Annotated in this window: 49 protein-coding genes (2 of these 49 cut by a window edge); 24 read left to right on the top strand and 25 right to left on the bottom strand. The window is 38.4% G+C overall.

From position 1 onward, the window contains the following. The 3 genes from AAC073_RS09115 to AAC073_RS09105 all read left to right on the top strand — a co-directional run. Positions 1-708, top strand: the 3' portion of a protein-coding gene (locus tag AAC073_RS09115; protein WP_339923547.1) for a cation diffusion facilitator family transporter. It extends 174 nt beyond the left edge of the window; only the last 708 of its 882 coding nucleotides appear in the window; the start codon falls outside the window, past its left edge; the stop codon is at positions 706-708. Between the two features lie 375 nt (positions 709-1083). Then, positions 1084-1971, top strand: coding sequence for a dienelactone hydrolase family protein (locus tag AAC073_RS09110; protein WP_339923546.1), 888 nt, complete (start codon positions 1084-1086; stop codon positions 1969-1971). A gap of 130 nt (positions 1972-2101) precedes the next feature. Next, positions 2102-3448, top strand: coding sequence for a M28 family metallopeptidase (locus AAC073_RS09105; protein ID WP_339923545.1), 1347 nt, complete (start codon positions 2102-2104; stop codon positions 3446-3448). A gap of 72 nt (positions 3449-3520) precedes the next feature. On the opposite strand, the gene AAC073_RS09100 is transcribed toward AAC073_RS09105, so the two are convergent. Beyond that, complete coding sequence (locus AAC073_RS09100; RefSeq protein WP_339923544.1) at positions 3521-5077, bottom strand: serine protease; 1557 nt, start codon at positions 5075-5077, stop codon at positions 3521-3523. Further along, a complete protein-coding gene (locus tag AAC073_RS09095) occupies positions 5070-5939 on the bottom strand; it encodes a hypothetical protein (RefSeq protein WP_339923543.1) in 870 nt (289 codons plus the stop codon). The genes AAC073_RS09100 and AAC073_RS09095 overlap by 8 nt, the downstream gene beginning before the upstream one ends. Before the next feature lie 459 nt (positions 5940-6398). Here AAC073_RS09095 and AAC073_RS09090 point away from each other — a divergent pair, with 459 nt between their 5' ends. The 7 genes from AAC073_RS09090 to AAC073_RS09060 all read left to right on the top strand — a co-directional run bounded on the left by AAC073_RS09090 (position 6399) and on the right by AAC073_RS09060 (position 14721). Then, entirely contained in the window at positions 6399-6680 is a 282-nt protein-coding gene (locus AAC073_RS09090; protein WP_339923542.1) for a YciI-like protein, read from the top strand. 213 nt (positions 6681-6893) lie between these two features. After that, complete coding sequence (locus AAC073_RS09085; protein WP_339923541.1) at positions 6894-7799, top strand: hypothetical protein; 906 nt, start codon at positions 6894-6896, stop codon at positions 7797-7799. A gap of 463 nt (positions 7800-8262) precedes the next feature. Next, a complete protein-coding gene (locus tag AAC073_RS09080; RefSeq protein WP_339923540.1) occupies positions 8263-9207 on the top strand; it encodes a ThuA domain-containing protein in 945 nt (314 codons plus the stop codon). A gap of 170 nt (positions 9208-9377) precedes the next feature. Continuing rightward, a complete protein-coding gene (locus AAC073_RS09075; RefSeq protein ID WP_339923539.1) occupies positions 9378-10892 on the top strand; it encodes a sulfatase-like hydrolase/transferase in 1515 nt (504 codons plus the stop codon). Beyond that, positions 10882-12594, top strand: coding sequence for a sulfatase (locus AAC073_RS09070; protein WP_339923538.1), 1713 nt, complete (start codon positions 10882-10884; stop codon positions 12592-12594). Before AAC073_RS09075 ends, AAC073_RS09070 begins: the two co-directional genes overlap by 11 nt. 71 nt (positions 12595-12665) lie before the next feature. Then, positions 12666-13679 (top strand): zinc-binding alcohol dehydrogenase family protein, encoded by a 1014-nt coding sequence (locus AAC073_RS09065; RefSeq protein ID WP_339923537.1) that lies wholly within the window; start codon positions 12666-12668, stop codon positions 13677-13679. Positions 13680-13731: 52 nt separating this feature from the next. Next, positions 13732-14721 (top strand): bile acid:sodium symporter family protein, encoded by a 990-nt coding sequence (locus AAC073_RS09060; RefSeq protein ID WP_339923536.1) that lies wholly within the window; start codon positions 13732-13734, stop codon positions 14719-14721. Positions 14722-14731: 10 nt separating this feature from the next. Here the strand turns inward: AAC073_RS09060 and AAC073_RS09055 are convergent, their stop codons facing one another. The 9 genes from AAC073_RS09055 to AAC073_RS09015 form a co-directional block, all read right to left on the bottom strand. Continuing rightward, positions 14732-15532 carry a queuosine precursor transporter gene (locus tag AAC073_RS09055; protein ID WP_339923535.1) on the bottom strand — a complete coding sequence of 267 codons (801 nt, stop codon included), beginning with the start codon at positions 15530-15532 and terminating at the stop codon, positions 14732-14734. Between the two features lie 2 nt (positions 15533-15534). Next, a complete protein-coding gene (locus AAC073_RS09050) occupies positions 15535-16449 on the bottom strand; it encodes a ribonuclease Z (protein ID WP_339923534.1) in 915 nt (304 codons plus the stop codon). 13 nt (positions 16450-16462) lie between these two features. Beyond that, a complete protein-coding gene (locus AAC073_RS09045) occupies positions 16463-16843 on the bottom strand; it encodes an STAS domain-containing protein (protein ID WP_339923533.1) in 381 nt (126 codons plus the stop codon). 132 nt (positions 16844-16975) lie between these two features. After that, a complete protein-coding gene (locus AAC073_RS09040) occupies positions 16976-17911 on the bottom strand; it encodes a phosphoribosylaminoimidazolesuccinocarboxamide synthase (RefSeq protein ID WP_339923532.1) in 936 nt (311 codons plus the stop codon). 139 nt (positions 17912-18050) lie between these two features. Then, positions 18051-18848 (bottom strand): toxin-antitoxin system YwqK family antitoxin, encoded by a 798-nt coding sequence (locus AAC073_RS09035; RefSeq protein ID WP_339923531.1) that lies wholly within the window; start codon positions 18846-18848, stop codon positions 18051-18053. A 44-nt stretch (positions 18849-18892) separates the two neighbouring features. Continuing rightward, a complete protein-coding gene (locus AAC073_RS09030; RefSeq protein ID WP_339923530.1) occupies positions 18893-20074 on the bottom strand; it encodes an acetyl-CoA C-acyltransferase in 1182 nt (393 codons plus the stop codon). A gap of 15 nt (positions 20075-20089) precedes the next feature. Further along, the gene (locus AAC073_RS09025; protein WP_339923529.1) at positions 20090-20728 is read right to left on the bottom strand and encodes a hypothetical protein; all 639 of its coding nucleotides are present in this window, start codon (positions 20726-20728) and stop codon (positions 20090-20092) included. Next, positions 20712-21365, bottom strand: a complete 654-nt coding sequence (locus AAC073_RS09020; protein ID WP_339923528.1) for a tetratricopeptide repeat protein — start codon at positions 21363-21365, stop codon at positions 20712-20714. Before AAC073_RS09020 ends, AAC073_RS09025 begins: the two co-directional genes overlap by 17 nt. Positions 21366-21389: 24 nt before the next feature. After that, on the bottom strand, positions 21390-22355 hold the full coding sequence (locus AAC073_RS09015) for a VWA domain-containing protein (protein WP_339923527.1): 966 nt from the start codon (positions 22353-22355) through the stop codon (positions 21390-21392). 190 nt (positions 22356-22545) lie between these two features. Here AAC073_RS09015 and AAC073_RS09010 point away from each other — a divergent pair, with 190 nt between their 5' ends. Together AAC073_RS09010 and AAC073_RS09005 are read left to right on the top strand one after the other, a co-directional pair. Further along, entirely contained in the window at positions 22546-24960 is a 2415-nt protein-coding gene (locus tag AAC073_RS09010) for a TonB-dependent receptor (RefSeq protein ID WP_339923526.1), read from the top strand. Between the two features lie 5 nt (positions 24961-24965). Beyond that, entirely contained in the window at positions 24966-25796 is an 831-nt protein-coding gene (locus AAC073_RS09005; RefSeq protein ID WP_339923525.1) for a DUF4249 family protein, read from the top strand. Positions 25797-25881: 85 nt separating this feature from the next. Here the strand turns inward: AAC073_RS09005 and AAC073_RS09000 are convergent, their stop codons facing one another. After that, positions 25882-26727: an SDR family NAD(P)-dependent oxidoreductase gene (locus tag AAC073_RS09000; protein ID WP_339923524.1), complete on the bottom strand. Its 846-nt coding sequence runs from the start codon at positions 26725-26727 to the stop codon at positions 25882-25884. 287 nt (positions 26728-27014) lie between these two features. Here AAC073_RS09000 and AAC073_RS08995 point away from each other — a divergent pair, with 287 nt between their 5' ends. The 4 genes from AAC073_RS08995 to fucP are packed head-to-tail and all read left to right on the top strand — an operon-like array spanning position 27015 to position 31186. Beyond that, positions 27015-27836, top strand: a complete 822-nt coding sequence (locus AAC073_RS08995) for a 1-acyl-sn-glycerol-3-phosphate acyltransferase (RefSeq protein WP_339923523.1) — start codon at positions 27015-27017, stop codon at positions 27834-27836. 5 nt (positions 27837-27841) lie between these two features. Further along, positions 27842-28795, top strand: coding sequence for a GNAT family N-acetyltransferase (locus AAC073_RS08990; RefSeq protein WP_339923522.1), 954 nt, complete (start codon positions 27842-27844; stop codon positions 28793-28795). Positions 28796-28825: 30 nt separating this feature from the next. Further along, positions 28826-29860 (top strand): aldo/keto reductase, encoded by a 1035-nt coding sequence (locus AAC073_RS08985; protein ID WP_339923521.1) that lies wholly within the window; start codon positions 28826-28828, stop codon positions 29858-29860. Between the two features lie 24 nt (positions 29861-29884). Then, positions 29885-31186: an L-fucose:H+ symporter permease gene (fucP, locus tag AAC073_RS08980; protein ID WP_339923520.1), complete on the top strand. Its 1302-nt coding sequence runs from the start codon at positions 29885-29887 to the stop codon at positions 31184-31186. A 146-nt stretch (positions 31187-31332) separates the two neighbouring features. On the opposite strand, the gene uxaC is transcribed toward fucP, so the two are convergent. Beyond that, positions 31333-32760: a glucuronate isomerase gene (uxaC, locus tag AAC073_RS08975; protein ID WP_339923519.1), complete on the bottom strand. Its 1428-nt coding sequence runs from the start codon at positions 32758-32760 to the stop codon at positions 31333-31335. Between the two features lie 238 nt (positions 32761-32998). On the opposite strand from uxaC, the gene AAC073_RS08970 reads away from it, so the two are divergent. After that, the gene (locus AAC073_RS08970; RefSeq protein WP_339923518.1) at positions 32999-33895 is read left to right on the top strand and encodes a sugar phosphate isomerase/epimerase family protein; all 897 of its coding nucleotides are present in this window, start codon (positions 32999-33001) and stop codon (positions 33893-33895) included. A 215-nt stretch (positions 33896-34110) separates the two neighbouring features. Here the strand turns inward: AAC073_RS08970 and AAC073_RS08965 are convergent, their stop codons facing one another. From AAC073_RS08965 to AAC073_RS08940, 6 genes are all read right to left on the bottom strand, one after another. After that, on the bottom strand, positions 34111-35496 hold the full coding sequence (locus tag AAC073_RS08965; protein WP_339923517.1) for a DUF1080 domain-containing protein: 1386 nt from the start codon (positions 35494-35496) through the stop codon (positions 34111-34113). 200 nt (positions 35497-35696) lie between these two features. Continuing rightward, complete coding sequence (locus AAC073_RS08960; RefSeq protein ID WP_339923516.1) at positions 35697-36524, bottom strand: universal stress protein; 828 nt, start codon at positions 36522-36524, stop codon at positions 35697-35699. Positions 36525-36686: 162 nt separating this feature from the next. Beyond that, a complete protein-coding gene (locus AAC073_RS08955) occupies positions 36687-37283 on the bottom strand; it encodes a DUF1080 domain-containing protein (RefSeq protein WP_339923515.1) in 597 nt (198 codons plus the stop codon). Positions 37284-37925: 642 nt separating this feature from the next. Next, positions 37926-38672 carry an ROK family protein gene (locus AAC073_RS08950; RefSeq protein ID WP_339923514.1) on the bottom strand — a complete coding sequence of 249 codons (747 nt, stop codon included), beginning with the start codon at positions 38670-38672 and terminating at the stop codon, positions 37926-37928. A 283-nt stretch (positions 38673-38955) separates the two neighbouring features. Beyond that, on the bottom strand, positions 38956-39969 hold the full coding sequence (locus tag AAC073_RS08945; protein ID WP_339923513.1) for a pirin-like C-terminal cupin domain-containing protein: 1014 nt from the start codon (positions 39967-39969) through the stop codon (positions 38956-38958). 330 nt (positions 39970-40299) lie between these two features. Then, positions 40300-41022: a hypothetical protein gene (locus tag AAC073_RS08940; protein WP_339923512.1), complete on the bottom strand. Its 723-nt coding sequence runs from the start codon at positions 41020-41022 to the stop codon at positions 40300-40302. Between the two features lie 275 nt (positions 41023-41297). Between AAC073_RS08940 and rfbA the strand changes: the two genes are divergently transcribed. Together rfbA and AAC073_RS08930 are read left to right on the top strand one after the other, a co-directional pair. Next, on the top strand, positions 41298-42161 hold the full coding sequence (rfbA, locus tag AAC073_RS08935) for a glucose-1-phosphate thymidylyltransferase RfbA (RefSeq protein WP_339923511.1): 864 nt from the start codon (positions 41298-41300) through the stop codon (positions 42159-42161). Positions 42162-42322: 161 nt separating this feature from the next. Further along, complete coding sequence (locus AAC073_RS08930; protein WP_339923510.1) at positions 42323-42682, top strand: response regulator; 360 nt, start codon at positions 42323-42325, stop codon at positions 42680-42682. A 71-nt stretch (positions 42683-42753) separates the two neighbouring features. Here the strand turns inward: AAC073_RS08930 and AAC073_RS08925 are convergent, their stop codons facing one another. The 4 genes from AAC073_RS08925 to AAC073_RS08910 all read right to left on the bottom strand — a co-directional run bounded on the left by AAC073_RS08925 (position 42754) and on the right by AAC073_RS08910 (position 49023). Continuing rightward, positions 42754-44493 (bottom strand): solute carrier family 26 protein, encoded by a 1740-nt coding sequence (locus tag AAC073_RS08925; protein ID WP_339923509.1) that lies wholly within the window; start codon positions 44491-44493, stop codon positions 42754-42756. 323 nt (positions 44494-44816) lie between these two features. After that, positions 44817-46349: a Ppx/GppA phosphatase family protein gene (locus tag AAC073_RS08920; protein WP_339923508.1), complete on the bottom strand. Its 1533-nt coding sequence runs from the start codon at positions 46347-46349 to the stop codon at positions 44817-44819. An 11-nt stretch (positions 46350-46360) separates the two neighbouring features. Next, on the bottom strand, positions 46361-47089 hold the full coding sequence (locus tag AAC073_RS08915) for a succinate dehydrogenase/fumarate reductase iron-sulfur subunit (protein WP_339923507.1): 729 nt from the start codon (positions 47087-47089) through the stop codon (positions 46361-46363). After that, a complete protein-coding gene (locus AAC073_RS08910; RefSeq protein ID WP_339923506.1) occupies positions 47089-49023 on the bottom strand; it encodes a fumarate reductase/succinate dehydrogenase flavoprotein subunit in 1935 nt (644 codons plus the stop codon). Before AAC073_RS08910 ends, AAC073_RS08915 begins: the two co-directional genes overlap by 1 nt. A gap of 312 nt (positions 49024-49335) precedes the next feature. Here AAC073_RS08910 and AAC073_RS08905 point away from each other — a divergent pair, with 312 nt between their 5' ends. Next, positions 49336-50208 carry a sterol desaturase family protein gene (locus tag AAC073_RS08905; protein WP_339923505.1) on the top strand — a complete coding sequence of 291 codons (873 nt, stop codon included), beginning with the start codon at positions 49336-49338 and terminating at the stop codon, positions 50206-50208. A gap of 316 nt (positions 50209-50524) precedes the next feature. Here AAC073_RS08905 and AAC073_RS08900 read toward each other — a convergent pair whose 3' ends face one another. Together AAC073_RS08900 and AAC073_RS08895 are read right to left on the bottom strand one after the other, a co-directional pair. Further along, positions 50525-52384: a GTP-binding protein gene (locus AAC073_RS08900; RefSeq protein ID WP_339923504.1), complete on the bottom strand. Its 1860-nt coding sequence runs from the start codon at positions 52382-52384 to the stop codon at positions 50525-50527. A 37-nt stretch (positions 52385-52421) separates the two neighbouring features. Next, on the bottom strand, positions 52422-53942 hold the full coding sequence (locus AAC073_RS08895) for a hypothetical protein (protein ID WP_339923503.1): 1521 nt from the start codon (positions 53940-53942) through the stop codon (positions 52422-52424). 900 nt (positions 53943-54842) lie between these two features. On the opposite strand from AAC073_RS08895, the gene AAC073_RS08890 reads away from it, so the two are divergent. From AAC073_RS08890 to AAC073_RS08875, 4 genes are all read left to right on the top strand, one after another. Further along, positions 54843-55604 carry a YafY family protein gene (locus tag AAC073_RS08890; RefSeq protein ID WP_339923502.1) on the top strand — a complete coding sequence of 254 codons (762 nt, stop codon included), beginning with the start codon at positions 54843-54845 and terminating at the stop codon, positions 55602-55604. Positions 55605-55608: 4 nt separating this feature from the next. Continuing rightward, a complete protein-coding gene (locus AAC073_RS08885; protein WP_339923501.1) occupies positions 55609-56082 on the top strand; it encodes an effector binding domain-containing protein in 474 nt (157 codons plus the stop codon). Beyond that, entirely contained in the window at positions 56075-56503 is a 429-nt protein-coding gene (locus AAC073_RS08880; protein ID WP_339923500.1) for a DUF1801 domain-containing protein, read from the top strand. The genes AAC073_RS08885 and AAC073_RS08880 overlap by 8 nt, the downstream gene beginning before the upstream one ends. A gap of 427 nt (positions 56504-56930) precedes the next feature. Next, positions 56931-57671, top strand: the 5' portion of a protein-coding gene (locus tag AAC073_RS08875) for an SGNH/GDSL hydrolase family protein (protein ID WP_339923499.1). The gene runs 582 nt beyond the window's last position; the window shows 741 of its 1323 coding nt (coding positions 1-741); it begins with the start codon at positions 56931-56933; its stop codon lies beyond the right edge, outside the window.

Below are 57671 nucleotides of genomic sequence, written 5' to 3'. Positions count from 1 at the left end.
TATTTGGATAAAAAATCAAAGCAGGAATCAGATAAAAAATTCTCTTTTGGTTACTCTAGGTTTTCACTTTTAGGAGCCCTCATTAACAGCATTGTATTGATTGGAGGGTCGATATATGTAATTAGTGAAGCTTTTGCCCGTTTGTTGAATCCTGAGCAAACCGATGCCAAAGGTATGTTTTATTTTGCAGTTATTGGCATTCTTGTAAATGGTTATGCCGCCTGGAAAATGAGCGGTGGAATATCGCTGAATGAGAAAGTGGTTTCCTGGCACCTACTTGAAGATGTTTTAGGTTGGGTTGCAGTAATGATTGTAGCCATTGTATTAAATTTTAAGGGTATTCCTTATCTGGATCCAGCCCTTTCATTGCTCCTTACAGCCTATATTCTTTGGGGCGTGGTTAGGAGGTTAAAGGAAACTTTGTATCTGTTTTTGCAAGGGGTACCAAAGGAAATCGATTTAGTGAAAATCGAAAAAGAATTGCTTGCCATAGACCACGTCCAGTCGTTACATCATACTCATATTTGGTCCTTGGAAGGGGAGCACCATGTTTTTTCTACTCATTTGAAACTTGAACGTATTACTTCTTTTGGAAATATCTTGGATGTGAAAAATGAGGCGAAAGCCCTTTTGAAAAAATACCATTTCAAACATTTCACTATAGAGACCGAATTGAATACTGAAAATTGTGACTTAGATTCAGACTAAAACGCATCTTGTCTTTATCGCTGCTGTAGTGCCATTTTTAAGCTGTTTGTCCACTTTCTATTTTTATTATTAAGTTTAGCTTTATTCTGACCTGCATCGGTAATCGTAACTTATAATTTAGTGAAATGTTAAAGCGTTATAGGGCAGGTGAAAAGAAATAATTATCTGTAATATTTGCTATATTGAATCTTATTGCTTAAAAAAAGTTAATAGATGCTTGACAAACTGTCAAATTTGAACCCTAATATTTTATAGTAAGTGACGTCACTGCTATTGTCCAGCCTAAAAATTATACCAATGGATGATTAAGCATTTATCAATGGACAACCTCAATCCACCTTTCGCTATTAAATGATAACCTAAAGAAATAAAGCCATGAAATCCCTAAAAAAAGAAGACCTTGACCAAGAAGTTTTTGACCTATATGATGACTATGCACACAGTAGGATAGAACGAAGAGAATTTGTTAATCGACTTTCCAAATTTGCAGTTGGAGGACTAACCGTTGCTGCAATAATGGGGTTCTTAATGCCGAATTATGCTAAAACAAGCCGATTTTCTGAGGCCGATCCTCGTCTAGTCGAAGAGACGATCACTTATAATTCACCAAATGGGGCAGGCACAATGAAAGGCTTGCTTGTTCGACCCAAAGAGGCGTCCGGAAAATTACCAGGAATAGTGGTGGTTCACGAAAACAGGGGGCTAAATCCATATATTGAAGACACCGCACGGCAGGCTGCTTTGGATGGTTTTATAGCTTTAGCACCTGATGCTTTGTCGCCAATGGGTGGCTACCCTGGTACAGATGATGAGGGTAGAACGATGCAGGGCAAAAGAGATAGAGAAGAAATGCTGCAGGATTTTATCGCTGGATTTGAGACACTGAAAGCCCACGAGGAATGCACAGGAAAAGTAGGGGTAGTTGGGTTTTGCTTTGGGGGATGGGTCTCTAATATGATGGCAGTGAGGGTTCCGGATCTTTCTGCTGCTGTTCCTTTTTATGGCGGTCAACCAACAGCAGAAGAAACTGCAAAAATAAATGCTCCTTTGCAATTGCATTTCGCAGGGCTTGATACCAGAGTGAATGCCGGTTGGCCTGATTATGAGCAAGCATTAAAGGCGAATGACAAAACCTATACAGCTTATATGTATCCTGAAGTAAATCATGGTTTCCACAATCATTCTACACCACGCTATGACGAAGCGGCAGCAAAATTAGCATGGGGTAGGACCATTGAATTTTTCAAAGAGCATTTGACCTGAGTTACGTACTATTGTGCTCCAAAAACTGTTTTATTTCCTTTTTATAAAAGGTTTAAAGTTATAGTTATTTGAATCCTGTAACCAAGTATAGGGTAGGCTTTTATTATTTAAAAATAAATACTTCAATTCAATGAGAATTAAATATTTCGTATTATTTTTTATCTGGTCATCTACATGTTTTTCTCAGATAACTACCATCCAACGGAATCCAGAGGTTCTTAGCATGGCCAATCAGGTTTCACAAGATAGTCTGAAGGAATACCTGCAAGGACTGGTGGCATTTGGTACCCGACATTCACTAAGCCAGGATTCGCAGGGGAGAGGAATAGAAGCAGCTAGGCAATATGTATTGACAAAATTTCGCTCATTTGAACCGCTAGCAGGTGGTAGACTTTCTTCAAAAATAGATTATTTCACCGTTGCCCCTGATGGTAAAAGAATAACACAGGAAACTAGGATGGGTAATGTAATGGCAACACTCAAAGGGACTGACCCAAAAGATGATAGGGTTTTTGTGGTGAGTGGGCACATTGATAGCAGGGTTTCTGACATTATGAACTCCGAAAGCGATGCCCCAGGAGCCAATGATGATGGTTCAGGGGTTGTTGCCTTGATAGAGATGGTTAGAATCATGTCAAGCCGTCCTTTTCCAGCCACCATCGTTTTTGTTGCTGTATCTGGGGAGGAGCAAGGGTTAATTGGTGCTACTCACTTGGCCAAGAAAGCAAAAGCCGAAAACTGGAACCTTGTCGCCATGATAAACAATGACATGATAGGAAACAGCAGGTCTAGTGGCACGGAGTTACGGGACAATACCAAACTTAGGGTGTTTAGTGAAGGCGTTCCACTATTTGAAACTGATGAGATGGCCACCTTAAGAAGGCAAACAAGCGCTGAAAATGATAGCAAGTCAAGGCAACTAGCCAGGTACATTAAAGAGGTGGGTGAACGTTATGTGGATCACCTTGAAATAAAACTGCTGTATCGGAACGATCGCTTTTTGCGGGGTGGAGATCATACGCCTTTTTCCAGAAAAGGTTTTGCAGCGGTACGCCTCTGCGAGATGAATGAAAATTATATCCAACAGCATCAGGATATTAGAGTAGAAAAGGGGATAGCCTATGGAGATAAGGTCGAACACATTGATTTCGAATACCTGAGAAAAAATACGGCAGCAAATCTAGTGGTCTTGGCTAGCTTAGCTAGGGCCCCATCTGTTCCCAGAGAGGTGGGGATTTTGATTAGTGAACTCACTAATAATTCCCAATTAACCTGGGTGGCCCCAGCATTTGGTGAAGCAGAAGGCTACTACGTGCTAATGAGGGAAACCAGTTCATCCATGTGGGAAAAGAAGATTTACACTAAGGACACTACTATTGAAATACCTTATTCAAAGGACAATTACTTTTTTGCTGTTCAGGCAGTAAGTAATGAGGGCGAAGAAAGTATGCCAGTATTTCCTATCCCTATCCGTTAGAAGAGAAGGGGCAATAATGTTAGTAAATACATTTTAATTTAAAATAAGCGTTCCTCATTAAAAAGCAGGTTTTCAATAAGCAAAATTCACCAAATGTGCTGCTGAGAAGGTTTTAAACATCTTGTTGAAATAGTCACAGTATTCTGCGAAAATTCCAGGGTTATTGCAGTCTATACCAGTGGAAATAGCTAGTGCTACCATTTCTACCGGTACGGGGATGGTAGCGATTGCCATAAAAGTTTTTTCTTCAGTCATCAGAATAGTCATGTATACATAGAGCCCGTATTGCAAACCGTCCTGCCCCATGAGGTATTCATTTCCCAGGGACAATATCCATGCAACTTTTCGACCAGCCTGGTATTCGTTCCATACAGAATAATCAGTATCGATGGTGAATCCGCTAACGCCATACCGCATAGCAAAATTTTGATTTATGATTTCACCTACTGAAACCAAAAGGTCTTCAAAATTTGTCTGAGAAAAATCATTCTGTACTCCATAAAAATACAGCTGCATGTCATTATTGTCAGGATTAATAACTTGAAAGGCTTCTTCCGCAGGATTGTAACTAAGCACCATTTCCTCTGGAACAGCTACTACCACCCCATTACTAATGTCTTCGTAGATATCAAAGCGCATTGCATCATAGTCCAGTTGTATGTTCATGTCCAGCTCAAATTCGTCAGAAAGCTTCAATAAATTTTCTGGATCGTCGGAAGTTTCGATCATATCAGTCAAGGACCTGTTTTTTGTAGGGTAAAACTCAAAACCAATGGCTTTAACGGGAGCAGCGCTTGATGATTTGAGACCAGATTCAGACAAAATTAATTTTTCGGATTCCAAAGAGGCTGGGCCAGTTCCGGGAGATTCAATTACCGCAGCAGCAGAGAAAAGTTGGGTAAGATTCTCAAAGCCATTTGGTAGCGATGTGTCATTTGACTGCTCCAATTCTAATAAATAGCTCGCCGGTATAATCCAACTTACATTACTGGCTCCTTTCTCGAGTCCCCCATCTCCTATTCCGATAAGTTTGCTTTGTGGGTCAAATACCGGAGCACCTGAAAACCCAGGCAACAAGCTTCCTTCGAGGTAGAGGATATTAAGATCTAGGGCGGGAAAACCAATTTTTGCCAGAGCGTCTTTGTCTTTTTTGGGAATTAAATGGCTCAACTTTTCAGGGTCTACATAACCCTTTTTCATTTGCCTTGAGGAACTCCCAGTGGCACCTCCGTTATAACCCAGGGCAAAGACATCTGTTCCAAATTTTATCTTTGAAGGATTAAATTGGTTAATAGGTGTAACAGTTGTAGGTGGAGCAGATTCCCCGTCTAACAATTCCAAAAGTACAAGATCTGCTTTCTGTAGCACTTTTTTTATTTTGGCTTTTCTCCATGCTTGTCCTTGGTACAAAATGCGTATATCACCTGTTCTGCTCATCCCGTGAAGCGAGGTGACAACCTGATTTGGTGTTTTCCAAACAAAACCTGTTAATGCATTTGAGGCATTATTGTTTGTAGAAACTACAACTTTAACCAATGAATTTTTCACATTGTCAGGATTAAATTGCCTGGCAGCTGCTTTATAGAAAAGCATGAAGGATAGGATGATGCACCAATACAATTTATTCATGGTTGAAAATTTTAATCAGCGAATGCATTACCATTTCCCTTTGATCAGGGTTAAATTGGGTTTTTATTTTTTTTAGTATTTCTGGCCAGGGAGCATTGGTGTTTTCAAAGGCAATTGTCATTTCTTCCAAACTGCTCTGTTGATTAAGTTGGGCGATTTCTCCCTCAGCCGTGATGATTACTCCGCCCTTTTCGTTATTTCCGCAAAAACCATCTCTAAGGATTAAAAGTGCTTCAGCTCCAATATTATCTGAGAGGTCTTTTTCGAAAAAAGAAGAAAGTTGGGCCCATATTCCTCCAGCTGTGTTGAAGGTATTATAGATTTCTGAGGCTGGCGTTTCCGGTGTTGCATATTCCAGAAAATCACAAGCTTTAACTTCAAACTCCGCACTGTATAGTACATTTGCCTGCCTTTTAGAAATCGTGGAGTCGGCTTGGATAAACCCAGTTACAAAGCGTCTGGCTTCTATTTCAGAATACCCAATATCTGTATAAATTTTCATCTTATCAGACAGGCTGGGCGCAAATGGATCATTGGCGCGGATATATAGGCCTATTAAAATACCAACTACAGAGAACAAGCCAAAGGAACCTATTCGTAGACTTTTAATCGGATTCAGGAATTTCTCATTTAATCCTACTAAAATGGCTAACAAGGAGGTAATGGTTCCAATCACCCCGCTTACTACAGGAGATACAGATAAGCCTAGAAGTAATCCCAAAAACAGGCCAATGCCCAAACCATTGAAAATTGCGGCATATCCTTGAAATCGGCTCGGATTTTGATTGGTTTTCCCATCTGGTATCAAATCCTTTAAATGGCTTTTTGAAGAATTGGTTGTGGATGAATCTTTCTCTTCCATTCCTTAAACATTTTATTTGAGGTTGGATTTGGTAGAAAATGTGGTTTAAGCTATTACAATTTAATGAAAAATATAGGATTGAAGTTATTTTGAGCTTTTATTTTGTTATTTCTAGGTTTTAGTATTTGATTTTCAGGTAGAGATGAATCTATCTCGTTGTGGTTTTCCTTTTAGTTTGACAGAAAAAGAAAATAACGAAAAAAGGTTGTGGCTTGGTTATACTCATAATTTTGATCTTAAATAATATCGAGGTGTATGGTATAAACTATAATAAGTTGATAGGAAGTTTAGGTTTTGCCGGTAGTAATGTATGGTGTTTTAACAAAAAAATGAGCAAATGCAATTATTAACTTTATTAATGACCGAAACTATATTAACGCTATTCAGTAAATTAAACACAAACCGATATATGTTTATTTTTTATAAGTAATTTATCATAAATAGTAAAACAATAAGGCTATGAAATATTATATGTTAACTTATTTATTGACTCATGATTACATGGATAGACGAGGCGACTATAGGGAAGAACACCTGTTACTTGCGGATGATTATTATAAAAAAGGCCTTTTATTGATGGGAGGGGCACTTTCAAGACCTGCAGACAAAGCAGTTTTAATTTTCAGATCTGAAATGGTGAATGATGTTGAAGCATTTGTTAAAGAAGATCCTTATGTGAAAAATGGCCTTGTAGAAAGTTGGGAGATCAGGGACTGGAGCGTAGTGGTAGGCGTGGTGTAATCCAGTTTATATTATTAACTTGATTGTATTAAAGGAGTTCATCTTTTAGGTAAATCATCTAAATAGACAATAAGTCTTTGAATTTTTTAAATAATTTTATATATTCATCTGCTATTGATTTTTTTTGACCGGATTTTCTAGTGTTGATGGTCGTGCTATTTTAACTGTTTTTTTTATGTTAAATATTTTGTAATGATCTAATTTAATTTTAGGATGAGGTATTCTTTAGTTTTTGCATTGGTACTGATTAGTGGGTATGGAATTTGTCAATCCACGAATAAAATTGGGGCAAGTGGGAATATAGGAATTGGGACCTTGAAGCCAGCAGTGGAATTAGATGTTGAGGGAGAAACTATATTGAGAGGAATATTAAATATAAGGGGAGATGAGTTTGCCCAATTTATTCAAGGTAGTAATGCTGATTCAAGAGGTGTTGCATTAGGTCCAAATGATTTCGGGTTAAAAACCAGGTACAGGAAATGGGGAGGAGGTTCAAGGGCTTTTAACCAGGTATGGTACGATCAAGGTGGAAGCAGTTTTTATTATGGAGGTTCTACGACCCCAATCTTTTCTATTTCGCCAAAAGGAGCTGGTGTAGGCACGGAGGACATTAGTCATAAACTGACAGTAGCAGGGTCTGGGAAATTTATTGGCACCCAATTTGACTATACAGAAATCAATTCAAATAAGAATGGGCAATACATTCGTCAATTTGGAAATGACGGTTCCAAAATCAGCTGGGTTATTAGAGGTTATTCTAATAATAATTTACAGGCTGAATTTAATAGTGGAGGGATTTTAGTGAATGGGAAGGTTCAAGCAAAGGAAGTAAACATTACCATGGATGGATGGGCTGATTATGTTTTCGATGCTGATTATCCACTAATGGACCTCAATGAGTTAGCGTTATTTATTAAGGAAAATGGGCATTTACCAGGTATTCCTGATGAGGAGGAAGTGAAAAAGGAAGGCCTTAATTTAGGTGAGATAAACACCAAGTTGCTAGAGAAAATCGAGGAGCTTACGCGCTATATTTTACTTCAAGAGGAGAAAATACAGGAGTTAATGATATTGAAAAAAGAGGTGAGTGAACTTAAAGAGGGGATTACCATAAAATAGCCTAAACACTTGAATTTAAGAATTGAGCTAATTTTACAAACGGAAAAAAAGTGAACTGTTTCATCGGATTTTTAAAAAGAGATACTTTTGTTTTTAAATAGGTGATTTAAAATAAAACCCCGTAGTCGTATTTTTTTACTATTTACTAAAAGTGAATTGCAATATCATTCTTGTATTTCAGCCTCCTTTTTGTCGAAGTGACTGTTATTTATTAAAAATTTTTTAGATTAGTAAATTGGATTCCTTAGCATGTCCTTGGAAAGTCCTGATCCTATTGGGAAGTTTGACAATAGACCATAAAATGGAAAGGTGAAATGATATATTAAGGCCTGATTTGATAAAAGCCTGTACCTAATGGGCCATTGAAAGACCAATGTAAACATTGATTCATTCCGACTTTAGGGGTCGGTATTATAACCTAAACAATCATATTATAGTTATGTTCTTGAAAACTTTATTTTTAATGGTATTGACCATCCTGACTCAATACACCCATTCAACCCCTGAAAAAGATAAAATCAAAGTCCTTATAATAGATGGTCAAAATAATCATACTGATTGGCCTAAAACAAGCTTAATGATGAAAAGTCAGCTGGAAGAAACAGGTCTTTTTCAAGTGACGATTGAGCGAACAAAATACACTTGGAATGGAGCTGAAAACAAAGCCTTCTTAAGCATGGCTGGTGCAGGGCAAACGGAAGATTTAAAAGAGCCGAAATCTGATCCGGATTTTAGCCCAAATTTCAAAGCTTATGACGTTATCGTTTCTAATTTTGGGTGGAAAGCTGCTCCATGGCCTGAGAAAACTATGGAAAAGTTCGAGAAGTTTATTCGTTCAGGTGGTGGATTTGTAAGTGTTCATGCCGCAGACAATTCTTTTCCTGAATGGTTGGCTTATAACGAAATGATTGGAATTGGAGGCTGGGGAGGTCGAAATGAAAAAGACGGTCCTTATGTTTATTACGATGCCCAAGGAAAATTGGTCAGGGATAATAGCCCTGGAGCTGCAGGTGCTCATGGGGCAAGAAACAGCTTTACAATCAATATCCGAAATGAAAATCATCCAATCACCGCGGGAATGCCTGATACTTGGCTGTCTGCCAGGGACGAGTGTTATGCACGCTTAAGAGGACCAGCCAAAAACATGACCATTCTCGCTACCGGCGAAGATTTGACCTATAAAAACAGGGATGGTAGGCATGAACCAGTTTTTATGGTAATAGATTATGGCAAAGGAAAAGTTTTTCATACTACCTTAGGTCATGATCAGGAGTCGCTTGAAGGAGTTGGCTTTATAAGTTCCTTTACCAGAGGTGTGGAATGGGCAGCAACGGGGGAGGTGACTTTGCCTATTCCTCGTGATTTTCCTACAAAAGACAAATCCATATCCAGGCCATTTACCTTCTGAAAATTATATTGGAAGAAATAATTCCCCATCACTTCTTGGGCTAGGGTTTAATTTATTGCAATTTTCCGGAGGTGAATTTAGCTGTTACAGGAATCTATTGAAAAAATAAAATTTTTTTCGTTTAACTTCATTTATCGATGATTCTTCACATTTATGAAACCCAATTAACTATGAGAATAACCAAAGCCTTTCTGTTCTTACTAAGCTTATGCCTGTTCAGTTGTGCGCCGGATAAAAAGCAACAAGAAGCGGTGGTTCAAAAGCCTAATATTTTATTCGTATTTGCAGATGACATGGCATTTACTCTCCTTGATGAGCTAGAGCAGAATGAAATCTTCACTCCAAATCTGGATAAATTAATGGCAGAAGGCACATCTTTTACCAAAGCCTATAATATGGGTAGTTGGTCGGGTGCAGTTTGTACGGCGTCCAGGAGCATGATGATTTCTGGCAGAAGTGTTTGGAATGCATTTGATCTCAAAGAGGAGTGGAGAAAGGGCGATAAAACCGATTTGACCTTGCCTAAATTACTTGAAGAATCAGGCTACGAAACCTATATGTCCGGGAAATGGCACGTAGATATACCCCCTCCTGAGATCTTTAACCATACCATTCATATTCGAGCAGGAATGCCAAAAGATACTTGGTCAAAAAACAATACAGGAGCGAAATTTGATTCCATAAATAAGATTGGTGCAGATCCAGCTTCTATTATGCCGTTAGGGTACAATAGACCACTTATTGATCAACAGGATGACTGGTCGCCATCTGACCGCTCTCTTGGAGGGTTTTGGGAAGGAGGAACCCATTGGAGTGAAGTGTTGAGAGAAGATGCCAAATCCTTTTTGGATAGTGCGTCCAAATCAAGCAATCCATTTTTTATGTATTTGGCCTTCAATGCGGTACATGATCCCAGGCAGTCTCCGGGTAGTTTTTTGGATTTGTATGTCGCTGAAGACCTGAAAATCCCTGAAAGTTTTATGCCTTTATACCCATATAAGGATGAAATTGGGAATGGACCTGGCTTAAGGGATGAAGCATTGGCTCCTTTTCCACGTACTCCATTTGCCATCAAAAAGCATTTGCAAGAGTATTATGCCATTGTTTCTCATATGGATTATCAAATCGGTAAGATTTTTGAAGAATTAGAAAGGAAAGGTCTTCGAGAAAACACCTATATCATCTTCACAGCGGATCATGGACTTGCCATGGGGAATCATGGTTTAATGGGTAAACAAACAATGTTTGACCATAGTATGGGAGCCCCTTTCATAGTTTCAGGACCCAATATACCGAAAGGGAAAAGGCTAGATCATGACATCTACATACAAGATGCAATGGCCACTATTCTGGAAATAGCAGGGGTAGATAAACCTGACTACGTTGAATTTGAAAGTTTACTGGACCTAATAAATGGTGACCAAGAATTGATTCGTGAAGAAGTTTATGGTGCTTATTTGAATAACCAGCGGATGATAAAGAAAGATGGTTTCAAGCTTATTGTATATCCAAATGCGAAGAAGCTGCTTTTATTCGATATGGAAAAGGATCCTTTAGAAATAAAGGATTTATCGGACCAGCCTCAATACAAGGAATTGAAGAGAAGTTTATTTACAGCGCTTCAACAACTACAAGGACGATTAAATGATAAACTGGAATTAAATAAGCTGGATTATGCCTTTTAAAAATTTATTTATGTGTTTTCGCCTTTCTCCATATATTCACCTAAGCAAATCCTTATGGGTTTTGATCCTCTTGTTTTCTTGCAATAGGGGAGCCAATGAAGACTTAGAAGAGACGAGAAAGCCTAATATAATTTATATAATGGCTGATGATCACACCAGTCAGGCATTTGGTGTTTATGGAAGTAGATTGGCAAGCCTCAATCCAACGCCTACTTTGGATAGCTTGGCCAAGTCAGGTATGCTCTTTGAAAATTGTTTTGTAAACAATTCTATTTGTGTGCCAAGCCGTGCAGCAGTTTTGACAGGTCAACGAGCCCAAACCAATGGAGTCATAGATTTAGAAGGTAGCCTTCCGCCTGAGAAACAATTTTTGCCACTGGAATTAAAAAAATTAGGCTATCAAACAGCGATTATAGGCAAATGGCACCTGAAGGAGGAGCCTGCTTCCTTTGATTACTATAAAGTGCTTAACCAACAAGGAACTTATTTTGATCCGGTTTTCAGGGTTCAGGGAAATGATGCCTGGCCTTCAAACGAAATTCAATACGAGGGGCATTCTTCTGATGTCATCACAGATCAGGTAATCAACTGGTTTGAAAACGAAAAAGAAGATGGGAAACCCTTTTTTCTAATGTACCATTTTAAAGCGCCACATGATGACTTTGAAAATGCACCCAGATATGAGGATTATTTGGAGGATGTATTTATTCCAGAGCCGGCAAGCCTATATGACAATGGCAACAATGGATCAGAAGCTACACGAGGTAAAAATGATAGTTTAACAAGATATATAGGGTCTTCTGTCTCGCACAGAAACCTGATAAGAAATCAAGCCATGAATATCTGGCAGGGACCAACTTATAAAAATTATCGTGATGCTGAAAATATTTTACCCAATGAATTGGTCAAATGGGAAATGGACGAGGAAGAGAAGAAATATACTTCAGAAGTCTACCAAAGCTACCTAAAAAAATACCTACGTTGTGTCAAGGGAATTGATGACAATATGAAGAGATTCTTAGTTTATCTAAAAGCCAATGGGCTGCTTGAAAACACAATTATCGTATACACCAGTGACCAAGGTTTTATGCTAGGGGAGCATGATTTTATTGACAAACGATGGATGTATGAGGAGTCTTTGAGGATGCCTTTTTTTATAAGATTTCCAGAAAAGGTCAAAGCCAACACCCGAACTGATGCTATAATAAACAATACTGATTTTGCACCAACCTTAATAGAGCTTGCTGGTGGGGTGAAGCCAGAATACATGCAAGGTAAAAGTTTTAAACCAATACTAGAAACAAATCAAGAACCTGAAGATTGGCAAAAGTCTACCTATTATAGATACTGGATGCACTTGGCCCATAGACATGGAAATCCTGCCCATTTTGGTGTAAGAACCAAGGAGTATAAATTGATTTTTTACTATGGAAAATATTGGGTGGATACTGATAATCCAAATGGAGATTGGAACAAGAGTAGCTGGGGAAATGACTTTACCACGCATACCCCTGTGGCGTGGGAATTTTATGATTTAAAAAAGGATCCTAAAGAAATGAATAATTTGTATGGGGATCCCGATTATAAAGATACCATTGCTCAATTAAAAGAGGAATTGAAAAGACTAAGGGTAGAGCTAAACGAAACAGATGAACAATACCCGCATATTCAAAAAGTAATTGACGAACATTGGAATGACTAATTCTTTGTGAATTATAACAGATGAGCTTCCAAAATGCTTGTTTGTATTTTGTATTTATAAAAAATAAAAAAATGAAGGCCATAGGATTTAGAAAATCACTTCCCATATCTGACAAGGATAGCTTTATTATGTTCGAAGCCGACCAGCCAAGTCCATCGGGCTACGATTTATTGGTGAAAGTGGCCGCCGTATCTGTAAACCCTGTAGATTTTAAAGTAAGGCAAAGTGCAGCGAAAGAGAATACCTTGGAAGACCCCAAGATAATTGGCTATGATGCCGTAGGTGAAGTAGTAGCAGTAGGTGACAAGGTAAGCCTTTTTAAGGAAGGAGATGAAGTTTACTATGCAGGAGACCTTACCAGAAGTGGCAGCAATGCAGCTTATCAATTGATAGATGAGCGAATTGTAGGAGCCAAGCCTAAATCATTAAGCATTCCCGAAGCAGCAGCACTTCCATTGACCGGATTGACTGCATGGGAGTCTATTTTTGACCGAATGAAAGTTGATCCTAATACAGCTGAGGGAAAGTCAATTCTAGTCCTGGCAGGTGCTGGTGGGGTAGGCTCCATTGCCATACAGATAGCAAAACAAATCGCTGGGCTAACGGTGATTGCTACAGCTTCGCGGGAAGAAACTGAAAATTGGTGCAAATCTATGGGGGCAGACTTTGTAGTGAACCACCATGAACTCAAATCAGGACTAGAAAAAATTGGGCACAAGGAAGTAGATTATATTCTGGATTGTGTGGATATAAATGGATATTGGGAAACCGTTATTGATATCATTAAACCTCAGGGTCATATAGTGACCATTTCAGGGAGCAGTGAGGCTTTAAATTTAATGTTGCTTAAAAATAAAAGTGTGTCTTTTTCATGGGAATTCATGTTTACACGCTCTATGTATACTACGGATGATATTATTAGGCAACATGAAATCCTTAATGAGATAGCTGATTTAGTGGATAAAGGTGTTTTAAAGTCAACCCTGAAAACTGAGCTAAAAGGATTCTCTGTGGAGAATTTTAAAAAAGCACATGAGATGCAGGAGTCTGGAAAATCAATAGGCAAAACGGTCATAACGTTTTAGTTAAAATTACTCCAGAGTTGGTACTGGACTCTTTTTTCCATTATTTGAAAATATGGCTTCAATTAAAACAAAACTGGCGAGGGCTGGGATCAATACCTTTTTCTTTTTGTTGCTTTTCACTATCCTATTGGCCTACTTATTTCCGGAATGGGGTGCGTCTAATCGAGGTATTACCATAGATGAGGTGACCTATTATGGGGTTTCTTTGATTTTTCTTTTCTATGGAATCAAAATTAGTCCTACTACCCTGAGAATAGGCTTGTCCAATTGGAAACTCCACCTATTAATACAAGGCACTACTTTTGTTATTTTTCCCTTGCTGATATTAATATTTTACTGGTTTTTTGGAGACCAAAATAATTTGTTTTGGTTAGGTACTTTTTACCTGGCAGCGCTTCCTTCTACCGTTTCCTCCTCTGTAGTGATGGTGTCGATAGCTGGAGGTAACTTGCCCGCTGCTATATTTAATGCCAGTATTTCAAGTATTATAGGGATTTTAATTACCCCTCTATGGATGGGGCTTTTCCTCAGCGCCGAAAATGCTAATTTCGAGCTTTTAAATACGGTTTGGGCACTCGTGCAACAAATTCTTATTCCGGTAATCATAGGTGTATTTCTGCACAAGTGGTTATTTAAATGGGTTCAGAAGTACAATAAAATGCTTAAAAACTTTGACCAATTGGTGATTCTGTTGATTGTTTTTTCGGCATTCTCACATTCTTTTGGAGGGAATATGTTCGAAGGTCAGAACCTACTGGCCTTGGGTTTTTGGATGTTGCTTTTATTTTGTCTTATGGCGGGTGGGATGTATTTATTGGGCCGGTGGCTTTCCTTTGAAAGAGGGGATCGGATAACGGTGTTGTTTTGTGGATCCAAAAAATCCTTGGTCCAAGGTGCTGTAATGGGCAAAATTCTATTTCCAGATCCGGTCGTTTTTGGGGTGGTTTTGCTACCCTTAATGGTTTACCATACTTTGCAACTTATACTTGGCAGTGCGCTGGCAGAAAGAATGGCCCTTTCTGAGGGAGATAAGGTTAAATGAAATTTCGTGTTTAATTGAAAGATTGATCCCCGGATGCTTCAGCAGTTAGCCTAGCTGCCATCGATTTACCCAGATAGCGATCAATTAGTCCATGTCCTGCATAAAGAAGGGGGGTGAGGGCTATGGCTACTAAGAATTTGTAGATGTAGTTGATTATGCCGACGGCAATGATTTGTTCTATAGACCAGTTGCCAAATACATAAAAGGCAATTCCTAGCACCACAAAAGAATCGATGAATTGAGAGACCAAAGTAGAGCCCGTTGCCCTAAGCCAAATCATTTTCGAACCTGTAATGCTTCTTAATTTCTGGAAAATATAAACATCAAGCAGTTGACCGATTAGGAAAGCGATAAGAGAACCGATAATAATTCCTAGTCCTTGTCTAAAGATGGTGTTAAAGGCATAATCAATATTGAAAGGATTGCCGTTATTGTCCACTTCATTTACATCAAGCCAGAAAGATGCTGGAGGGAGTTTGGTGACAAGTGAGATTACGATAAAGACATAGGCAATCAATCCTGCTGTAATAAAGCTAATTTTACGCACACCTTTTTTGCCGAAATATTCATTGATAATATCAGTTGTGATAAAAACCACCGGCCAAATAACAGCCCCTGCAGTCAGATTGAAATCCAAGGTGTAAGTACCAAAAAATGTCCAGTTTGCAGGGGACAAGCCCAATGTTTCCTCGCCAGAAAAAATTTTCACACCAATGATTTCCGCCAAAATTGCATTGGTAAGAAAGATACCAGCTAGAATTATAAATAAATTAGTTTTCTTGGATTGGTATTCCTTTTCGCTAATCTCCATATTTATTTGATAGTGTAGGTAACTCCTTCTTCACTCAATAAACTGGGACCAAAAGTTGCTCGGGCCTCATTCAATAGTAAATCCAATTTAGCGTACCTACTTGAATAATGACCCAGCAAAAGTTTTTTAACATTTGCAGCTTTTGCTATTAGGGCCGCTTCCTTTGATGTGCTGTGCTTGGTGATTTTTGCGCGTTTTTTTTCTGCCTCCATAAAGGTCGATTCGTGATAGAGCAAATCTGAGCCTATTATATGGGGGACTAAATTGAGGTCAAAGGCGGTGTCTGAACAATAGCTATATTTCCGAGGAGGTGTTTTTTCACAAAATTCTGAAGCCTTAAGAAGCACATTTCCATCGTTGTCTTCTACATCTTGTCCTTTTTGAAGGAGGTGAATGTCGGCTACTGCTGGCTGGTGTTTGGCAATCATCTCTTTATTAAGATGTATTCTTGCATGTTTTTCCTCGAAACTAAAACCTGTGCAAGGAATCCTATGTTGCAATGGGAAAGAATAAATTGCCAGCTCTCGGATTTCCGCTAATTGTATTTTTCCTTGTGGAATGGTAAGGTGAAATAGTAGCGGGAAGTTCAGGATTGAGCCTGAGTACTTCAATTGAATGGTGATAATGTCGTCTAGGCCTTTTGGGCCATAGATGTGTAAAGGTAATTTCCTTTTATTTAGGTTGTAGGTATTAATTAGTCCCATCAATCCCAAATAATGGTCTCCATGAAGATGGGAAATAAAGATATGGTTAATCTTGGAGTATTTTATTTTGAATTTTCTCAGTTGTTGTTGGGTCGATTCGCCACAATCAATCAAAAAAGATTCACCATCCCAGGAAATCAATTGAGATGTTTGGTTACGGCCATGTGCTGGAATGGCTGAATTGGAACCTAGAATGGTGATTTTAAAATCCAAATGCTTTTATCGATTATTCTTCTTCATCTTTTTCAGCGCCACTCTCTATTTCATGGATAAAAATAGCTTCAGCTGCTGCTTCGTTATCATCCACTACTTTAAATACTTTATCAAGCATCGATATTTTCAATAACTTCACAACGTGCTCCTGTAGTGATGACAAAACAAACACACCTCCGATTTCATTGAAAGCTCTGTTTCCAACCAATAAAGCACTTAATCCGCTTGAATCAGCGTATTTTACGCTTCCCATGTCCAAAATCAGGTTTTTATAGCCTTCAGCATGTACTGTAAGCAGTTCTGATTTTAATTGTGGTGAAAGTGTGCTATCCAGCTTTTCTTCCATTATTGTAAAAACGACAAATTGTTCTTTTTTATCTACAGCGTATTTCATTATTTTTTATGTATTTACCAATCTTGAACATATGTAAGGAGGTTTTGTTCCATTTGTTCAAAGTTGGTGGTTGTTTTAAATACCGATTTAAAATTAGCTTAAAAATTGATGAGGCCAAAATGTTCGGTTCAATTATATATTAGCCAGTATAACCTCTTTGATCCTTTCGGATGCATCCTGACTTTTTGCTGGCTGAAAATCATGCCCTGTGATATGTTCATACAGCTCAATATATCTTTTTGAGATTGAGTCAATTATTTCTGGTGTCATTTCTGGAATGTTCTGACCTTCCTTGCCTTGAAAACCATTTTCAATCAACCATTGTCGGACAAATTCTTTTGAAAGCTGTTTTTGAACCGCGCCTTCCTGCTGACGTTTCTCATAGCCTTCCAAATAGAAATACCTGGAAGAATCTGGGGTGTGTATTTCGTCTATAAGAAGGATTTGATCTCCAAACTTACCGAATTCATATTTTGTATCCACTAATATTAAACCTTTGCTGCGGGCCATTTCACTGCCTGACTTAAATAGAGCTCTGGTATATTGTTCTAGTAGCAGGTAATCTTTTTCGCTGACAATGCCTTGGCTTAGAATCTCTTCTCTGGAAATGTCTTCGTCATGCCCTTGGTCAGCCTTGGTCGTAGGAGTAATAATAGGCGTTGGAAGTGCATCGTTTTCTTTCAAACCATCAGGAAGAGAGACTCCACAAATACTTCTTTTCCCATCTCTATATTCTCTCCATGCATGTCCTGCCAGGTATCCACGAATCACCATTTCAACCTTGAAAGGGATGCATTTTTTTCCAATTGTTACATTGGGATCAGGTGTTGAAGTTACCCAGTTTGGAACTATTTCAGCTGTTGAGGCTAGGAAATAGGAGGCAATTTGATTCAGTACCTGCCCTTTAAAAGGAATGGGTTTCGGCAATACTACGTCAAAGGCTGATATGCGATCAGTTGCAACAACAGCAATCATTTTGTCAAATATATAGACATCTCTTACCTTCCCTTTGTAAAAGTCTACCTGCCCGGGGAATTCGAATTGTGTGCTTTTTATACCTTGGTTCATTGTACCTTAGATTTTAAACACAAAAATAGAAAATAATCTGATGCATGTTCTAATTTTTCAATGTTACTGAAAATCTATCGCTGAAATTGTCCCCTTAACGAAATAGCACTTCATTTTAATGCTTTAGATATTGATGGACTCAGAATATTTTTTGACCTGTCTTATAGGTAGACTCTTCTATAATGGCTCCTGATTTGTCTCTAGAAGTAAAAACCCCGTCTTTTAAACCACGATTATACCTTCCCTCAAGTGCCACAACTCCATTTTCGTGGTAATCTATGTATTCACCATTCCTTATTCCATTTTTGTAGTTGATTTCACTGGCCTTATTGCCATCAGGAAAAAAGGTGATATAAAGCCCCTGGAGGCTTCCTTTGCTAAATCTCTTTTCTTCAACCTTATTCCCGGTCTCGGAAAATTCTTCTTGTAACCCATTTAAAACACCATCCTTAAAGGATTGTTTTTCATGTATTTGACCGTTTTCGTAAAAACTTGTGTGGGCCCCATCTGGTTTTCCTTTTGCAAATTCTGTTATGCTTTTTAGTTTTCCAGAAGGAAAGAAACTTTCCAATTGCCCTTCAATAGCTCCATTTTTAAAGGTGGCAACCTGGGAGAGTTCGCCATTGGGGTAAAAAGACCTTACTTCTCCATGAGCAAGATTATTCAAAAAGGGTGTTATTTTGACGGTATCCTGAGTGATTGGGTGAATGTCTATGAAATTTGCCTCTTTCCTACCATTTTCATACTCACCAAATTGAATGAGCTTTCCAAACTGGTCATAAAGCTGGTAGGCACCATGCGCCATGCCCTCTTTTGTTTCAAATTTTTCCCTAATCATCGTTTCTCCAGAATCGTAATAGGTAGTGTGAACTTGAGCAAGTCCTGGGGAGGCAAAGCAGGTCAATAGAAAAAGAATATTGAAAGAAGCGAATTTCATATGTCGTCGTTTTCCTATATAAGACTGATATGAGTAACGGATAGTTACATTTTTTCTATGACAATAGCAGAGGCACCACCGCCACCATTGCAAATTGCAGCAACTCCCAGTTTTCCATTTTCCTGATGAAGTATGGAAAGCAAAGTGGTTATGATCCTGCTTCCTGAACATCCCAGTGGATGGCCCAATGCGACTGCTCCTCCATAAACATTTAATTTCGAATCTGGAATCTGAAGCAATTGTTGATTGGCTAGGGCAACAGCAGCAAAAGCTTCATTTATCTCAAAAAAATCTATGGCATCTATATTTATACCAGCATTTTTTAATGCTTTTGGTATGGCTATGGAAGGCGCAGTGGTAAACCACAATGGGTTAGTAGCTGCATCTGAGAAGCCCAAAATTCTCCCAATGATTGGCAAATTCAAGGATAAGGCTGTTTCTTTGTTCGCTAAAATTATAGCGGATGCACCGTCGCTAATGCTTGAAGCATTGGCAGCTGTAACGGTCCCACCCGGTGAAAAAACAGGCCTTAATTGCGGTATTTTTTCGAAGTTGACCTTTTTGAAATCTTCATCTTCTGAGACCACACTTGTATCATTCCCTCTTCCTTTAATTCTGATTGGGCTTATTTCACTGTTAAATGAACCTTTTCCCCATGCAGCTGCTGCGAGTTGATAACTTTTTATCGCATATTTATCCTGAGCCTCACGACTTATACTCATTTCTTTGGCTGTATTTTCAGCACAATTTCCCATCGGAAAGTTATTATAAACCTCTTGGAGTCCATCTTTTTGGAGTCCATCAACCATTTCCCCGTCGCCAAATTTGTAACCGAAACGAGCATTGGGTAAGTAATAGGGGACATTACTCATGCTTTCCATGCCACCAGCTACCACTATTTCAGCTTGCCCACACATGATAGACTGTGCGCCTAGCATCACAGCCTTCATCCCTGAAGCACAAACTTTATTAATCGTGGTGCATGGGGTCGAATTGGGTAATCCTGCTTTTAAGGCGGCTTGTCTGGCAGGAGCCTGCCCTATATTAGCCGAGAGAACATTTCCCATGAACACTTCACTTACTCGTTCAGTGTCCTGTAAACCACACTTCCCTAAAGCAGATTTAATTACAAAACCACCTAATTCAGAGGCGGAGAGTGAAGACAATTGTCCTCCAAAGCCACCAATTGGTGTTCTTGCGGTGGCTATAATATAAACTTCTCTCATCTTGGTCAAATTGAATTAATAATCAGGAAGGCCTCGTTTGGGTTGTTGGCTTGGTTTCTTTTTGTTTTGCTGAATATACCTAAGCTCATTGCTATTCATGGCATCGAGAATTTGAGCAGCTTGTTCTGGAGTAATGTTCATCTGTTCCAACCGTTGCTTAAGTTCCTCCATCGCTTTTTCTCTCTCGCTTAGGTCACTTTCCATGCTGTTTTTCTCATCGGAATCTTCATTCTCCTCTGTTTTCTCACCACGTTTTTCCTCCATTTCGTCAGACTTGTCAGCACCATCTTCATCGGTTTGCTCTTCTCCTTCTCCGCTCTCTTGGTCTTCGCTATCTTGCTTTTCCTGCTCCTGCTGGTCTTGTTCCTGATTTTGTTCTTGTTGTTCCTCGTTTTCCTGATCCTGGTTTTCTTGGTCTTTTTTCTCTTGGTCTTCTTGGTCTTTCTTTAATTTTTCCCAGAGTGCATTTAGCTTGGCATCTTGTGGGTATTTCTCGAGTCCTTCTGCCAATAGTTGACTGGTGCCTTGCATGTCCTCATTTACATATTGTTTTGCGGCCTTGTTAAAGTAATCTGCCTGAGATTGAGATTTCCCGGTTATTGGAAACAATATTATAAGAAGGACTATTAGGCAAAGGTTATTTATTGATTTCATCGATATCCTTTAAATGGTCTATAAATTGCTGGTAGGAGGCTACTGTTTCGTCGATTTCCAAGGCTCGATTCATGGTGTTAAGTGCCTCCTCAAATTGGAACCTATCGACCAAGTCATCCGCTTGTGCTTTCATCCTTTTAGCATAATTTGAAGGCTCTGGTTTGTCTTCCTGATCTTGGTTTTCCTCGTTTTCTTGATTTTCTTCATTGCCCTCTAACCATCGACTTAGTAGCTCATAGTTATAACGTGCTTTCTCATTGTCAGGAGCATTCAACAAGGCCGTTTTAAAATAGGCAAGGGCTTCCTTGTATTTTTTTTCATTGCCCAACATCACTCCTTGTTGGTTAGAGGCAAATGATGATATCTCACCAAACGTGTTATTTGCTAACGCTTCATAGGTTTTTTTAGCATCTTCTTCTTGCCCATTGTTTTGATAACTTAAGGCAAGATTGAACTTAATTTCAGGCTGGTTAAGGCCATGTTCATCAATTAACGCAAGGTGATTTCTTACGGAATTTTCATAATCCGCTTCCTTAAATGAACGTGAGGCAATGTCAATAGCTTCATTTGTAATCGCTATATTTTTCCAGTCACTTGGTAACATTAATAAAACCCATAGAATATATCTGGAAACCATTGTGTTGATTTTTTTTCAGTTGAATTAAAATGATAAGGTTTTTACGGGTAATATCGCATCGATTACCGCCAGTAGGAGGGCAGCCAAAAGGAAATAGAAGTACTTATTGGAGGAGGCTTCTACAGTTCTGCTCGCCATTACAGTGCCTTCTAATTTTGAGATCGTATCAATTAAATGAGGGATGTCATTTTGATCACTACTTAATTCAAAATAATCCCCACCTGAATCGTTGGCTATTTTTTTGAGGTTGTCTGAGGTAAGTCTTGAAATGGCGGGTCTGTTCGTTGTTTGGTCGATTACAACCCCGCTTCCTCTAGGGATCGTACTACCGTTAGCTGTGCCAACTCCCATACTAAAGACCTTAATTCCTTTTGAATTCAACTCATTTAAAGTTTCTTCCAAACCATCACCAAAATCCTCTCCATCGCTTATTAAAATAATGGCTTTCGATTTGGGTTCTTGACTTTCATCGCTTTGGAACTTGCTAAATGCCAGTTTTAACGGTGCTGCGATGTCTGTTCCAGAATTAGGTACAAGACCGCTGTTTAGCCCATCTAAATGTAACTGAATCACATTTTGGTCAAAAGTTAAAGGACATTGGATAAAAGCCTCCGATGAAAAAATAATTATACCCAAACGATCAGAACTGAAATTCTTAACCAAATTTTTCAACTCAAACTTGACCCGCTGTAGTCTGCTAGGGTTAATGTCCTCAGCATTCATCGACCTGGAAAGGTCAATGGCTAAAAAGATGTCTTTTCCCTCCTGCTTTATTTCTTTCATAGCATTGCCTATAGATGGGCCTGCCAATGCGATGAGAAACAGCGCGAAATACAAACTTCTTAGGACCATCTTCCATATCAGTCGCCGTTTTTTAACAGTGATTTTCTGGTTGATTTTCCAAAATCGATACAAATATAATCCATAGAGCAAAATAAATATTATTGCCAGGATTACCATTAAACTATTGTCAGGATATGCCCAAATCATAAGTTGAAATTAATCATTATAACTTAAAACGAAATGGTTGAAGAATAATTATTGTTTTTTTCAAACCTTTAAGTCAATTGATGTTAAATTTTCATTGCAAACTTAACTATTTTGTTGTGATACCGTTAGCTTCGTAGATCCTTTATTAAAGTTTTTGGGATATTTTACCAATAATCTTACGATTTAAATAATGCTCGGTTCAATTTCTGTTTCTTTCAGGTATGTATGTTTTTTATTCGTTTTTGTGTTTTTTTCAAGTTCATTCGAGACCATTGCTCAGGAACTTAACCAAGTAAGTGGGCAGGTGTTTGATGGTGAATCTGGAGAACCATTGCCTGGTGCAGCTATTTATTGGGAAAACGAGCCCTCAAAAGGTACCGTTACGGATCAAAATGGTTTTTTTTGGTTGCCAGTGGGATCCCTTCCAAATAATTTAAATATCAGCTTTTTGGGATATAAACTTGCCGCAAGGACTTTTAAGGACAAGAATGAATTGGTCGATTTAAAGTTTTTTTTAAGCCCTGAAGAAGTGAATCTCTCTGAAGTGGTGGTTTCCGAACGTAGGCAAGACTATAATGTAAAGAGCACGGCAATTGGTAAAAATGAAATTTCAGGCGATGAATTAAGGCGAATACCAGCCTTGTTTGGAGAAGTAGATCTCCTTAGAAGTATTCAGCTTCTCCCAGGCGTGAATACAGCAGGGGAAGGCACCACAGGCTTGTTTGTGAGAGGTGGGTCCTCAGATCAAAATCTAATTCAAATAGATGGAGCACCAATTTACAACCCTTCTCACTTTTTTGGATTTTTCTCTGTTTTCAACCCTGATGCAGTAAGTGATGTGGCCCTTTATAAGGGGAACATACCGGCCAACTTTGGTGGGAGAGCATCCTCCCTGGTGGATATTTCCTTAAAGGAAGGCAATACGCAGAAATTAAAAGGGAGTGGCGGAATAGGAAGCATAAGTTCTCGGTTGACGGTGGATGGGCCCTTGTTTTCAGAAGATGCCTCTTTCTTAATATCCGCCAGACGAACTTATGCAGATATCTTTTTAGGACTTTCATCAGACGAATCCCTCAAAGACAACCAATTGTATTTTTATGACCTTAGTGGTAAGCTGATGTGGCGGAATGGGGAAAAAAATAAATTCACCTTTTCCACCTATTATGGAAGTGACTACCTGGGCCTTGCCGAACAATTTGGCCTTGGCTGGAACAACTGGATCAACTCCTTTGAATGGGACAGGCAAATCAACGATAATTTGTTTTTGGATGTAACTGCTTATTATAGTTTTTACAAATACAGAATTACAGTTACGGATGAAGACAATGGTTTTGATTGGTCTAATTATTTTTCTGAATCTGGAGGCAAAGTTGCACTAACATACATTCCCAAAGAAAACACAGAGCTTAAATTCGGAGTGCATAGTCAACTGTATTACTTTGCTCCCGTAGACTTACAATTTAGTGATTCAGCTAACATTCAGCCCTTTGAGTCTACCACAAGAATAGGCTTTCAAAATAGTTTTTTCATCGCTGGTAATGCGGAACTCAGTGAAAAACTAAGTGTTGAAGCGGGTCTTCGCTGGAGTGCCTATCAGCAAATTGGCGATGGCGTGAATTACATTTATGAAAATGGAGACCCAACCATTGATGGAGTGGTTTCCGATACATTAAATTACAATTTTGGAGAGCGGATGCAGTTTTTTGATGGGCTTGAACCAAGGGTAGCGATGAGGTACCTTCTCACGGATGGGTTGGCTTTGAAGGGAAGTTATAACCGCAATTTTCAATACATTCAAGTGGCTTCTAATTCATCCGCTGGTCTACCTATAGACAGGTGGATACCCGCAGGCAAATACATTGAACCGATCCGTAGTGATCAGGTCTCAGTTGGGGTATTTAAAAATTTAAATAACAACAAGTGGGAGTTGTCTTTGGAAGGCTATTATCGAGATTTTAGAAATATTATTGACCTTAAGCAAAATGCAGATGTATTGTTTAAAGACAATGTGGAAACTGAAATCCTTACAGGAGATGGTTGGGCTTACGGTTTAGAATTTTTATTAAGAAAAAATGTTGGCAAAACTACAGGCTGGTTGAGCTATACCTGGTCAAGGACTTACAGAAAAATTGAAGGGATCAACAAAGGTTTACCCTATAATCCGAGGTTTGACAGACCCCACGATTTGAGCCTGGTACTTAATCATCAAATCAATGAGCGACTGTCATTGTCAGGTACATTTGTCTATACCACTGGTGTGGCTGTTACCTTTCCTGTGGGCTCATATGTGCTGGATAACCAACGTCTTCCAATTTATGACGATTACCGAAACCAAAGTCGTTTTCCCGATTATCACAGGATGGATTTGTCTTTAACCCTTAAAAATAAAGACAAAGGTCGATGGTGCAAAGGGAGTTGGAACTTTAGTGTTTACAACGCTTATGGTAGAAAAAATCCATTCTCTTATGAATTTACAGACATCAAGAATAACGACATAAAATATGATGCTAGTGATGGATTGGAAGTGTTCTCACAAAGACCGGGAGTGGTTAAAACTTATTTATTCGGAATTCTTCCTTCAGTAACCTACAATTTTACTTTTTAAGCAAAATGAAAAAAATAGGAATAATTATAAGCCTTGTTTCTCTTTTGTCCTGTCAGGAAGAAGTGCAACTTGATTTCGGAAATACGACAAAAAAGCCTGTAATTGAAGCGATTTGGACTGATGATGCATCTGAGAACCATATTAAAATATCCTATACCAGGGATTATTATGACACTTTGGACAATGAGATTGCCAAGAATGCTTCGGTGAGTATTCAGGACAATGTATCAGGAGAAACAGTTGACTTCACGTTTGTGGAGGAATTGGGGTATTATTTACCATCAGATAATCAAAAAGCGGTCATTGGCAACCAGTACAGCTTGCGGGTGCTATTAGACGGAAACGAATATACAAGTGATGGGATAACGCAAGAGCCACCCATTCTAGACAGCATCACCTATATGTTTGAAGAAGAAAGGTTTTTTGCCGATGAAGGTTACTACTTAACATTGTATGGAAAAATCCCTTTTGACGATGGTAACTTTTACCGCTTATTAATCACAAAAAATGACACACTTTTAAACAGTTCCAGTGATTATTTTCTCTTTGATGATACTTTTGGAACCGATATATTAAACAATGGATTTGAGTTGAATGGGTTCGCTTTTCAGGAAAAGGACAAGATAAAGTTACAATTGATTAGGTTAAATGAAAATGCATATGATTACCTGAATCAGTTCGTATCGTTGCTTTTTAATGATGGGGGACTTTTTAGTCCTCCCCCTGAAAATCCAAAATCAAATATTGTTGCCTCTAATGGTGATGGACAGGTATTGGGGTATTTTATGACAGGCTCCCTAATTTCCAAAACTATAACCATTGAAGTGGAGGAATAAAATTAAGTATATGAAAAATCAATTGCCCCTTACTATTACCTAGTGAGGGGCACTTTTTTTAAGTTTTCTATTCAGAATTAAAGGCTTAATTAGGAGATTTTTCTGAAAGGAATGGCTGAATTTCGGCAATGCTGTACTCCCAAAGTAGGTCTCTTAACGGCTTCGAAGAAGCGGTAGTGTTTGTTTTTGTAGCTTTTGAATGCTTAAAATAATCCCCATTATTACTTGGGGCTTGCTCTGTGGTGGCCAGGTAAATGCCCGTTGCTGCACCCTTTTTGGGGCTAATCATGAATGGTTTGGCAAGCAAAAGAAGGAATTTGAAAATACCATTGCTCTGTTGGCCAAAATTTGTATTAACTACGCCAGGATGTAAAGCATAGGCTGAAATGTTTTCATTGTTGTATTTCTCAGCCAAGGATTTTGTGAAGAGGATATTAAATAATTTCACATTGGCATAGGCTTTAAAAGAACCGAAGTTGTCTTTTAGTTCAAGGTCTTTTTTATTGACATTTGCCCCTTTGTAGGCTTCTGAACTAACATTTATGATTTTCCCACCTTTTCCATTTTTCAGTATTGATAGTGAAAGGTAAGTCAGTAGAAAATGGCCGAGATGATTTATAGAAAAAGTCAGTTCATGTCCATCATTTGTAACTGTTTTTTCTGGAAATATGCCACCTGCATTATTTATGAGTACATCCAGGTCCTGTGTTTTTTGGGTTAGTGTACTTGCCGCCTGGGCTACGGATTTTAAGTCGGAAAGATCGCAATAAATTACTGTGCATTTATTGGCGAGAGAGGGCATTGATTGGATAAGTTCCTTTGCTTTTTCCTCATTTCTGACCAGTAGGAAAAGCTGTTCACATAATGGCGCCAATGCCTTTACTTTTTCCACGCCAATCCCTGAGGTGGCTCCTGTTATTGCTATTTTCATGTAGGTATCTTTAAATGTTGTTCAATCTCCTAAAAATGAGAAAGGATGATGTTGGTATTAAATATACAAAAACTACAATTAAATGCTCGAAGATGGAAAAATCATTGGGGTGAATCGTGAATGAATTGAAACTGACAAATTAATTTCTGTATTTTTGTTTTTGATTTCAATCAGGAAATTTACTGGTTGCTATCTGAAAATTATTAATATTGAGTTCATTGGGCTGTGTTTCAGGTGAATGCCTTTTTATCGCAATTACGCAATTCCATAAATTAACCAGATTTTACGTGACAAAGAAAAAATTCGTTGAGATAGAGAAAGTAATTGGCAAAAAAAATCCTGCTTTATTGAAGTGGATTCCCGGTTTTTTACTCTCTTATATCAAGAGAATTGCCCATGAAACTGAGGTCAATGAGATTATGGCTCGGAATGACCATTTGAAAGAGTTAGCATTTGTTAATGCCTTGATCAAGGAGTTCGGGATGGAAATAGAGGTGAGAAACGAAGAGAATATCCCATTAGATGGGAATGTTATTTTCGCGTCTAATCACCCTTTAGGAGGCTTGGATGGCATCGTATTGATGCATGTTTTAGGAGCATACAGAGAAGATTTGAGGTTTTTGGTCAATGACGTATTGATGAATATACCCAACTTCGGAAAATTATTTGTACCCATTAATAAACATGGTGGACATGGGAAAAGGGGTGTTGAGCTTATAGAAGCTACCTATGCTTCAGGTAATGGGGTTATTATCTTTCCAGCAGGCTTGGTTTCACGAAAGCAAGAGAATGGAATTGAAGATTTGGAATGGAAAAAAAGCTTCATTAACAAAGCAAAGAAATATAAAAAAGATGTTGTTCCTATTTATATAGAAGGGAAAAACTCATCTTTTTTTTATAATTTGGCCAACCTTAGGAAAAAGTTGGGAGTAAAGGCTAATATTGAAATGTTTTATTTGGCGGACGAAATGTTTGCCCAAAAAAACAAAAAAGTCATTGTCCATATAGGAAAACCGATTTCTTACAAGTATTTTGATGCTTCTAAAACGGATAAATATTGGGCGGAAGAGGTAAAAAAAGTAGTTTACAATATAATCCAAGACAAGTAGGATTTATGCAAGACATTATCAACCCAATCGAAAGGGATGCTATTAAAAACGAATTGATATCCGATCGATTTTTAAGATATGTAAACAATGGGGAAAATGAAATCTATTTGGTCAATCAGCACAATGCACCAAATGTGTTGAAAGAAATCGGTAGGTTACGTGAGATTTCCTTTCGTGCAGCGGGCGGAGGGACAGGATTGTCTTTAGATTTAGATGAGAATGATACTTGCGAGAAATGCTACGATCAGTTGATCGCCTGGAATCCTGAAGATGAGGAAATCATTGCGGGATATAGATTGATCAAATGCTCCGATGCTGGTTTTACAGAAAACGGTTCAGTGAATCTTTCCACAGCCCACCTTTTCAATTTCTCAAATGCCTTTATTGAGGACTACCTCCCTTTTACTATAGAGTTGGGAAGATCTTTTGTGCAGCCCAATTACCAACCAAGCATAGACAATAGAAAAGGGATATTTTCTCTTGATAATTTGTGGGATGGTTTGGGTGCAGTGGTAATGATCAACCCAGATATCAAGTACCTCTTTGGTAAAGTAACCATGTATCCACATTATAATGAAGATGCAAGGGATTTATTGATCTATTTTATGCACCATTATTTTCCAGACAGAGATCAATTAATATTACCCATAACTTCATTGGGTTATAAAACGGACGTAAATAATTTCAAAGGGATTTTTGATGGGGTAGCTTATAAGGAAGGTTACAAAATACTTAATTCAAAGGTGAGGTCTTTAGGCGAAAATATCCCCCCTTTGATTAACACCTATATGAACTTGTCTTCTACCATGAAGATTTTTGGTACGGCAATGAATTATGAATTTGGAGCTGTAGAAGAAACAGGAATATTGATCACCATCGCGGATATTTACGAATCCAAAAAACATCGCCACCTCGAAACCTATACTAGAGACATGCACTTTGGTGTTAAACAAAATTAAGCTTTTGATGCGCATTGAACCTATTGACAAATGAAAACAAGGCCATTTGGAAAAACAGGCTTATATTTTCCATCTATTATCTTTGGGAGCAGTGCGCTTGGAAACCTCTTTCAGGCTTATTCTAAAGCAGAGAAAAAAGCCATTCTAAAGGAAGCTTTTAGTAAAACCAGCCCCTATACGGTTTTCGATACTGCAGGTAAATATGGAGCAGGATTGGCGCTTGAAGTATTGGGTGAGTTTCTAGAAGAAGAAGGCATTCCTCAGGAAAAAGTAATTATCACCAATAAATTAGGTTGGACAAGAATCCCCCTCACTACACCAGAACCCCTCTTTGAGCCCAATATATGGAAAGGGATAAAACATGATGCCGTTCAGAAGATAAGTTATAACGGTGTTTTGGAATGCTTCGAAAAAGACAATTTACTGCTAAAAGGCCATGTGCCTCAGTTGATCTCCCTTCACGACCCAGATGAATTTTTAGACAAAGCGAAGACTGAGGAAGAGAGAGAGGGGTTGTGGGAAGAGCTCTTAGGAGCCATTTCCGCCATGAGTGAATTGAAGGAGTCGGGTATGGTGAAAGGCATAGGCGTGGGGGCCAAGGATTGGAAAATAATCAAAGAAATATATAATCAGGTACCCTTGGATTATGTAATGGTCGCCAATAGCCATTCACTCATTCATCATCCACCGGAATTAATGGATTTTTTGGAGCTGTTAAGAAAGGATAACGTTGGGGTTATCATAGCAGCCGTTTTTCAATCTGGTTTCTTGACTGGTGAAGACTTTTTTGATTATAAAAAACTTGATATAGCAGATCCTAAAGACCAAAAAAAAATTCAATGGAGAAGCTTGTTCTTCGAAGTTTGTAAGCGACATGATGTTGCTCCCTTTCATGCATGTATACAATTCTCGTTAGCAGTACCTGGAGTCACTAGCATTGCACTAAGTGTCAATAAACCAGAATTAGTAGAAAAAAATATCTTGGCTTCAGAAACATCTTTACCTCAAGAATTTTGGCAGGAATTAAAAGATAAATCCTTAATTTCGGGTTTACCTTATTTATAAGCAACCAAATAATCAAAATCACCAATGAGTCAAACAATAAACCCAGTAAAGGCAGAATTAATTTCTAAAAAGAATTTCTGGCCATTTTTATTACTTACCTGCTTGTTTATGCTATGGGGGGTTGCTCATAACATGACAGATACCCTTCTGGCAGCTTTTAAAAGAATCATGAGCATGACTGACTTCCAAACTTCATGGATTCAGTTGGCTTTTTACGGTTCCTATTTTTGCCTTGCCTTACCTGCAGCAATTTTCATTAGAAAGTACTCTTATAAATCAGGAATCCTTTTGGGATTAGGACTATTTGCATTGGGTTCTTTACTCTTTTATCCTGCGGGAATGATGATGTCCTATGGGTTCTTTTTGCTTGCACTGTATGTGCTCGCAGGAGGGCTATCTATTTTGGAAACAGCTGCCAACCCTTACATTTTGGTTATAGGTCCACCAGAAACAGCGACACAAAGACTTAACCTGGCACAATCATTTAATCCTATTGGGTCAGTTATTGGTGTTTTTCTAAGTAAAATATTTATCCTTTCTAAACTCAATACTGCCGAGGCAACAGATAGAACCAACATGACACCAGAAGCGCTAGAAGCAATTCAGGCCGATGAATTGGCTGGTGTGGTAAGTACTTATGTAGGCGTCGCTTTGTTTCTGATTGTAGTATGGTTTATCATTCGTGCCGTTAAGATGCCTGTAGCCTCTGAGGAAACGGAGAAAGATGGTGTGATCAGTGGCTTCAAAAGACTGTTTAAGAATAAAAATTATGTGAGAGGTGTAATGGCGCAGTTCTTTTATGTTGGGGCACAGATCGGGGTTTGGTCATATACAATTAGGTATGTAATGACTGAGCTTGATGTCATGGAAAGCGGTGCCTCAGATTACTATTTGATTTCCTTAGTGCTTTTTGCCGGAAGCCGTTTTCTGTTCACAATATTGATGAAATACTTTAAACCTTCTATTCTATTGGCCTTTTCTTCACTCTTAGCCATTCTACTTAGTTTTGTAGTGATATATGCCAGCGGAATGACTGCTGTGATAGCACTTGTGTTGATATCGGTGTGTATGTCGCTTATGTTTCCTACTATCTATGGCTTGGCAGCAGAGGGACTCGGGAATGATACCAAATTGGGGGGGTCAGGCTTGATTATGGCCATACTTGGGGGAGCACTTATCACTGCCATTCAAGGGCAAGTTTCTGATATAAGTGGAAGTATTCGCCTTTCTTATTACGTGCCGATGTTATGTTTTGTAGTTGTAATGTATTTCGGACTTTCTCATTATTTCCAAAAGCCTGATAAAAAACAAGAGAAAATTGTGTGATTAAGGTTTTAGTCTTGATTTAAATAAAAAAGCTCCATGCAAAATCAATTGCATGGAGCTTTTTTATAGGGCTATTACATTTTCAATTAGATAACAGACTTGTATATAGGTTAGGCTTTAAGAACTGCTATCTCATCCAGTAAAGCTTAGTAAAAACCAAAATAATTTCTAGCATTTCTGTAGCAAATGTCTTCCACCATTTGACCCAACCATTCTTCATCAGCAGGGAGTTCGCCATTGGCTACATCCTGACCGATAAGGTTACATAAGATCCTTCTGAAGTACTCGTGGCGTGGAAAAGATAAGAAGCTCCTGCTGTCTGTTAACATCCCCACAAAGCAGCTTAAGATACCCATATTGGAAAGCGTGTTGATTTGTTTTTCCATCCCGTCTTTCTGATCAAGATACCACCAGCCAGATCCAAATTGAACTTTTCCTTTTATAGATCCATCATTAAAATTTCCAACCATTGTAGCCATTACTTCATTGTCTGATGGGTTCAGGTTATATAGAATGGTTTTGGACAATTGATCGGTACTGTCAAGATTGTTAAGGTACTTGGCAAGGGCAACACTTTGAGAAAAGTCTCCAATGGAATCAAATCCCGTATCGGGTCCTAATACGCTTAGCATTCTTTCATTGGTGTTCCTTAGTGCGCCAAGGTGGTACTGCTGCGTCCATCCTTTAGCATGATACATTTTACTTAAAGCAGTAAGGGTTTTAAATTTGAAAAACCGCACCTCGTCAGGTTGGATCTTGTCTCCCTTTTTGATGGTCGCAAATAAGGCGTCTATGGAGTAGTTGTCGTTGTCGAAAAAGTACAGTTGCTCAAGTCCATGGTCAGAAAGTCTTCCTCCATTTTCATGAAAATAGGCTATGCGATTTTCTAATGAGGCCAGTAAGTCCTCAAAGGTATTAATAGATATCCCGCTTACTGCTGTAAGCTGCTCCAGGTATTTCAGGTAGTCGCCAGGATTTTCTACTGCATAAGCTTTGTCTGGACGAAAAGCAGGGAGCAGTTTGATCGCAAGTTTGTCCGCCTTGGCTTTTTGGTGGTACGCTAAGCTATCAATAGGGTCATCTGTGGTGCAAACTACCTCTACATTCATTTTTGAAAGCAGCCCTCGAGTACTGTATTCCTTTTGTTGAAGGAGATTGGTGGTGTGCGCATAGATGTCAGATGCGGTATTTTCATTCAGCAATTGATCCACACCAAAGTAACCCTTCAACTCTAAATGAGTCCAGTGAAACAAAGGGTTTCTCATGGTTTGAGGGACAATTTTTGCCCAACTCTCAAATTTTTCCTGATCAGTTGATTCACCTGTGATGTATTTTTCATTGACCCCTAGTGTTCTCATGGCACGCCATTTATAATGGTCACCATGCAGCCAGATTGAGGTCATGTTGTCAAACTGACGGTCCTCGGCGATGTCTTTAGGCGAAAGGTGACAGTGGTAATCAATAATCGGCATTTTCTTTGCGTGATCATGATAAAGCCCTTTGGCAAAATCATTTTTCAGGAGAAAATCCTCAGTTAAGAAGGTGTTATTTGAAGGTTTTGCTGTGTTTTGCATTGTCTATTCTTTTTAATCTAATAGTAATATTAAAAATTAATTTTTGCTTATTCCATATTTTTCGTGATTTAGACAACCGATTGCATAAATTAAAATTGCTCTAATTTTCATGAGATTCCTATTTTGTTGTTTATATTAGTGTGAAAACGACATATTTTTTTAATTACGCCTAGTTTGGCGCTAATAATATTCGCTTGGAACAAATTTCTCTTTATAAATTGTCATTTACATAAACACCATGAACCATAAGCCAAGAAGAGGTTTTTTAAAAAAAGGAATGGGATTGGCAGCGCTTCCACTTTTGGGTTTTGCACCTATTTCTACGCCTCCACCAAGAAATGAGAAAAACCTTAAGCTAAGTTTGAATGCGTTTTCTTTTAATGCTTCATTGCGGGACAAGACGCTTTCATTAGAAGGGTTGTTTAAGTTTTGTGCTGAAAATGGGATTCCAGCGATTGACCTGACAGCCTATTATATCGATTCTTATCCAGAAGTTCCAGAAGACAAGGTGCTTTACGGTATCAAGAAGCAAGCACATCATTGGGGCTTGGATATTAGTGGCACAGGGGTGAGGAATGATTTCACTCTTCAGAATGAAGAACAGCGGAAGAAAGAGATAGTACTAGTAAAAAAATGGGTAATAGCGGCATCCAAAATGGGCGCACCAGTGTTGCGTGTTTTTGCTGGGAAGGCAAATGTGGAGGGGGCTGTATGGAAGGAAGTTGCTGACGGGGTTATCGCTGCGATGCAAGAGTGCGCGGCTTTCGGTGCCGAACATGGTGTAATAGTAGCCATGCAAAATCACAATGATTTTATAAAGTCTGCAGACCAGGTAAATTATATAATGGAAAATGTTAACCAAGAATGGTTTGGATTGGTATTGGATGTAGGTAGTTACTCTTTAAAAGACCCTTATGAAGAAATCAGCAAAAACATTCACCATGCAGTTAACTGGCAAATCAAAGAAAACGTAAACTATTTAGGTGCTCCAAAACCCGTAGATTTGAAAACCTTGATGAAAATCATAAAGAACAGTGATTATAACGGCTATTTGCCAATAGAAACATTGGGGCCTGGAGATCCATTTGAAAAAATTAAGACTTTCCTTAAAACAGTAAGAAAAGCTTTGGGTTAAGAACAGCCATTTTGTTGTTTTTTAAACTTTTAACCGGATTATGCCATAGGATTTCTCATCCCTAATAATAGTGAAGAGATAGCCTGTTCCGTGTTTAGGGAAAAAGGTTTCAATAAGCAATTGATGGTCTATTGTCTATTTCGGGTCTGAAATAGATTTCCGTAAAACAAAAAAAGGTAAGCTGTTAAGCTTACCTTTTTTTGTTTATACTGTTTTTATTTTAATTCTTTTAATTTGATGTTTTTGTAATGAACCTCATCACCATGGTCTTGAAGGAGAATATGGCCTTGCTCAGCTTCTCCGAAATTTTCCCATTTCGCATATTTGCTATCAGCCACCAATGCCCTGAACTCGTCAGATCCTCTCGTGTATTCCACCACTTTAAGACCGTTAATGTAATGTTCTACTCTATTGTCTGGATAAACGATTAAACGTCCTTTGTTCCATTCTCCCACAGGTTGAACAAATCGATCTTGTTTGTCAGCTTTAATCAGGTCATACAGTGAAGATAGCGTTCTATTCCCATCCTTTCCCATTTTTGCATCAGGATGTCTTTCGTCATCAAGGATTTGGTATTCCAAACCTATCGCGGAGCCAGAATTGTTTTCATTAAGGGTGACAAAGTATTTAACTCCACTGTTAGCACCTTCAGTAATTTTGAAATCAAACGCAAGGTCAAAAGCGCTGTATTGTTCTGTGGTTACAATATCACCAGCATTGGCTGACTCTCTGCCATCTTTTCCCTCGATTGTCAATACACCTTCATTGATAGTCCATCCACCTTCAGGGAAATTTTCCGCTTTAGCACTTTTCCATCCCTCACTTGTTTTGCCATCAAATAGCAATTTCCATCCTTTATCTTCTTCGTAAGAAGTCAATTCATTATCAATGGTACTTACCACAAATATGTCTTTTTCAAAAGGGGTAGGGGTAAGGTTCTCTGTCTGAATTCTAATGTTTCTGAAATAGGTCTTTTTGCCTGCATTTTCTGGGTTTTTGCCTATTCCGTGAACTTGAAGGGCAATAAAACCAGTAGCGTCCATATCATCTACAAGGTAAGCTACTTCTTGGCCATTTACCCAAGTTTTAAGATTATTTCCAATAAATTCAATTCTATAAGTGTTGAATTCACCTAGTTTAAAGGCACTTCTTGCATCAGGATTATAGCTTAATGGATAAAGCCATCCTCTTCTGGCTTCATCATATACACCACCAGACCAAGCTCTTTCTTTTGGGTCACATTCTATTTGGTAGCCAAAAACTCTTCCAGCACCATCGTTTCTTTCAGGGTCATGCTGGCCCCTGGCCATTACTCCTGAATTGCTTGATTCGTCATCTACTCTGATATCCAGCTCAAGGATGAAGTCTCCGTAGGTTTTTTCTGTAGCCAGAAAGGTGTTGGGTGTATTAGGAACGGAGGTGCCGACGATAACACCGTCTACTACTTCAAATTCTGCTGCTCCATCCAGCTGACGCCAGCCTTCTAAAGTTTCTCCGTCAAATAAGTTAGTCCATCCGTCTTCAGTTTCTGCCGCTGGCTTTGCACAAGATGCCAGGAAGAAAATAGACAAAGCAAAAAGACTTAAAATTTGTTTGTTCATGGTATGGGTTTTTTTTGTATAATGTTTTAATTTGATTCTATAGTCGTAAACTATTATAAGACCATAAAGATAAGCAATATCTCATAAAAATATAATAATTAGGCAATCGATTGCAAAGGTGTAAAAAACGGGTAAAAGACTTATAACCAAATAGTAATTTGGTTATAAGTGGTGGATAGGTAGAGGCAGGTAAATGCTCTTTATTCAATCTTAACGCTTAAAATTGGGATAGCTGTTTTGTAGAGAAGCGTGTCTGTGACGCCTATTTGATACGCTGTATTGGATTTTCTAAGGTTGGAAGCTATGGCAATAATTCCAGCTTTTTCCTTTTCGGCAAAAGCAATGATGCCTTTTTCTACTTCTTCATGATTGTAAATATGATGATGAATCAATAGTTCTTCTTGTCCATAAGCATATTCGGACATTCGGGCTTCTGCTTTTCCTGTATCGATAAATTTGGCGGGTGTGTTGACGAATAGAAAATGCACTACAGTCCGAAGATTTTTTATAAAAGGCTTCAACCGAACAAATGCGGGTTTGCTGGCCTCACTGAAAAGAGAGGCAAAAACCAGTTTTTTCATGGTCCTGCCATCTACTATGTTTTTAACTGCTAAAACAGGGCATGGCGCATTTCTAAAAATCTTTTGAGTAGTGGAGCCAATAAATTTCCCAGGTTCACGATTCTTGCCATAAGCCCCAATTACGATTAGATCTGCTTTTTGCTTATGAGCCAGGTCTACAAGAACCTGGGAGGGAACACCAATTTCAACAACTGCCTCTACAGGTGTGTTTTTAATTTTGTGTGTTGCCACAAAGGTTTTCAATTTATCCTTTGACTCCGCTTCCAGGTCTAAAATTTCCTGGTTTTTTAATTTTTCAGATGTGGGTAAATTTTCCCAATCTAAGTCAGATTGGATCACGTTGATGCAGGTAATGGTTGCATCACCTTTGCTTGCAACCTTGGCTGCACTGTAGAATGCATTCTCTGAATAAAGTGAAAAATCAATGGGGACAATGATTCGTTTCATGGCCTGTTTATTTTTGATATGTATTACCTTGATTTATCTGCCAAACCATTGAAATAGACTTCTTAATTTGGCATTGACTCAAAATAAACAAATTCTGAAGCAACAATACATGATAACAATCACCTTACCCTATGATGTTTTCCCCAATACAATTCAAAGGTTTTAAATTTTCCCGACTTTTATGTTTTTAAAGTCAATACTCATTTCATTACTTGGATGTAATTGTAGTCCAATTGGGCCTTTTTCAGGCATGTTCTCTGACTGATATGTCACTACTTCTTGGCCGTTTAGCCATACCGTGTATGTTTGACCAACCACTTTAACTTTCATAGTGTTCCAATCATTTAATTTCAATAGCTCTTTAACGCCACTTGCTTCCTTAGGATAAGATTTTCCAGGAATATAAGGAGAGCCTGTCATGTCTCTTTTCAATGATCCGGAGATACCAATTTGTATTTGGTCTTTGTCACTCCTTAAGAAAATGCCAGAATCCACGGTGCCTTTTCCCATTAGGAAGTCCATTTCAACTATGAAATCACCGTATTCTTTATTTGTCCAGAGGGTAGAGCCAGTTTTAGTTGGGTCATTTTCAGTATGGATATTTCCGTCTTTTACTTCCCACCAAATATTGTCTTCAGGGGTTACCGTCCAGCCTTTTAATGATTTTCCATTAAAGATTGATTTCATTTTCACTTTTTGGGCAAACCCTTGATTAACTAGTAAAGCCACTATTAAAAGGCTGGGGAGTAAGAATTTCATTTTCATTGCGGTTTTATTTTGGTTTTAATTGATTGTACCTTGACTTCCTCCTCCCTGTACTTTTTATGGGGGAGGTTTAAATTCATGTAAACAATAATAATAAAAATTATTTAGAATTATTGCCCATTTAAATAAGAGGGGGGAATAACTGTTTTTGAAGAATCAATTTTAACTCACCTTAAATTACTTTATTAAACACCATAGACCGATCGAGAAAATATTTAGAGGGAGTCTTTGCTGTTAGGACAGGAGAAGAATGGCTAAATTCAATTGGGGAATCTTAAGGGACTTCGAAAAATTTAATTTCTCAGGGGAAGTTGTGACAATTAAGCCTGGACTGTTCATTGGTATAGGCGAAGCCTTTTCCGTATTAACGAGAAGGGTCGAAAATGCAAGAAAATCAAGCTGTAGGTCCGGTGCGACGGATCAGTAGGTAATAGAAAGTTTGTAACCTATTTCGGTTTAAAGAAATAACCATAAAGATTATTTCTAATTTATAGAAAATTGCAGCCTAAGTAGAGGATATAAAATGTTCCGCTAGAGTGAGTATGCGAAGACCTAAAACAGCTATTGATACCCAATGAATTAACCTTTAATCGCTTTTCTATTGCCTAGAATGAAATTTGGCTTTAAAAAACAATACTAACTCTTTTCTTTAAGATAGGCCGCTACTGCTGCTCCTATTATTCCAGCTTCATTTTTATTTTCGGCAGCGATTACAGGAACATCTATGGTTATCTGGTCTTCAAATTTGTCCATTTTTTTGCTTGCTCCTCCACCCAGGATAAATAGATCAGGTGAAATTATTCTTACCGTATGTTTAAGGAATTTGTTGAATCGTTTTCCCCATTCAATATAGGTAAGGTTCTCTTTTTGTCTGGCCGAATCAGCAGCGAAATATTCAATGATTTCTCCGTTTTTGTAATAGGTTCTTCCCAATTCAAAATTGGGAATGAGAATGCCATTATAAAATACGCCAGTGCCAAGGCCTGTACCTATCGTCACGGTTACCACCAGGCCTTTTTTATTTTTACCAGCTCCAAAAGTCATTTCGGCTAAACCAGCCGCATCAGCATCATTGATAACGGTGACAGGAAGGCCCGTTTTATCTGAAAAAAGTTGGTCGATCTGCACGCCAACCCAGCTTTTATGAATATTGCTTTTGGTCATGCATTTCCCATTGTTTACCACTGTAGGAAAGCCACAGCCTATCGGGCCTGTCCATTTAAAATGATCTACAATTTCCTGTACAGTATTGGCGACACTTTCGGGTTTCGTAGGTGTTGGTGTTGGTATCCTGAATCTCTCAGCAGTCAATTGACCAGTTTCTATATTTACCGGAGCACCTTTAATGCCAGAGCCCCCAATATCCAATCCTAAAATTTCCATTAAAACAACTTTTATCGCTTTATAATATGATGCTATCTGTATTAACTATTAAAGTTAGCTATAATTATATTGATAACATTCTTTTAAAGATCGAAAAATTCAAAAGTTACAATGACTCAAATTCGTTTCCACCATTTACTTCTATTTGGGGAATCTCAGATAATGGAAGAAAAATATTATTATTTAATAAAAATTAAATAAAGAGAAGTGTTAGTAAGGCGAAAAAGCTATTTTTATTTGGCAACAAAAAAAACGGGTAGTGTGATGGACTACCCGTTGTTAATTATTTGTTTTCGATCTTACCATCAGCATGAATGGCAAATCTTCCTTTGGATTTGTCATGTACATGCTCATAACTATCCCAAGGCCACCCACCAAATTGAGTTCTTTGAAACTCCCCGACAGCCGCTTGGATTTCCTGATTGCTATTCATTACAAAAGGCCCATGCTGCACCACTTTTTCATTAATTGGCCTGCCTTGCAAAAACAAAAAATGAGCATTTTTATTGCCATTTTCTATTGTATAGGATTTTTGATCTCCTAATTCTATTGCTTGTCCTTTTGCTAGACTTTCTCCATCAAGCTGTATATCATCGCCTTCATAGAAATATAAGGTTCTATTTATACCGGAAGTTACCTTTGGTAACGAAAATGAAGCATTAGCATCCGCTTTGATAAGCCAGATGGCCACTTCATTTATAGGGTCGGCAGCATATGAATCAGGAGCAGGAGCCAAGGATTCCGTATTAGCATATTTACCAGCAATTAGTTTGAAGGATGTTTGAAGGCTTTTTTCATCTTTAATATTGACAATAGGAATTTGCTCCTGCCACATCATCTTAAAGTGTGCAGGCACATTCTTTTTTGCTTTAGGTAAGTTAAGCCAAATCTGAAATAAAAGCACTTCGTTTTTAGCATCCTCATTTAAGAGTGGAAACATTTCAGAATGCATAACTCCTCCTCCTGCAGTCATCCACTGTGCGTCCCCATTTCCAAATCTTCCAGCGGCTCCAAGTGAGTCTGAATGATCTACCAATCCTCTTTCTGCAATGGACACTGTCTCAAATCCTTTGTGGGGATGTGCAGGAAAACCTGGAACTTTACTTCCGTGGTACATATTCCAGCCATCTTTACCGGAGAAATCCTGCCCTATATTTCTTCCTGATAGAGGCGTATTTGGGCCCATTTCAGGATTGCCTTCAGGGAAGATATCATGATGATAGGCGCAGAATAAAAATGGGTCCTGAGTGGGCCATTGAGCACCTAAAGGTCGAATTGATTTTATAGACGATGTCATAATATATCTAAATTATGTGTATATACATGTAATAATGTATTTCGATATAAATAAGTTCATTTAAAATTACTTTATTAGGGTTTAATTTAGTCTAAAATTTAAGATTGGCCTACCAAGAGTTAGGTAAATGGAGGCAGAAATAGGGTTTTGAAAATTTTTTGAACCAGATAATAAAGGGGTCATATCGCTGAAGAAAATCGCTGAAAATACGCTTTTGGTGTTCTTGAAAAAAAACTAAAAGTTTGTATTACCCATAGCCATGCCTATTTCTTTTAACTGCGGAGAGGTTAAAAATTGAATGGGTTAATGTGGGAAAAAATGAGCGTAGATTTAATCGATTGACTTAATTGGATTAAGGTATCTTCTTATTACGATTTGTCCAATTAGGGGATGATCATTAAGTCTGTTATAACCTTCATTTCCATCGAGTTTATCGGAAAAAGTAAACATCAATGTACCTTCAAAAGCGATGTCTGTGTAGATATCAAGACGGTAGCTCAATCCTCCTTTAAAAGGAATATAGCTAGTGAGTTGCGTATCTTTATGATTACTAGTACCATCAAAATTAAATTTTGTGGTCTGATTAGCATTCATGAGTAAACCTATTCCTGCGCCACCATAAACGTTTATTTTACTTCGTCGGGTATGGTTTTCAGAACCGAAAAGGTAAAAACTTGGAATTACATCGAGAAATAATAGGTTGTTTTTACTTGTGACCGCCTGGTCTCTTGCGATCCAAGTCTGAACAATGGTTGGACCAAAATAACTAGGGTCCTGACTTCGGTACCGTTGATATCCGATATTGGCCCTTACGTCCCAGTGTTTATGTATTCTTCTACCATAAGTAAATGACAAACCAGGTCTTAAAAAGAACGTTAGGTTCCTAAAACCTCCTGCATTGTCGGCATAAATAGTTCCAAGTCCAATTCCTGCTTGCAAGAAGTTGTTTCTAGGAATTTTTTCTTTATAAAAGTTCTGCCCTTGGGCTGTGTTGATATATAATCCTGTTATCAATAAGACAACGAAATAGGAGGTAACAAAGGAATTCTTCATACTATAATTTAAAAATTGGTTAACGAGCATGTTAATCAATCAAATCTTTAAACGCACAAAAGTACCAATTCTTGCATAGAATTAGTCAAATAGATAGGAATAAATTATAATCTTGCAGTAAAACTGGTTATTATTGAGTAACTTGGTAAGTTTAAAAATAGTGATTATATAGTTTGAAAATAGTTTTTATGTGTTTTTTTTAGTGAATTAGCACCAAAACCTTTTTTTTATTTTGTGTGTAATTTTGATGATAATAGCGGTAAACAACAGTATTTATGAAAGGAATTATTTTAGCTGGTGGATCAGGCACACGTCTCTATCCATTAACCATTGCAGTGAGTAAGCAATTGATGCCGGTTTATGACAAGCCGATGATTTATTATCCATTATCAGTGCTGATGATGGCAGGCATTAATGAAATTTTGATTATTACCACACCTGAGGACAATGATGCATTTAAAAAGCTGCTAGGTGATGGTAGTCAGATTGGTTGTAAATTTACTTTTGCCATTCAGCCAAGTCCAGATGGTCTCGCGCAAGCTTTTATCATAGGCGAATCGTTTATAGGTAAAGATAAAGTTGCCCTTATCCTTGGAGATAATATTTTTTATGGAACGGGTCTTCACAAAACACTAAAGGAACATACTGATCCTGATGGTGGTGTAGTTTTCGCTTACCATGTCAATGATCCTCAGCGATACGGTGTTGTTCAATTTGATGATGACAACAATGTTTTGAGCATAGAAGAGAAGCCCACAACCCCAAAATCTAACTTTGCAGTACCAGGGCTCTATTTTTACGACAATGAGGTTGTAGAAATCGCTAAAAATATTAAACCAAGCAGCAGGGGAGAGTTAGAAATAACAGATATTAACGTGGCCTATTTGAAAAAACAAAAGCTGAAAGTAGGCATATTGAACAGAGGGACTGCCTGGCTGGATACTGGAACACACCAATCCTTGCTTCAGGCGGCACAATTTGTCGAAGTAATAGAAGAGAGACAAGGCTTAAAAATCGGATGTGTAGAGGAGATCGCCTACAGAAATGGTTTTATTGATGCGGAAGAGCTTTTAAAAGCGGCGGAAAAATTGGGAAAAAGTGGATATGGGGTCTATTTGAGGGGGTTGCTCAATAAATAATATGCCATTTTCTAGTCAGCTATAAGTGTTTAAATGCAAAAAACAGTATTTGAATTACAAAATAAATGATAAAAAAATCACCTCTATCTTTGGAGGTGATTTTTTTTTGATTACTTTTACACTATGTAAAATGAGTTTTAGTATAGTATAAATGTATTTTGATGTTGGATATTGTAATAATAGATGATGATAGGGTAAGTACTTTTGTAACGGAACAGTATATTAAAAAAAGTTTAACCGTCCCATATAAGATACATACGTTTTCATCAGCCGTAGGTGTTTCAGATCAGGTTGCCCATATTAATCCTGAATTTTTGTTTTTGGATTTAGTTATGCCACAAATGACCGGGTGGGACTTTTTAGAAGAAATAAAAGGGGCTGGTATCACTTCGCAAGTATATATATTAAGTGGGTCTTTGGAATGGTCTGATGTCGAAAAGGCCAATAATAATTCACTAGTTAAGAAATTTCTTCCTAAGCTTTCAGTTAAGGAATGTATTCCTGAAATTTTCAGGAATTAAGGTTTTTTGTAGGGTTTAAGATTAATTATAATCGCAAGCGCATAGGCTCTGAACTTTGTTTGGAGCCTATGTTATTTAGCCTTGATATTACTTTGAAGCGCATAAGGCCCCAACCTCTGGAGGCTTTTTGCATCAATATTTTTTTCGTAAAAATTAATCGCAGTATGGGTGTCAAGAAAAACATGGTTTTCCCCTATCGATTCAATCAGGCGCCATTTTACTAAAACATCTCTGACTGGGCCTTTGGCACCTATAATATACAGGTCAATGTCATTGTTCCTCCACTCCTTAACCCAGGATTGTATTGTCAATACGCCTGTGCTGTCCAAGCTTGTCACACTTTCCATGTTTAGAAAGATCATTTGTACGGGAGTAGTCCTCTCTTTTCGCCATTGGTTGATTTTATCATTGATATAATCCACATTGGCAAAATAAATGGGTCCATCTATTCTTACAATTAGTAGGTCGTTATTTATTTCAAGATTATTAAAGCGTTGGATATTTCTGAAGTTGTTGGTTCCCGGAACCCTGCCTAACTGTGCCATGTGAGGCCTTGAGGCCCTATAAATAACCAGCATTAAAGAGAGGATCATGCCTGTAAGGATTCCTAGTACAATGCCCATGGTAAGCGTTCCCAAAAAAGTAACCATATACATATAGAAATCTTTTCTGTCTTTGGTCCATAACTCTATAGGCCCTTTGAAATCTACGATGCTTGAAACCGCCACAATGATCACTGCAGCTAGAATAGCATAGGGCAGATAATAAAAATAGGAAGTGAAAAACACCAAAGTAAGTACAATTAATCCAGCACTGATAATGGAAGATAGGGGTGTTTTGGCTCCAGACTGATCATTTACTGCGGACCTTGAAAGCCCACCAGTGACGGGGAAGCCCCTGACAAAAGATGCGCTAATATTGGCCATTCCCAATGCGATAAGTTCTTTGTTTGCATTGATGTGATAATCTTTATGTTTGGCCTGTAAGGTTTTACCAATTGAAAAGCTCTCTGCAAAGCCAACCAAAGAAATGGTGATGGCAATAGGAAATAAACTCAGCCAGGTGTCCATTTCAAAAGTAGGAAGGGAAAAACCCGGCAATCCACTGGGTACCTCTCCCAAAACTAATACACCGCTATCGGAAAGCCCCATGAATTTGACCAGAAGAATACTAAGGACAACGGCAATCAATGACCCGGGTATGGCTGGATGAATATGCTTTGCATATTTAATGATAACTATCCCTACCAGGCCTATGCCCATCGTCAACCAATGGGTCTGTTCAATTGTGGAATAGATGCCTATAAAGATGTCTTGGATATGGTTGCTGTTGGGGAAGTTAAGTTTCAATAAGTGTTTGACTTGCCCAAAACCTATTATAAAGGCAGCGGCGGAAGTAAACCCTTTGATGACTGGTTGAGAAAGGAAATTCACTACAAAACCTAGCTTAAATATCCCCATAGAAAACTGAGTCAAACCAACCAGTAAGGCCAGGGTGATAGCATAATAAAAATAGGACAGGTAGCTGTCAGGGGACAAACTACTAATACCAGCCCCTACTAGTAAAGAAACCATAGCACCTGGTCCTACCGCCAACTGCCTGGAACTTCCCAAGACCGCATACACAAGCAATGGTAGGGTAACGGCATACAATCCATGTATAGGATTCAATCCGGCAAGCATTGCATAAGCCATTCCTTGAGGGACAAGTAATACGCTTACTATTATTCCGGCTGATACATCTCCAATTAGGTTTGTCCGTTTATAATTGGGCAGCCATTGCAATATTGTAAGGTTTTTCTTAATGTCCATGCCCATCTATAATTATCTATCCGCAATATAAATTAAACGCTGCCGAGATTTCTGTAATTAAAGCAATGCTTGATACCCCCCCCGAAGTCATCCTACGATTTAGTTAATCCGATATTTTTTTTAGCCAAAAGGTAAGCGTTTAAATTAATTAAAAATAATGCGAACTGGCTAAAGGGAATCCTATTTCAAAATCCTATTATTTTATTCAGTAAGTTGAACCTACAATGTCAAGCTTGGCTTTTCAACAGCGTTAAACAGCTGCTTACAAATTAAGTATCGATTTAATGGTTAAAAGGTGACCATAGTCACTTGGAGGTTTGTATTTACCCAACCATTAATACGATTTCCTTTTTTAAATACTTAGACAAGGTGTCTGCATAGCGCTGGGCTTCCCAGATTTCAAGATCCATATTTTCTTCACCAAAGACCTTTACTTCCAATTGTTCTGCCTTGTCCAGACAATAAACATTTTGCACCCATTGGTTTTTTGTTTTGTCCAGGCCTATTGCAATCCTAAGGATTCCTGCCAATAGTTTAAGCGTTTTCTTCTGGTGTTTTTCTAGTTTTCGGTATTTCTTATGGCTTTTTCCGGGCCCTTTCTTTCTGTGGTACCTAGCCAGGTGACCCAAAAGAAGAACTTCATCGTTCGTAAATCCCCTTAATTGACTGTTTTTGATTAGGTACCTGGAATGTTTGTGGTAATCCTGAAAGGCCACGAATAAGCCAATATCATAAATAAGTGCCGCATGGGAGACCAAGTCTCTTTCGTAATTATCCGCTCCATGAAGGTGCTTGAGCTGATCAAACAATTGAAGGGCAATTCTCACAACATGCTTTTTCTCCATCAGGTCTGTGTCGTATTTTATCGCCAAACGGATACAACTTTTCTCTTTGAGGCTTTTTCCCTGACTGACTTCCTCGATTTGTATACCATGCTTCTCCAGATGGTTAATAATCATTCCATCTCTCAAAGAAGCATCTGAGATGGTTAGGACGGAAGCATTGATTTGGGTTAAAATCTCGACAAGTAGGAGGGCTCCAAGGTGGATAGCATCTGCCCTGTTGCTGTTAATCCCAGGTATTTCGCTGCGTTCTTCGGGACTGGCATCCAGCAATCGGTCTCTAAGTTTGATCAGGTCTTTCAGTTGAACTGTCTCCGCATTGACGATATCCGGGGCAGGATTGTCTGCTTTTATCAGGCAAGCTTCAGCCAAGGCACGTATGGTTCCGGAGGTTCCGATTACCCTATCAAATCCGATTTGATTGATTTTTTCTATCACAGTGCCAGCCGCTTGTTTGATATGTGCCTTTAGCTCCTTTTGGGTTTTGTCTTTTACCTTGGTTTGGTTTCCAATAAGATCCCATAAGCGTAATACGCCAAGTTTCATGGAATTGCCATATAATATTTGATTTTGATCACCAATGACGGCCTCGGTACTTCCTCCACCAATGTCGAGGACCAAAAATTTTTCATTTTTAATAGCGATCGCTTCTCTTACAGCAAGAAAAATTAATTTGGCTTCCTCCTTTCCAGAAATCAATTGCGGTGAAACACCTGCCTCATGAATTAATCTATCCAAAAATTCCCGTCCATTTTTTGCTTCTCGGGTGGCGCTTGTTGCAGATACTATAATGTCATCTACTCCATATTGATCTGCCAGCTGAACGTATCTCTGGACGGTGGACACCCCCATGTCCATGGCTTCCTTGCTGAGCTCTTTATTGGCAAAAACCCCCACGCCAAGCTTTACCATGCTTTTTTCTTGTATGAGTATGTCAAAATGGGTTCTGGATTGAACCTTGACTATTACCATGTGGATACTATTTGTGCCAATATCGATTGCAGCAATATTCATAGAGGAGTGGGTTATTTGAGGAAAGACTTGTTCATAAAGGCGATGTGACTAATGGAAATACCTTGAGGGCATTCGACCTCACAAGCACCCGTATTGGAGCAGGCACCAAAACCCAGTTCATCCATTTTATTTACCATGTCATTTGTTCTTTTTTTGTGTTCTATTTTGCCTTGTGGCAATTGGGCCAAGTGACTGATTTTAGCAGCAGTGAAAAGGGAGGCACTCCCGTTTTTGCAGGAGGCGACACATGCCCCACAACCTATACATGCGGCCGCATCAAATGCTGCTTCCACCGTGTCGCTACTGATTAATGTTTGGTTGGCTTCAGGCGATTGGCCAGTATTTACGCTTATATATCCTCCCGATGCAATGATTTCATCCAAGGCACTTCTATCCACTTTTAAATCTTTTTTTACAGGGAAAGGACCAGCTCTGAACGGTTCAATATAAATGGTTTCCCCATCTTGAAAAGAACGCATGTGAAGCTGACAAGTGCTGGTATGTCCTCTCGGACCATGTGCCCTTCCATTGATAAACAAACCACATTGACCGCAAATTCCCTCGCGACAATCGGAATCGAATGATATGGGATTTTGTCCACTAAGGATTAGGTTTTCATTGAGCTGATCTAACATTTCCAAAAAGGACATGTCTGGTGAAATGTCACCCACGGTATAAGCCATCATTTTACCATGGACTGCTGCCTGTTCTTGTCTCCAGATTTTTAGTTTGAAATCCATTATTTATAGCTCCTTTCTGTAGGTTTAGTAAATTCAAAATTCAGCACCTCTTTTACCAGAATATGGGCTTTGTCTGATTTCTGCCAGCAAGAGATAAAGTTAAACTTCTCGTCGTTCCGAATAGCTTCTCCATCATTGGTTTGATGTTCTGCCCTGAAATGGGCGCCGCAAGACTCTTCTCTGCTCAGTGCATCAATGCACATAAGCTCTCCTATTTCAAGGTAATCGGCTACCCGGCCTGCTTTTTCTAGCTCTTCATTGATGCCATCGGTTTTCATAGGGATTTTTAGGTCCTTATAGAAGGACGCCCTTAAATTCTTAATCGCCTCAATCGCCATCGTTAGGCCTTTCTCTGTGCGTGTTAGCCCACATTTATCATAAAGAATCTTGCCCAACTCTCTATGGAAATAATCCACTGTCTTATGTCCATTTATTTTGCCAAAAGCCTCAATTTGCTGATTAACTTGAAGCTCACTTTCAAGAAAAGCTGGATCGTCTCTATTGATGGCTTCGGGCTTTCCTGATTGGGCAAGGTAGTGGGGGAGGGTTTGGGGCAGAATATAGTAACCATCAACACAAGCTTGCAATAGCGAATTGGCCCCCAATCGATTGGCACCATGGTCTGAGAAATTGGCTTCTCCAATACTGAAAAGCCCTGGTATATTGGTGCTTAGTTCGTAATCTACCCAAAGGCCTCCCATGGAAAAATGAGCGGCAGGAGAAATTTTCATGGGTTCTTTATAGGCATTGATACCAGTGATCTTTTCATACATATCGAACAAATTCCCATACTTCTTGGCAATGCTCGCTTTTCCTTGCTTGGCCAGGGCATCTTTAAAATCCAAGTAAACGGCATTTTTTAAGGAGCCTACGCCATGTCCAGCATCGATTCTTTCTTTGGCCGCCCTCGAAGCAATGTCTCTGGGAGCGAGGTTACCAAATGAAGGATACCTGCGCTCCAAGTAATAATCCCTTTCCTCTTCAGGAATATCAACAGCCTTCCTATCCTCATTTTTAGCCATAGGAACCCATATTCTACCATCATTCCGTAGGGATTCTGACATCAATGTGAGCTTAGATTGATAGGAACCTGATTGAGGCAGGCAGGTAGGGTGAATTTGAGTCCAGCTAGGGCAAGCGGCCCATGCGCCCTTTTTATGGGCCCTCCATATGGCCGAGCCATTACAGCCCATTGCCAAGGTGGACAAATAATAGATCTTTCCAAAACCACCTGAAGCGAGTACCACTGCGTTCGCAGTATGTCGGGTGATTTCTCCCGTGTCCAGGTTTCTGGCGATAATGCCTTTGGCTACTCCATTGATTAAAACGAGGTCCAGCATTTCATGTCTGGTATAGCTGGTGACCTTCTTGGCTTTTACCTGCCGCATCATGGCTTGATAAGCGCCTAGTAGCAATTGTTGCCCGGTTTGGCCTCTGGCGTAAAAAGTACGGCTTACCTGTACTCCGCCAAAAGAGCGATTGCTCAGGTAACCGCTGTACTCCCTGGCAAAGGGAACTCCTTGCGCTACTGCCTGATCGATTAAACTGGCAGAACATTCCGCCAATCGGTAGACATTAGCTTCCCGGGCTCTAAAATCACCTCCTTTGAGCGTGTCATAAAACATCCTATGTACACTGTCTCCATCGTTTTTGTAATTTTTCATGGCATTCACCCCTCCTTGGGCTGCCACTGAATGTGCCCTTCTGGGAGAATCCTGAAAACAAAATACAGAAACATTGTAGCCTAATTCAGCAAGGGATGCTGCGGCGGAAGCTCCAGATAGTCCTGTGCCCACAATGATGACGTGATATTTGTTCCGATTATTGGGACTGATAAGCTTTGCCTGGTCTTTGAAATTTGACCATTTGTCTTTCAAATCACCCTGAGGTACTTTGGTCTTTGGAATTTGCTTGCTGTCCGTACTAAAATACATGCCTGAATAATTAGTGTCCGTTTCTACTAGTTAATAATAGCAATTTTATACTTCGTATTTATGGGTTTTCTGCTTTAATAATAAGAAAATAAGGAATGTGTAACCATTGTCACCTTCTTAAAGCAATTAAAAAGATATTTTTGACAGTATAAATGCGCATATAGGTTTAGTTTATACCTGCGTAAACCAAAATAAAAATAATAGGGTTATTATCCTGCTAGTCATCGAAGATATGCTGGCTTTTGACCTAAACCAGTTTTAGGTAAAAGCTTTGATTAATAAAGTTGTTGCGAAAACTTTCAAATTAAGGAAATGGAAAAATACATTAAAATAATAGGGGATGCCTATTACGGGTATTTTAATTACCTGGTCAATGAGGTCATGTATCCTTCCTGGGGCAATTATTTCTGGTGGTTGGTAGGGCTATCCTTGTTTGTGTGGCTATTGGAATTGGTGGTCCCCTGGCGAAAAGAACAAGCCGTGTTCCGAAAGGATTTCTGGTTGGATGGATTTTACATGTTTTTTAATTTCTTCCTTTTTTCCTTGATAGCCTTTAATGCCATCTCCAATGTTGCGGTGGAGGCATTCAATGATTTTCTGGCACTTTTCGGGATTGAAAATGTGGTCGCCATAGAAATTAGTTCCTGGCCTGTTTGGGCGCAATTTTTAACATTATTCATTGTAGCCGATTTTATTCAGTGGAATGTACATCGGCTTTTGCATAGGGTGCCGGCATTCTGGGAATTTCATAAGGTGCACCATTCGGTGGAGCAAATGGGTTTTGCTGCGCATCTGAGGTTCCATTGGATGGAAACCATCTTGTATAAAACTGCGCAATACCTGCCTTTGGCCATGATAGGCTTTGGCTTGACGGATTTTTTTCTTGTTCATATTTTTGCCACAGCCATTGGGCATTTAAATCATGCCAACCTTAAAATAAGCTATGGCCCATTCAAATATTTGTTCAATAATCCTATCATGCACATCTGGCATCATGCCAAGGTATTACCCAAAGGTCGCTATGGGGTTAATTATGGCCTTACACTAAGTATTTGGGATTACCTATTTGGGACAGCTTATATACCTCATGAAGGCAGGGATATTCCCCTTGGCTTTGATGGGGTAGAAAAATTCCCCAAAACTTTCTGGCAACAAATAGGCTATCCATTTACAAAGAATAAGTAAAGAAATAGAGGGTTATGATTCTAGCACTTTCAAGGTAGAAACCTGAGGTTAGAATAGCAGGGATTTCACAAGATCAAGCTTTAACCCACCTCCCGCTACTGCTGCCTATGTTTCACAGACAACTCACCTTTCTTTGCTGATTGATTTTGAAATAGCCGATAATTTATCAACGGATTAGCAATACTAAATAATCTTTCTTTCAATACTTTGGCATTGAACACCACCATTGTCATATTCCAACCTGCGGTATAATTCAGAACAGTTACTTTTCATAACTTACCCTAATGAGAAATACCATCTCGCTTTGTGATTTGGATTAATCTCCCTCTAGATAAGTTATAATTTGGGTATATGGAAGCATGGCCTTTATTTTTTCTTCCTCGCTGGGTGGGTAATTATTTCCATTGATTTCGAGGTGCTTGAGTGTGTCGGCAAGCTTATTAAGGGTGTTTGGGAATTTGGTGATTCTGTTTCTTCCTAAGGCTAGCATGGTTAGACTAGACAGGTCTCCTATGGAAGCTGGGATTTCAGTCAAGTGATTATAAACCAATCGGATGCTCTTAAGCTTTCTCAGTTGTCCAATACTTTCAGGAAGTTTTTTTATTTTACAATCATTAGCACGGAATGCTTCCAAATTTCTAAGCCCTCCAAAGCTTTGGGGTAAGTAATCTATTTCACCGGATAATGTGAGGGACTTCAAGCTACTAAGATTTCCTAAGCTTTCTGGAAGTGTGGTGAGTTTTAGTGTCAAACTGAGTCTTTCTAGCTGTCTAAGGTCCCCGAAATTTTGAGGAATCTCTCTTAACCCAGAAGTATTATTCACAGTAAAATCCTTTAGATTAATAAGGTTTGAAAAGCTCTTTGGGAGTCTCTGATAGTCTCCAGTAAGCCAAAGGGTATGAAGTCGGGTGAGTTTCCCGAAATCTTCTGGTAAAATTGCATTTGGACCATTAACCCTAAAGTAGCAAAATTCCAAAGCTGACAATTCGGAAAAAGAATTGGGGATACTTTTGGACAAGTATGGTCCTCTGAAGGTTCTGAGATTCTTAAGGTTTCCAATGTTTTCAGGGAGTTTTTCAATAGTGTTAAGGTCTAAGTCAACATAATCCAAACTGCTCAATTCACCAAAACTTTCTGGTAAATGTGTTACACCTGAATTGACTAAATCCAAAAATTTCAATTTTTTAAGATTTCCAAAGCTCTCAGGTATTCTTCCCAAATCGGGAACAGTACTGATAATGAGGGTGTCCAATTCTTGGAGATTTCCGATGTCCTCAGGCAGGTTTTGAATTCTATTATGAGAAAGGAGAAGGTAGGTGAGTTGTTGATAGCTTTTTGTAATCACTTCAGGGAATTTATAGATTGGGTTTCCAGGAAGGATGAGCCTTTTCAGATGCTTTAATGCCTGCAATTCAGGAAACAGCTCCAAATTCCCAAACTTCGAAGCCCTTCTATCACCCAACATGGTTATTTCAATAACGTCTCCATTTCCATTTTCATTTTCCTTGTAGTAGTAGTGATTGTTCAAAATACCAAGTTCCTGCAAAGCCTCTTTTTGGTGATATTCTCCCGGAATGAAATCCAAAGTATCTGAAGCCGACACACTGCCATACCAAGTGGTCCAAACGATTTGAATAGGTGTCTTTTCTAATGCGTATACCCTAATATCCGGATATTCATCTTCTGGCTTATATGTTCCAGAGCTAAAGCCTTGAATGTGATGATAATCTCCAATAATAGACCACTTCCCTCGATCGTATTCTACTCCTGATACTTCTATCCTTGTTTGATAAAAATCAGCTCTTGACTCGGTAATTTGGGTTTTAAGCGGGACAAAAGAAACGTTTACTGTATCTTCTGTTTTCTTATTGTCTTTCAATAATTCCCACAAGAGGTGGTATTCCTCTCCGGGCAAGCCATTGAAAATAGCTTTTGGATCGGATTGATTAGAAAAGTAAACCTTATCATCTACTAATCCACTCAGAATGCTCCATTTTCCCTGCTCTTTGGGTTGCAATGAATCAGCATTCAGCTTAACCCAAAAATTGGACGAATTCAGGATATCCTCACCTCCCTGAGTAGGTGGAAAAGTAAGGTCGGGACGCGGAGTTTCTTCGACTTCCTGACAGGACCAAAGAGCCACTGCCAAAAGGATAAGCAAACCAATAGATTTCATTCTCATAAAGCTTAAAAGGTATATTTTAAGAAATGATTTATTCGTTTAGGCTAGGATGTTCAAAGTATCCCCATGGATCAGCTTTTATAAAAAGCAACTTTTGATCACAATCAAAGGCATTCATATTTTCCCTACTGGCTGCAATTCTAAATCCAAAGTCACCATCAACCAAGATGTCTTTAGCTGAGACATTTGTCATAGATTCTCCATAGGATTTCCTCCATGCAACTGTCCGATTATTGCCAAATTTGACCAGCCCCATTTTTCTTTGATAAGAATAGGCATCTTCCATTCCTATTGCTATTAATCCATTCTCGGGAGTCTCTTTGACAGAATAGAAATAATGGTAAGGATCTATATGGTCCCAAATTTTTTCACCATTCGAACGAATTTCAAAAATTCGAGCACTGTAAGATTGAGAATTACCGATACTGATTCCTCCAAAAACAATATTTCCGTTTTTAAGCTCGATAAGTGTTTGCGGCATGTCTAAATTGGAATCACTATAGGTGTTTTCCCATTCGATCTCTCCTGACATGGAAAGTCTTAAAATCCAAAAATCAATTTGTTCACAATAGCCAGAATTAGATTCCTGCTTAGTACATCCATTCGTTTCTTTTGCTCCAAGAATCACTAAATTATTTTCCTGAGAGATCACTATTCTCTTAAAAGAACTTCGTAGTGATGTTTCAAAGAATTTTTCCCATACAATTTCTCCATCAGGACTTAGTTTCATCAATACTCCCTGCTTAATCACGTCAACCTTCTCCGAATTAAGATCACCAATAAGGAATATTTCTTCATTCGTTCCTTGTAAAATATCTTGAATTTCGACTCCACCTATACCTCGATTAAACAGTTCAATGGCGTTTACCCAAATCTCATTTCCATTTTCGTCTAGTTTGATGACATGATGATTGCTCATGATCAAGAGACCTGTTTTAGTTAAGAATGCTTGGATTTCCCAATAATCTCCATTTTCATAAGGATACGACTTCATCCAAATCGGATTCCCAAATGGATCAATTTTGGCAACAAAGTTGAAAAAATTAGAGCCGTTTTCAGATGACTTTCCTGTGGCAAGGTAATTCCCATCCGGTGCCTTAAAAAGGTTTTGGATAAAGCCAGAAACACACTCTTGATCCATACTGAAATTCAGGTATTTTAAGAAGGTTTGATAATCTCTTTTCGTGATAAACTTAAAGTTCACTGAGTAGGTATTCTCCTGAGGATCTTTAGCTAATACTTTACCTTCGTAATTTGTCAATCCATTGAGTCTTTCAATGACAAGGCCTGTATTCACTTGGTTTTCTGATAGTATGCTATCCCCAAAAAAGATTGTATAATAATTTCTAAAGCCCTCAGGATCTTTGGATTCTTCCCAACTCAAAAATGCTTTGTCGTAGGTTACACTATCAACAAAAACAGTGAATTTCTCTGGAGGAAGATTTATGTCACTTTTTTCATCTGGTGAAATTGGAATTTGATCATCTTCGGAAATTCCTTCACAGGAACAAAAAATTGCCAATAGCGCCAGTACTAAAAAATTATTATTCATGAGCAAAAATCTGATTTCAAATCAAAAAATGAATTCTTAGTTCAATGATAAATTATAAGTTGGTTGTTTTCAAGGATTTTTTTTCAAAGTATTGATAACCAGTGGAATTATTTTCTTTGGGGAAATTATTTATTTAATAGCATTCAGCTCGGTCGGGACCGATTCTTGCTCATTTTAGATTAAAGGCAGTGTTAGGCTAGGTGATTGATTTGACATCGTGCAAGCCATTCAAAAAGCTAAATACTAGTTTCAATCATCCTACGCAGAAGCTTTGAAGTATGGCCAATAGCCAAGAAAATTTAAAATCCTTGTTTAGAGGCTAACTTAAAATTAAGCAAAAATCAGAAGCATTAACCCAATAGCCAAGTTTCAGTCTATCAGAAAAAAGTTAAGAACTAATCGATCAGCTTCAGCAAAAACCTATGATAGTCTTTCTACGAGAGCTAATTGTTCTGTAGTCTTTTCCAAATTACTGTGATTCTTTGAACAGTGGGATTTACTATCCATTACCAAAGAAGAGATTGAAGGTTTGTCTAGGATCAAATCTGTAAGAACAAAATCTCTGAATCTGGCCAAAATGAACTGATAGATGCAGTCTAAGCCTTTTTTGAACAAGTTTTGGGGAAACCCTAAAAAAATTATGAGATCTAGCGCCCCATGAGTGCCCCCTTATTGCCAAAGGTACTTAGCAAAGGAGAAATAGTGGGAATCTTTCAGGCGGGTGTTAATCTGATAAATCGCTTGACTCTGCTAACCATCTATAGTGCCGGACTTCGGATTAGCGAGGCCATCAACTTGCGAGTGAGACGCTGATAGTTTGCTTCTTATTATTATCTTTATAGGTACTAATAAAATAGCCCTAAAAGACGCTACTCTACGCAACAAGCTGAAAAAAACCGAATGGACAAAGAAAAACCCAGACTTGCACGATTGACAGCAATCCTAACCCAATTACAATCGAAACGGATTGTAACCGCAACAGATATTGCCGAAAAACATAAGGTAAGCGTTAGAACGGTTTATCGGGACATCCGGACTCTTGAGAAATCGGGAATTCCAATCTTGACAGAAGAAGGAAAAGGCTATTCCGTTGTAGAAGGTTACAAACTTCCACCAGTAATGTTTACCCAAGAAGAAGCCAACGCCTTAATAACAGCGGAAAGACTAATTAGAAAAAATAAAGACCAATCCTTAACTGAACAATACGAGAGTGCAATTACAAAAATCAAATCGGTTCTAAAGTACGACCAAAAGGAAAAAGCCGAATTGCTAACAAGCAGAATACAGGTACGCAATAACCGTGAAAACGAAAAAACAAGCAATTTTCTGATTCAACTTCAATCTACGATATCAAATTATCAAACGATAAGAATTGATTACCTGTCATTGGAAAACAAGCAAAGTCAAAGAGAAATCGAACCATTTGCACTTTACACTACACAAGACAATTGGGTACTTATCGCCTTTTGCAAATTAAGAAATGACTTTAGAGCGTTCCGTCTTGATTTCATCCAAAAAATGGAAATTTTAGGCAATCATTTTGAACCTCACAAAATGACTTTGCAACAATATCTCGAAAAATGCAGTGAAAAACATAAAAATACCCCTGACATACCTTTGGCACAAGGCCAATCTACTTTTGCATTGAATCATAAAACTTAATAAAATGCAAACAGTAAAAATTGAACCTTTTAAAATTATTGGAATCTCAATAAGAACAACAAACGAGAACGGACAGGCAATTAAAGAAATTGCAGAACTTTGGGGCAAGTTTTTCTCCGAGAGCATTTTGGCAAAAATCCCTAACAAAGTTGATAGTGAAATTTATTCACTTTATACGGACTATGAAGGGGACCATACAAAACCTTATACGGCAATACTCGGTTGCAAAGTTGAAAATTTGGACAACATTCCCTATGGAATGGTCGGTAAATCATATAATGGTGGAACTTACATTAAGACAACTACAAAAGGAGACTTGATGCAAGGTTTGGTGGTTAACCAATGGTCTAAAATCTTTGAGATGAAATTAGACAGAACCTATGATGCCGATTTTGAGATTTTCGGTGAAAAAGCACAAAATCCATCAGATGCCGAAGTAGAATTTTACGTAGGAATTAAACAAGAAGCGAATGGGTAAACTAACCTTAAAAACAGACCCAAGAGTAAATGCAGTTTTTGCGAGTTATCCCGACAATGTTCGGGATAAATTGCAACATCTAAGGGAATTGGTAATAGCAACAGCAGAAGAAACCGCAGGTGTAACTGTATTGGAAGAAACTTTAAAATGGGGAGAACCCAGTTTTGTCACCAAAAACGGCAGTACTTTGCGAATGGATTGGAAAGAAAAAACTCCTGACCAATATGCAATGTATTTCCAATGCACGAGTAGGTTGGTCGATACTTTCAGGTTAGTCTTTGACCACAAATTTCAATACGAAGGAAAAAGAGCAATTGTCTTTCAATTAAACCAAAAAATCCCTGAATTGGAATTAAAAGAATGTATAAAAGCCTCTTTGATATATCACAATGTAAAAGAACAGATAACATTGGGAATATGAAAATTAATAAAGAAAGCCAGAGGCTAATAACCAGGCATTCTGAATGGAATGTGTGCCCTGTGAAAGTTTCAGTGTAAACTTCAATGATCCTTCGACCCTTCGACAAGCTCAGGGACCAGTTCACGGTGTTGGGAACTTGGTATACTATGGGGAAAGATTTTCTCCATTTGCTTTCTGATTAGGGAGCCTGTTTTTTAACCACTTCTATTACCACTTTACCCATTTGACCGTCGATATTGATTTTTTGCGTGGCCTTAAAAGCACTGGTCAGGATGCCGGATGTGGTTTGGTGAAGGGGATGTTGATAGTTTGTTTCTTATTTTTATCTTTATAGGTCTTAAAAAAGTAGGCTATCAGGCGCTATATTACTGGGCAAAGAAAACAGTACTGATATTATGCAAAGTATATAATTTAAATAATTAAGAATATGAAAAGCAAATTTATACTGTCTAGTATTATGTTGATAATCTCTTTACAATGCTTTGCTCAGTGGGAATTGAAAGACACCACTGAATTTTCAGCAAGACATGGTCTGCCTAATTTCTTTGATAAGATAAATACAAAACAAGACGTTAAAATTGGATTTATAGGAGGGAGTATCACTGCGGCAAATGGTTGGCGACCTAAAATAGTATCTTGGATAGAAGAGCAATACTCCATAAAAGACTTATATAGTTACAGTGCTGCCATTGGAGGAACTGACTCTAAATATGGAGTGTTTAGAATTGATGAACATTTACTGAGTAAGTCCGATTTTGACTTGATTTTCATCGAATTTGCAGTTAATGATGGCGGTGCAAGTTCCTCTGATGTAGAAAAAAGTATGGAAGGAATGGTGCGTAAAATATGGTCAAAAAATCCATATACAGATATTTGCTTCGTTTATACAGTTAATGTAGCTTCATTATCTGACTGTGAAAACGGTAAAATGAATATGTCTGCGACTAAACACGATTCAATCGCGTCCTATTATGACATACCGTCAGTTTCATGGACTTCTCAAACTTTTAATATGATTGAATCAGATGCTGTTGTTTGGTATGACAGCGATTATGACAAAACTACTTTATTAAACAGTTCTGGACAGTATGTTTTTACAGCAGACAAAGTTCATCCAACAGATTTCGGACACGAAGTTTATAAGGATATTTTAGCAAAATGTTTATTG

Source organism: uncultured Cyclobacterium sp. (genome assembly GCF_963977555.1).
GTDB lineage: Bacteria > Bacteroidota > Bacteroidia > Cytophagales > Cyclobacteriaceae > Cyclobacterium.
Note: the sequence above shows the minus strand (reverse complement) of the source record. Positions and strands in the feature narration are given on the sequence as shown.

Coding starts and splice junctions, on each gene's coding strand:
- AAC073_RS09110 (WP_339923546.1), top strand. CDS start 1,084: ATGAAATCCCTAAAAAAAGAAGACCTTGACCAAGAAGTTTTTGACCTA.
- AAC073_RS09105 (WP_339923545.1), top strand. CDS start 2,102: ATGAGAATTAAATATTTCGTATTATTTTTTATCTGGTCATCTACATGT.
- AAC073_RS09100 (WP_339923544.1), bottom strand. CDS start 5,077: ATGAATAAATTGTATTGGTGCATCATCCTATCCTTCATGCTTTTCTAT.
- AAC073_RS09095 (WP_339923543.1), bottom strand. CDS start 5,939: ATGGAAGAGAAAGATTCATCCACAACCAATTCTTCAAAAAGCCATTTA.
- AAC073_RS09090 (WP_339923542.1), top strand. CDS start 6,399: ATGAAATATTATATGTTAACTTATTTATTGACTCATGATTACATGGAT.
- AAC073_RS09085 (WP_339923541.1), top strand. CDS start 6,894: ATGAGGTATTCTTTAGTTTTTGCATTGGTACTGATTAGTGGGTATGGA.
- AAC073_RS09080 (WP_339923540.1), top strand. CDS start 8,263: ATGGTATTGACCATCCTGACTCAATACACCCATTCAACCCCTGAAAAA.
- AAC073_RS09075 (WP_339923539.1), top strand. CDS start 9,378: ATGAGAATAACCAAAGCCTTTCTGTTCTTACTAAGCTTATGCCTGTTC.
- AAC073_RS09070 (WP_339923538.1), top strand. CDS start 10,882: ATGCCTTTTAAAAATTTATTTATGTGTTTTCGCCTTTCTCCATATATT.
- AAC073_RS09065 (WP_339923537.1), top strand. CDS start 12,666: ATGAAGGCCATAGGATTTAGAAAATCACTTCCCATATCTGACAAGGAT.
- AAC073_RS09060 (WP_339923536.1), top strand. CDS start 13,732: ATGGCTTCAATTAAAACAAAACTGGCGAGGGCTGGGATCAATACCTTT.
- AAC073_RS09055 (WP_339923535.1), bottom strand. CDS start 15,532: ATGGAGATTAGCGAAAAGGAATACCAATCCAAGAAAACTAATTTATTT.
- AAC073_RS09045 (WP_339923533.1), bottom strand. CDS start 16,843: ATGAAATACGCTGTAGATAAAAAAGAACAATTTGTCGTTTTTACAATA.
- AAC073_RS09040 (WP_339923532.1), bottom strand. CDS start 17,911: ATGAACCAAGGTATAAAAAGCACACAATTCGAATTCCCCGGGCAGGTA.
- AAC073_RS09035 (WP_339923531.1), bottom strand. CDS start 18,848: ATGAAATTCGCTTCTTTCAATATTCTTTTTCTATTGACCTGCTTTGCC.
- AAC073_RS09030 (WP_339923530.1), bottom strand. CDS start 20,074: ATGAGAGAAGTTTATATTATAGCCACCGCAAGAACACCAATTGGTGGC.
- AAC073_RS09025 (WP_339923529.1), bottom strand. CDS start 20,728: ATGAAATCAATAAATAACCTTTGCCTAATAGTCCTTCTTATAATATTG.
- AAC073_RS09020 (WP_339923528.1), bottom strand. CDS start 21,365: ATGGTTTCCAGATATATTCTATGGGTTTTATTAATGTTACCAAGTGAC.
- AAC073_RS09015 (WP_339923527.1), bottom strand. CDS start 22,355: ATGATTTGGGCATATCCTGACAATAGTTTAATGGTAATCCTGGCAATA.
- AAC073_RS09010 (WP_339923526.1), top strand. CDS start 22,546: ATGCTCGGTTCAATTTCTGTTTCTTTCAGGTATGTATGTTTTTTATTC.
- AAC073_RS09005 (WP_339923525.1), top strand. CDS start 24,966: ATGAAAAAAATAGGAATAATTATAAGCCTTGTTTCTCTTTTGTCCTGT.
- AAC073_RS09000 (WP_339923524.1), bottom strand. CDS start 26,727: ATGAAAATAGCAATAACAGGAGCCACCTCAGGGATTGGCGTGGAAAAA.
- AAC073_RS08990 (WP_339923522.1), top strand. CDS start 27,842: ATGCAAGACATTATCAACCCAATCGAAAGGGATGCTATTAAAAACGAA.
- AAC073_RS08985 (WP_339923521.1), top strand. CDS start 28,826: ATGAAAACAAGGCCATTTGGAAAAACAGGCTTATATTTTCCATCTATT.
- fucP (WP_339923520.1), top strand. CDS start 29,885: ATGAGTCAAACAATAAACCCAGTAAAGGCAGAATTAATTTCTAAAAAG.
- uxaC (WP_339923519.1), bottom strand. CDS start 32,760: ATGCAAAACACAGCAAAACCTTCAAATAACACCTTCTTAACTGAGGAT.
- AAC073_RS08970 (WP_339923518.1), top strand. CDS start 32,999: ATGAACCATAAGCCAAGAAGAGGTTTTTTAAAAAAAGGAATGGGATTG.
- AAC073_RS08965 (WP_339923517.1), bottom strand. CDS start 35,496: ATGAACAAACAAATTTTAAGTCTTTTTGCTTTGTCTATTTTCTTCCTG.
- AAC073_RS08960 (WP_339923516.1), bottom strand. CDS start 36,524: ATGAAACGAATCATTGTCCCCATTGATTTTTCACTTTATTCAGAGAAT.
- AAC073_RS08955 (WP_339923515.1), bottom strand. CDS start 37,283: ATGAAATTCTTACTCCCCAGCCTTTTAATAGTGGCTTTACTAGTTAAT.
- AAC073_RS08950 (WP_339923514.1), bottom strand. CDS start 38,672: ATGGAAATTTTAGGATTGGATATTGGGGGCTCTGGCATTAAAGGTGCT.
- AAC073_RS08945 (WP_339923513.1), bottom strand. CDS start 39,969: ATGACATCGTCTATAAAATCAATTCGACCTTTAGGTGCTCAATGGCCC.
- AAC073_RS08940 (WP_339923512.1), bottom strand. CDS start 41,022: ATGAAGAATTCCTTTGTTACCTCCTATTTCGTTGTCTTATTGATAACA.
- rfbA (WP_339923511.1), top strand. CDS start 41,298: ATGAAAGGAATTATTTTAGCTGGTGGATCAGGCACACGTCTCTATCCA.
- AAC073_RS08930 (WP_339923510.1), top strand. CDS start 42,323: ATGTTGGATATTGTAATAATAGATGATGATAGGGTAAGTACTTTTGTA.
- AAC073_RS08925 (WP_339923509.1), bottom strand. CDS start 44,493: ATGGACATTAAGAAAAACCTTACAATATTGCAATGGCTGCCCAATTAT.
- AAC073_RS08920 (WP_339923508.1), bottom strand. CDS start 46,349: ATGAATATTGCTGCAATCGATATTGGCACAAATAGTATCCACATGGTA.
- AAC073_RS08915 (WP_339923507.1), bottom strand. CDS start 47,089: ATGGATTTCAAACTAAAAATCTGGAGACAAGAACAGGCAGCAGTCCAT.
- AAC073_RS08910 (WP_339923506.1), bottom strand. CDS start 49,023: ATGTATTTTAGTACGGACAGCAAGCAAATTCCAAAGACCAAAGTACCT.
- AAC073_RS08905 (WP_339923505.1), top strand. CDS start 49,336: ATGGAAAAATACATTAAAATAATAGGGGATGCCTATTACGGGTATTTT.
- AAC073_RS08900 (WP_339923504.1), bottom strand. CDS start 52,384: ATGAAATCTATTGGTTTGCTTATCCTTTTGGCAGTGGCTCTTTGGTCC.
- AAC073_RS08895 (WP_339923503.1), bottom strand. CDS start 53,942: ATGAATAATAATTTTTTAGTACTGGCGCTATTGGCAATTTTTTGTTCC.
- AAC073_RS08890 (WP_339923502.1), top strand. CDS start 54,843: ATGGACAAAGAAAAACCCAGACTTGCACGATTGACAGCAATCCTAACC.
- AAC073_RS08885 (WP_339923501.1), top strand. CDS start 55,609: ATGCAAACAGTAAAAATTGAACCTTTTAAAATTATTGGAATCTCAATA.
- AAC073_RS08880 (WP_339923500.1), top strand. CDS start 56,075: ATGGGTAAACTAACCTTAAAAACAGACCCAAGAGTAAATGCAGTTTTT.